At 69.4% G+C, this 44,239-nt stretch carries 37 protein-coding genes, 1 tRNA gene and 1 other RNA gene (1 of these 39 running past the window's edge); 13 read left to right on the top strand and 26 right to left on the bottom strand.

Going from position 1 to position 44,239, the window contains the following annotated elements; all coding sequences use genetic code 11:
* Positions 1–429: 429 nt before the first annotated feature.
* Entirely contained in the window at positions 430–3,960 is a 3,531-nt protein-coding gene (locus ACWEIJ_RS42020) for an FkbM family methyltransferase (protein ID WP_449842881.1), read from the bottom strand.
* 19 nt (positions 3,961–3,979) lie between these two features.
* Positions 3,980–5,323 carry a type I glutamate--ammonia ligase gene (gene glnA, locus ACWEIJ_RS42015; RefSeq protein WP_449842880.1) on the bottom strand — a complete coding sequence of 448 codons (1,344 nt, stop codon included), beginning with the start codon at positions 5,321–5,323 and terminating at the stop codon, positions 3,980–3,982.
* 41 nt (positions 5,324–5,364) lie between these two features.
* Here glnA and ACWEIJ_RS42010 point away from each other — a divergent pair, with 41 nt between their 5' ends.
* Both ACWEIJ_RS42010 and ACWEIJ_RS42005 read left to right on the top strand, forming a co-directional pair.
* On the top strand, positions 5,365–6,000 hold the full coding sequence (locus ACWEIJ_RS42010) for an LppX_LprAFG lipoprotein (protein WP_449842879.1): 636 nt from the start codon (positions 5,365–5,367) through the stop codon (positions 5,998–6,000).
* The gene (locus ACWEIJ_RS42005) at positions 6,000–7,520 is read left to right on the top strand and encodes an MFS transporter (RefSeq protein ID WP_449842878.1); all 1,521 of its coding nucleotides are present in this window, start codon (positions 6,000–6,002) and stop codon (positions 7,518–7,520) included. Before ACWEIJ_RS42010 ends, ACWEIJ_RS42005 begins: the two co-directional genes overlap by 1 nt.
* Here the strand turns inward: ACWEIJ_RS42005 and ACWEIJ_RS42000 are convergent.
* Both ACWEIJ_RS42000 and ACWEIJ_RS41995 read right to left on the bottom strand, forming a co-directional pair.
* On the bottom strand, positions 7,475–8,947 hold the full coding sequence (locus ACWEIJ_RS42000) for an alpha/beta hydrolase (protein ID WP_449842883.1): 1,473 nt from the start codon (positions 8,945–8,947) through the stop codon (positions 7,475–7,477). The genes ACWEIJ_RS42005 and ACWEIJ_RS42000 overlap by 46 nt on opposite strands.
* Positions 8,948–8,997: 50 nt before the next feature.
* The gene (locus tag ACWEIJ_RS41995; protein ID WP_449842877.1) at positions 8,998–10,560 is read right to left on the bottom strand and encodes an alpha/beta hydrolase; all 1,563 of its coding nucleotides are present in this window, start codon (positions 10,558–10,560) and stop codon (positions 8,998–9,000) included.
* A gap of 29 nt (positions 10,561–10,589) precedes the next feature.
* On the opposite strand from ACWEIJ_RS41995, the gene ACWEIJ_RS41990 reads away from it, so the two are divergent.
* The 3 genes from ACWEIJ_RS41990 to ACWEIJ_RS41980 all read left to right on the top strand — a co-directional run bounded on the left by ACWEIJ_RS41990 (position 10,590) and on the right by ACWEIJ_RS41980 (position 14,389).
* Positions 10,590–12,302, top strand: a complete 1,713-nt coding sequence (locus ACWEIJ_RS41990) for an NAD+ synthase (protein WP_449842876.1) — start codon at positions 10,590–10,592, stop codon at positions 12,300–12,302.
* Between the two features lie 246 nt (positions 12,303–12,548).
* Positions 12,549–13,739 carry a sensor histidine kinase gene (locus tag ACWEIJ_RS41985; protein WP_449842875.1) on the top strand — a complete coding sequence of 397 codons (1,191 nt, stop codon included), beginning with the start codon at positions 12,549–12,551 and terminating at the stop codon, positions 13,737–13,739.
* Positions 13,740–13,741: 2 nt separating this feature from the next.
* Positions 13,742–14,389 (top strand): response regulator, encoded by a 648-nt coding sequence (locus ACWEIJ_RS41980; RefSeq protein WP_449842874.1) that lies wholly within the window; start codon positions 13,742–13,744, stop codon positions 14,387–14,389.
* Positions 14,390–14,408: 19 nt separating this feature from the next.
* On the opposite strand, the gene lysX is transcribed toward ACWEIJ_RS41980, so the two are convergent.
* Positions 14,409–17,711, bottom strand: coding sequence for a bifunctional lysylphosphatidylglycerol synthetase/lysine--tRNA ligase LysX (lysX, locus tag ACWEIJ_RS41975; protein WP_449842873.1), 3,303 nt, complete (start codon positions 17,709–17,711; stop codon positions 14,409–14,411).
* Between lysX and ACWEIJ_RS41970 the strand changes: the two genes are divergently transcribed.
* Positions 17,673–18,509 (top strand): alpha/beta fold hydrolase, encoded by an 837-nt coding sequence (locus ACWEIJ_RS41970; RefSeq protein WP_449842872.1) that lies wholly within the window; start codon positions 17,673–17,675, stop codon positions 18,507–18,509. The two genes, lysX and ACWEIJ_RS41970, sit on opposite strands and share 39 nt — an antisense overlap.
* Here ACWEIJ_RS41970 and ACWEIJ_RS41965 read toward each other — a convergent pair.
* Together ACWEIJ_RS41965 and ACWEIJ_RS41960 are read right to left on the bottom strand one after the other, a co-directional pair.
* Positions 18,503–19,006: a CAP domain-containing protein gene (locus tag ACWEIJ_RS41965; RefSeq protein WP_449842871.1), complete on the bottom strand. Its 504-nt coding sequence runs from the start codon at positions 19,004–19,006 to the stop codon at positions 18,503–18,505. The two genes, ACWEIJ_RS41970 and ACWEIJ_RS41965, sit on opposite strands and share 7 nt — an antisense overlap.
* A 52-nt stretch (positions 19,007–19,058) precedes the next feature.
* Positions 19,059–19,421 carry a VOC family protein gene (locus ACWEIJ_RS41960; protein ID WP_449842870.1) on the bottom strand — a complete coding sequence of 121 codons (363 nt, stop codon included), beginning with the start codon at positions 19,419–19,421 and terminating at the stop codon, positions 19,059–19,061.
* Between the two features lie 124 nt (positions 19,422–19,545).
* Here ACWEIJ_RS41960 and panB point away from each other — a divergent pair, with 124 nt between their 5' ends.
* Positions 19,546–20,400 (top strand): 3-methyl-2-oxobutanoate hydroxymethyltransferase, encoded by an 855-nt coding sequence (gene panB / locus ACWEIJ_RS41955; RefSeq protein WP_449842869.1) that lies wholly within the window; start codon positions 19,546–19,548, stop codon positions 20,398–20,400.
* Between the two features lie 6 nt (positions 20,401–20,406).
* Here the strand turns inward: panB and ACWEIJ_RS41950 are convergent, their stop codons facing one another.
* A complete protein-coding gene (locus ACWEIJ_RS41950; protein WP_449842868.1) occupies positions 20,407–21,267 on the bottom strand; it encodes a glutathione S-transferase family protein in 861 nt (286 codons plus the stop codon).
* 18 nt (positions 21,268–21,285) lie between these two features.
* On the opposite strand from ACWEIJ_RS41950, the gene pip reads away from it, so the two are divergent.
* Complete coding sequence (gene pip, locus ACWEIJ_RS41945; protein WP_449842867.1) at positions 21,286–22,227, top strand: prolyl aminopeptidase; 942 nt, start codon at positions 21,286–21,288, stop codon at positions 22,225–22,227.
* Here pip and ACWEIJ_RS41940 read toward each other — a convergent pair.
* The 12 genes from ACWEIJ_RS41940 to ACWEIJ_RS41885 form a co-directional block, all read right to left on the bottom strand.
* Entirely contained in the window at positions 22,224–22,652 is a 429-nt protein-coding gene (locus ACWEIJ_RS41940; RefSeq protein ID WP_449842866.1) for an RICIN domain-containing protein, read from the bottom strand. The genes pip and ACWEIJ_RS41940 overlap by 4 nt on opposite strands.
* A 49-nt stretch (positions 22,653–22,701) precedes the next feature.
* Complete coding sequence (locus ACWEIJ_RS41935; RefSeq protein ID WP_449842865.1) at positions 22,702–23,463, bottom strand: helical backbone metal receptor; 762 nt, start codon at positions 23,461–23,463, stop codon at positions 22,702–22,704.
* Positions 23,463–24,128 carry an NADPH-dependent F420 reductase gene (gene npdG / locus ACWEIJ_RS41930; protein WP_449842864.1) on the bottom strand — a complete coding sequence of 222 codons (666 nt, stop codon included), beginning with the start codon at positions 24,126–24,128 and terminating at the stop codon, positions 23,463–23,465. Before npdG ends, ACWEIJ_RS41935 begins: the two co-directional genes overlap by 1 nt.
* 61 nt (positions 24,129–24,189) lie before the next feature.
* A complete protein-coding gene (locus ACWEIJ_RS41925; protein WP_449842882.1) occupies positions 24,190–25,587 on the bottom strand; it encodes an RNB domain-containing ribonuclease in 1,398 nt (465 codons plus the stop codon).
* Positions 25,588–25,621: 34 nt separating this feature from the next.
* Positions 25,622–25,816 carry a hypothetical protein gene (locus ACWEIJ_RS41920; protein WP_449842863.1) on the bottom strand — a complete coding sequence of 65 codons (195 nt, stop codon included), beginning with the start codon at positions 25,814–25,816 and terminating at the stop codon, positions 25,622–25,624.
* The gene (locus ACWEIJ_RS41915) at positions 25,813–26,286 is read right to left on the bottom strand and encodes a hypothetical protein (RefSeq protein ID WP_449842862.1); all 474 of its coding nucleotides are present in this window, start codon (positions 26,284–26,286) and stop codon (positions 25,813–25,815) included. The genes ACWEIJ_RS41920 and ACWEIJ_RS41915 overlap by 4 nt, the downstream gene beginning before the upstream one ends.
* 18 nt (positions 26,287–26,304) lie before the next feature.
* Complete coding sequence (locus ACWEIJ_RS41910) at positions 26,305–27,306, bottom strand: C40 family peptidase (protein WP_449842861.1); 1,002 nt, start codon at positions 27,304–27,306, stop codon at positions 26,305–26,307.
* A 2-nt stretch (positions 27,307–27,308) separates the two neighbouring features.
* On the bottom strand, positions 27,309–27,905 hold the full coding sequence (locus ACWEIJ_RS41905) for a hypothetical protein (RefSeq protein ID WP_449842860.1): 597 nt from the start codon (positions 27,903–27,905) through the stop codon (positions 27,309–27,311).
* A 12-nt stretch (positions 27,906–27,917) separates the two neighbouring features.
* Positions 27,918–29,783, bottom strand: a complete 1,866-nt coding sequence (locus ACWEIJ_RS41900; protein WP_449842859.1) for a hypothetical protein — start codon at positions 29,781–29,783, stop codon at positions 27,918–27,920.
* Positions 29,780–32,638, bottom strand: a complete 2,859-nt coding sequence (locus tag ACWEIJ_RS41895) for an ATP-binding protein (protein ID WP_449842858.1) — start codon at positions 32,636–32,638, stop codon at positions 29,780–29,782. Before ACWEIJ_RS41895 ends, ACWEIJ_RS41900 begins: the two co-directional genes overlap by 4 nt.
* Positions 32,613–33,083 (bottom strand): hypothetical protein, encoded by a 471-nt coding sequence (locus ACWEIJ_RS41890; protein WP_045313344.1) that lies wholly within the window; start codon positions 33,081–33,083, stop codon positions 32,613–32,615. The genes ACWEIJ_RS41895 and ACWEIJ_RS41890 overlap by 26 nt, the downstream gene beginning before the upstream one ends.
* Before the next feature lie 3 nt (positions 33,084–33,086).
* The gene (locus ACWEIJ_RS41885; RefSeq protein WP_030472642.1) at positions 33,087–33,365 is read right to left on the bottom strand and encodes a hypothetical protein; all 279 of its coding nucleotides are present in this window, start codon (positions 33,363–33,365) and stop codon (positions 33,087–33,089) included.
* A gap of 415 nt (positions 33,366–33,780) precedes the next feature.
* Between ACWEIJ_RS41885 and ACWEIJ_RS41880 the strand changes: the two genes are divergently transcribed.
* Positions 33,781–34,044 (top strand): hypothetical protein, encoded by a 264-nt coding sequence (locus tag ACWEIJ_RS41880; protein WP_355445704.1) that lies wholly within the window; start codon positions 33,781–33,783, stop codon positions 34,042–34,044.
* Positions 34,045–34,090: 46 nt separating this feature from the next.
* Here ACWEIJ_RS41880 and ACWEIJ_RS41875 read toward each other — a convergent pair whose 3' ends face one another.
* Complete coding sequence (locus ACWEIJ_RS41875; protein ID WP_449842857.1) at positions 34,091–35,674, bottom strand: DUF6345 domain-containing protein; 1,584 nt, start codon at positions 35,672–35,674, stop codon at positions 34,091–34,093.
* A 154-nt stretch (positions 35,675–35,828) separates the two neighbouring features.
* Entirely contained in the window at positions 35,829–36,953 is a 1,125-nt protein-coding gene (locus ACWEIJ_RS41870) for a threonine synthase (protein ID WP_449842856.1), read from the bottom strand.
* A gap of 113 nt (positions 36,954–37,066) precedes the next feature.
* Here ACWEIJ_RS41870 and ACWEIJ_RS41865 point away from each other — a divergent pair, with 113 nt between their 5' ends.
* A complete protein-coding gene (locus tag ACWEIJ_RS41865) occupies positions 37,067–38,257 on the top strand; it encodes a S8 family peptidase (protein ID WP_449842855.1) in 1,191 nt (396 codons plus the stop codon).
* A gap of 18 nt (positions 38,258–38,275) precedes the next feature.
* Here the strand turns inward: ACWEIJ_RS41865 and rnpB are convergent.
* An RNA gene (rnpB, locus tag ACWEIJ_RS41860) (RNase P RNA component class A) lies at positions 38,276–38,656 on the bottom strand.
* Positions 38,657–38,832: 176 nt separating this feature from the next.
* Here rnpB and ACWEIJ_RS41855 point away from each other — a divergent pair.
* Positions 38,833–39,354 carry an NAD(P)H-dependent oxidoreductase gene (locus ACWEIJ_RS41855; RefSeq protein ID WP_449842854.1) on the top strand — a complete coding sequence of 174 codons (522 nt, stop codon included), beginning with the start codon at positions 38,833–38,835 and terminating at the stop codon, positions 39,352–39,354.
* Between the two features lie 9 nt (positions 39,355–39,363).
* Here ACWEIJ_RS41855 and ACWEIJ_RS41850 read toward each other — a convergent pair whose 3' ends face one another.
* Positions 39,364–40,440, bottom strand: a complete 1,077-nt coding sequence (locus ACWEIJ_RS41850) for a bifunctional RNase H/acid phosphatase (protein ID WP_449842853.1) — start codon at positions 40,438–40,440, stop codon at positions 39,364–39,366.
* 61 nt (positions 40,441–40,501) lie between these two features.
* On the opposite strand from ACWEIJ_RS41850, the gene ACWEIJ_RS41845 reads away from it, so the two are divergent.
* Both ACWEIJ_RS41845 and ACWEIJ_RS41840 read left to right on the top strand, forming a co-directional pair.
* Positions 40,502–40,587, top strand: a tRNA-Leu gene (locus tag ACWEIJ_RS41845).
* Positions 40,588–40,880: 293 nt separating this feature from the next.
* The gene (locus ACWEIJ_RS41840; protein ID WP_449842852.1) at positions 40,881–41,753 is read left to right on the top strand and encodes an FAD-binding oxidoreductase; all 873 of its coding nucleotides are present in this window, start codon (positions 40,881–40,883) and stop codon (positions 41,751–41,753) included.
* A 48-nt stretch (positions 41,754–41,801) separates the two neighbouring features.
* On the opposite strand, the gene ACWEIJ_RS41835 is transcribed toward ACWEIJ_RS41840, so the two are convergent.
* Both ACWEIJ_RS41835 and ACWEIJ_RS41830 read right to left on the bottom strand, forming a co-directional pair.
* Positions 41,802–42,332, bottom strand: a complete 531-nt coding sequence (locus ACWEIJ_RS41835; protein ID WP_449842851.1) for a hypothetical protein — start codon at positions 42,330–42,332, stop codon at positions 41,802–41,804.
* Between the two features lie 16 nt (positions 42,333–42,348).
* Positions 42,349–44,239 carry the final stretch of an RHS repeat-associated core domain-containing protein gene (locus ACWEIJ_RS41830; protein ID WP_449842850.1) on the bottom strand. Its footprint extends 4,784 nt past the window's final position, so the window shows 1,891 of its 6,675 coding nt (coding positions 4,785–6,675); the start codon falls outside the window, past its right edge — the gene reads right to left on this strand; its stop codon occupies positions 42,349–42,351.

The following is a 44,239-nucleotide window of genomic DNA, read 5'->3' as shown; positions in this document are numbered from 1 at the left end:
TTGCTACTCAAAGGAATACTCCTGACGAGGAGTATTCATATTACTGGCTGTGTTTCGGCACGCTGTTGAGTTCTCAAAGAACACGCGCTCACCGGTTCCATTCTCCGTTTCCGGAGAGTTTCTCTCGGGGCTTGTGTTGAAAGCTTAGCTCGTTCGTTTTTCGCTTGTCAAATCGGCCGTTCCGGCTTCTTCGGCTCAGCGCAAACTCGCTTCGCATTCAGTTTTTCGCTTGGTTCAGAAGTTATCTGAGTGGCTTTTCCGGTGTCAAATCGGGGTCGTTTTCAGATCCCGGACAGCACGGTAGGCCGTTCATTTACTTCTGGGGGTTTGACGCCGTGAGACTTTACCCGGCCCGATCCGCGGTGTCAACCGCTCGTTCCGGGGTCTCGCTTGCGACTTGGAGAAAGTTACTCACGGGGAGGATCAAAGTCAAATCGCCTGGTCAGCGGGCTGCTTGATCGGCACGGACGGAGTCGGAGCAGCCGGCTTGGCGCCAACCGGACGCGGCCGCAGCCACAGGGTGATGGAACGCAGACCCTCCATCGCCTTCACGATCTGGTCCGGCGCGGCCGCCTGACGGGTGGCGAGCGGCACCAGGTCGTAGCCCCAGACGCCGAACTCCTTCAGGACCGTCACCGGATCGTCACCGAAGTCCGCTGTCGCGGTCGCCGAGAACTCCAGGAACACGTGCGGCCGGTCGCGACGCAACAGCCGGACGAGACCCGCGAGAGCGCGATGCCCACGTCCGGGCGTGTCCACCCGCACGACCGAAAGCTTCATGCCCTGCGCCAACGCGATGGCTTCGAGCTCCTTGTCCAGGCGCACCGACTTCACCCGCGCGACGTCCTCCCCCGCATCGGCGGGCAGCGGCGACACGGACACACCACCGGTCAGCGTCGGCGAAACAGCCAGCTCACCGGCACTTTCCCAGGCCGCACCCTCGATCACGGTCAGCCGTGCGGCCACCGCGGCCGGCAGGTTCGCCGAGACGTTGTGCCGCAACAGCGCGGCTGCGGAGGCGTCGGGCTCGACGGCGACCACGGCACCCATCAGGCCGAGCCGCGACAACACCCTGATCGAGTGATACCCGACGTACGCACCGACATCGAGGAAGATCCCGTCGGGCTCCACGAGAGAGTCGAGCAGCTCCGCGAGGTCCGGCTCCCACACGCCGTTGGACGACAGCAGCGGAAGCATGAACGCGTCGTCGGCGGGCAGCCGCATCATGCCCGCGTCGCACAACACCAACGACGAACGCACCGCGGGCGCGTCGTCGGCGGCTTCGTGCTGACGAACCACAACGCGGCGCAACGCGTCGGCGGTCTGCTGCGCGTGATGAGCAGCCCTGATCGCCGAGTCCAGGCGCGTGTCGCGCTCGCGGAACACCTCGACGACCTTCGACTCCAGGGTGTCGATGCGGTCCAGCGTGCGGTCCAGCGCGACGGTCAGCTTGTCGATCCGCTCGGCCAGGACGTCGTTCGACTTGGCGCGCTTGGCCGCCTCGGCCACGACCGCGTCCTCGATGTCCCGCAGCCGACGGCCCTGACCGGCCATGTCCGCGCGCACGCGCACCACGCCGTCGTCGACACCGACCAGCTGGTCGCCGAAGTGCGACTGCCGTTCCGCGACCTGCTCGATCTCGGCCCGCAGCAGCTCCAGCTCGCCCGCGCCGACCCCGGCCTTCAGCGCGTCCTGCCGGTCGACCAGCTCGGACACAGTGCGCTCGACCCCGTCGATCAGGGTGTGCAGCACCTGGCGCATGTGGTTGTCGTAGTGGTCCAACGCGCGCAACACGACCTTGCGCAACGCGGGCGCCATCGGCGTCCGATGAGCCGTGTCCACGTTGGGCTGCCGTAGTAACGCGTGCTTGGCCGACTGCAGCGCGAGCATCGGGTCGACCTCGGGCTTCGGCTTCGGCCGGCGCGCCCGCCATCCCCGGTACGCGTGCTCGACGCGTTCGCGCAGCAGCTCCGCAACCCGCGGGACCGACCGCACGGCCAGCACGTGCTCACGGGCGGCGGCACCGAGCGCCTCGGCGGTCGCCAGGTCGTCGGCGAGCGAGCGCAGCAACCGCGACGCGGCCTGCACGTCGGGCTCGGCACCCTGGTGACACGGCACGAGGACCGCCGTCTTGCCGAACAGCTCGGCAACGGCGCCGTGGTCGGACGCCACGATCGGGATCCCCCGCACGGCCAGCGTGGCCAGGCGCAACGCGATCCGATCGTCCGCCCCACCGCGGTGCAACGACACCACGGCGTCGGCGGTCAGGCACACGTCCTCGTCCTCGACCAGCGAGATCCGCTGGTCGGCGGCGGTGGCCAGGCGCAGCCGCTCGGCCGCCTCCGGGTGCTCGAACGCTCCGGACACGGCGATCCGCAGCTCGACGTCGGAACGGTCGGGGAAGGCGCTCAGGAATGCCGACACCGCACCCAGCACGTTGCCGGGACGGTCGAGAGAGTGGTCCGCGATCGCCGCGAACACCACCACATCGCCAGATGAGTGCTCACGCGCGCCAACGTCGTGCACGGGCACCGGCACCACGCGCACGATCGGCCCGCCGATGCGTTCGGCCGCGGCACGCGACAGGTCAGATGACAGCCAAAGCTCGTTCACGCCCGTGCGGTCGTCCGCGGCAGTGGCGTCCAACGCGACCTCGACGACGAACCGCCCGTCGGGCACCTCGTCGTCAGCAGACGTGCGCACGACCACGGGGTAACCGGCCGAGGTCGACACGGGCAGCCCGGACGCGCGCGCTGCCGCGAGCACCAGTTCCGCCAACGGCCCCGAACCGACGACCGACACGCCGAGCTGGTCCAGCAGCGCCGGACCCTCCGACCGGGGCTGCGGCACGGCCGGCACCGGCAGCCGCCCGGACGCGACCCCCACCCCGGCGCACCACTCGCGCCAGGCATCGGCATCCGCGCCGAACGGCGCCGGGAACTGCTGCTGCAACGCCGGGTCGGCCCGCCACACCGCGTCGGCCCACCGGGTGCCACCGTTCTCCGTCGGCTCGCACGCCCAGATGAGGAACCCGCCACCACCGTCTTCCCCGAACGCCGGCAACGGCGTCGGCGAGGCAGCCCGGTAGTCAGCGCGCAGCTCGGACGGGATCACCGTCCCGTCGATCAGAGAACCGAATCGGTACGGCACCGGCGCCACGGTCCAGCCGTTGCGCACCAGCTCAGCGCGGTAGGCGGTGCACAGCTCGGCGACCTCGGGGTGCTCGGAGAGCAGCACGCGCGGCCGTTCCGCGAAGTCGGCGGACAGCAGCCACGGCCGCTTCGGGTCGAACCCGCGGAAGTGCACGGTCAGCAGGTCCTGGCCGACGACCGCGAGCGTCCCGGACTCGGTGCGGTGCAACGGCCGGTCCGCGACGTTCCACACGGACAACCCGACCCGCGCGTCGCGCACCACGTGGTGCGGCACGATCGCGGGCATGTCCAGCGAGGTCAGGTAGGGCTCCGCGCCTTCACCGACGGCGATGAAGCCGGGGTCGAACGCGCCCAGCTCGTGCAGCTCGGCCGGTCCCGGCTGCAGCCCGTCGGACGGCAGCGGCCGCAACGTCCGCGGCAGCATCACCACCGGGGCGTTGCGCAACGCCTCCAGCACGAGCTTCGTGAGCGACCCGAACACCTGCACCCACGGGTCCAGGTACAGCACGGGCATGCCCTGCGACAGCAGCGCCTCCAGCAACCGCGGCAGGATCGCGGCCTTCAGCTCGGCGGCGTCCAGCGAGGTCGCGAGCACGTGCAGCTCGACCTCGGACACGCCGATCTCCAGCGGTGTGATCAACCCCGGGCCGGCGTGCTCCGGTTGCGCGTCGACGATCAGCGCCACGAACCGGCCCTCGGGGTGCTCCGCGAGGAACGAGCTCGACAGGACCTTGACCGCGGGCAGTTCCGCAGCCGTGGCGACCGTGCACGCGCAGATCGCCGGCTGGAACTCGGGTACCTCTGTCACGGAGAGCAACGTATCGGCCTCACAGCACGGGAAGAAGAGTGCGCAACTCGTACGGGGTGACGCTACGCCGGTAGGCGTCCCACTCCGTCCGCTTGTTGCGCAGGAAGAAGTCGTAGACGTGCTCGCCCAGCGCTTCGGGGAGCAGCTCCGAGTTCTCCATCTCGGTGAGGGCCTCGCCGAGGTTCTGCGGCAGGTTCGCGTAGCCGGCCGCGCGCCGCTCCCGGTCCGTCAGCGACCACACGTCGTCCTCGGCGGGCGGCGGCAGCTCGTAGCCCTTCTCGATGCCCTTCAGGCCAGCGGCCAGGATCACCGAGTAGGCCAGGTACGGGTTGCACGCGGAGTCCAGCGAACGGATCTCGACGCGGCGTGACGACGACTTGCCGGGCGAGTACATCGGCACACGGACCAACGCCGAGCGGTTGGCGTGACCCCAGCACACGGCCGTGGGAGCCTCACCGCCGACGATCAACCGCTTGTAGGAATTCACCCACTGGTTGGTCACACCGGAGATCTCACGGGCGTGCTTGAGCACACCGGCGACGAACATCTTGCCGATCTCGCTCAGCTGGTACGGGTCCTCCTCGTCGTGGAAGGCGTTGCGGTCGCCCTCGAACAACGAGAAGTGCGTGTGCATGCCCGACCCCGGCTGGTCGGAGAACGGCTTGGGCATGAACGAGGCGCGCACGCCCTGCGTGATCGCGACCTCCTTCACCAGGTAGCGGAACGTCATGACGTTGTCCGCCATGGTCAGCGCGTCGGCGTAGCGCAGGTCGATCTCCTGCTGGCCGGGCGCTCCCTCGTGGTGGCTGAACTCGACGGAGATGCCCATGGCCTCCAGCGCCTCGATGGCGTGGCGGCGGAAGTGCGTGGCGGTCTCGTGCGAGGTCTGGTCGAAGAACCCGCCGTTGTCCGCGGGCTCGGGCTCGCTGCCGTCGCCGGGCAGGCCCTTGAGCAGGAAGAACTCGATCTCCGGGTGCACGTAGCAGGTGAACCCGGCCTCGCTCGCCTTCGACAGGGTCCGGCGCAGCACGTGCCGCGGGTCGGCCCACGACGGGGAGCCGTCCGGCATGGTGATGTCGCAGAACATGCGCGCGGAGTAGTTGCTGCCCTCCGGCGTCTGCCACGGCAGCACCTGGAAGGTGGCCGGGTCCGGCTTCGCGACCATGTCCGACTCGTAGACGCGGGCGAAGCCCTCGATCGCCGAGCCGTCGAACCCGATGCCCTCGCTGAAGGCGCCCTCGAGCTCGGCCGGGGCGACCGCCACGGACTTCAAGAAGCCCAGGACGTCGGTGAACCAGAGCCGGACGAACCGGATGTCGCGTTCCTCGAGCGTGCGGAGCACGAACTCCTGCTGGCGGTCCATAGGGCGCAGCTTAAGGGCTGGGGACTCTCTACGATCAACGCATGTCCGCCCGTTGGTTGTTGGTTTGCGCACTCGCCCTGCTCACGAGCTGCACGTCCGGTGGAGATCTCCCCGATGGTGCGACATTGCTCTCCAAGTCGGCCGAGTCGATGCGCTCGGTCAAGACCGTCCACTTCACCATCAAGGTGGATGGCGAGCTGCCGGACGTCCCGGTGAAGGAGGCGGTCGGTGATCTCACGGCCGCGGGTGAGTCGAAGGGCACGGCGAAGGTCACTTTCGGCGGGCAGTTGCTGTCCGTCGAGTACGTGCTGACCGGCGGAAACCTGCACTTCAAGGGCCCGACCGGCGGGTTCACCAAGCTGCCGGCGGCGTTCGCGGGCCAGGTGTACGACCCGTCCGCGATCCTGAACCCGGACAAGGGCGTGGCGAAGGTGCTGGCCAGCGCGAAGGACGCGAAGACCAAGTCGTCCGGTGACGTGTCGGTGGTCGAGGCGACCGTGCCGAAGGAGGTCGCGGCAGGTCTGGTGCCCGGCATCTCCGCCGACGTGAAGTCGACGTTCTCCATCGACAAGGACAACAAGCTCAAGAGCGCGTTGTTCGAGCTGCCCGGTGGCCAGAAGGTCGACATCGGACTGGCCGACTTCGACAAGCCCGTCACGGTCACGGCTCCCGCGTAATGCGACGAGTCGCGCTCGCCGCGTCCGGCGCGGCCGTCCTGCTGGGGGCGCTCGACGCCTACGTCGTCGTCGGTGTCCTCACCGACATGGTGCGCGACCTCGAAATCCCGCTGAACCGGCTGGAGGACGCGACCCCGATCGTCACCGGCTACCTGCTCGGCTACGTCGCGGGCATGCCGTTGCTCGGCCAGCTGTCGGACCGGCTGGGACGCCGGTTCGTGCTGCAGGTGTCGCTGCTCGGGTTCCTGGTCGGCTCGGTGATCACGGCATTGGCCCCCGATCAGCCGATGCTGGTCACCGGGCGGGTGGTGCAGGGCCTGGCCGGTGGCGCGTTGCTGCCGGTCACCATGGCTCTGGTCGCGGACCTGTGGGAAGAGCATCGGCGGTCGACCGCCCTCGGGACCGTGGGTGCGGCACAGGAGCTGGGGTCTGTCCTCGGCACGCTGTACGGCATCGGCGTCGCGTCGCTGTTCAACGCGATGCCGTTGTTCGAGGCGTGGGAACCGCAGAGCTGGCGGTGGGTGTTCTGGGTGAACGTCCCGTTGGCGGTCATCGCGATGGTGATCGTGCAACGGACCGTGCCGAACACACGGCGTGAAGTCCGCATCGACGTCGTCGGTGGGGCGTTGCTCGCTCTCGCGTTGTCGCTGCTGGTGGTCGGGCTCTACAACCCGAAGCCCGCGGAGTCGGTGCTGCCGTCGTGGGGCTGGCCGGTGCTCATCGCCGCGTTCGTGGTTCTCGCGGCGTTCTTCGTCTGGGAACGCCGTTCTGCGGTGCGGCTCATCGATCCCGAGGGCGTGCAGTGGCGGCCCTTCTGGGCGGTTCTCGGGGTGTCGCTCGCGGCCGGTGCGGCGTTGATGGTCACGCTGGTCGACGTGGAGCTGTTCGCGCAGACCGTGCTGCGCCGCGACTCGGCCGCCGCGGCGACGTTGCTGACGCGGTTCCTGGTCGCGCTGCCCGTCGGCGCTGTCCTGGGTGGATGGCTGGCGTCACGGCTCGGCGACCGGTGGGTGTCCTTCGGCGGGCTCGCCATCGCCGCGGTGTCGTACGTCTTCATCGCCCAATGGCCCGCCGATGTCAGCGGGTTCGCGTTGACGCGTGACCTGGCCGTCGCCGGTTTCGGGCTGGGCCTGGTCATCGCGCCGTTGTCCGGCGCTGTGCTGCGTGTCGTTCCGTCAGTCCGTCACGGCGTGGCGTCGGCGTTCGTCGTCGTCGCTCGCATGACGGGCATGCTCGTGGGTGTGGCGGCGTTGTCCGCGTGGGGACTGCACCGGTTCCAGGAGCTCACGGCAGGCCTGAACACCCCGCTGCCGTTCGGGGTCGAGAAGGCCGTCTACCAGCAGCAGCTGGCCGAGTACCAGCGCAGGCTCGCCGAGGCGCTGCTCACCGAGTACCACGAGATCTTCCTGATCACGGCGGTGATCTGCGCGCTCGGAGCGCTGGGTTCGGTCCTCCTCCCGGCTCGTGCTTCTCGTCAGCAGGTCGCGTCGGTCTCCGGCAGTCTCAGGTCCGCCAGGTAGTTCGTGCCGACGCCGTCCACGCAGGCGATGCCCGCGAGGAACGCCGTGTGCTGGTTTCCGTTGTACGTCAGCAGCCTCGCCCCGAGTGCCCGGGAGAGGTCCACACCGGACTGGTACGGCGTCGCCGGGTCGCCGGTCGTCGAGATCACCAGCACCTGCGGCAGGCCCTGCACCTTCGGCGGATGCGGTTCAGAGGTGTGCGGGGCCGGCCAGAACGCGCACGGTCCGAGCGCCGTTTCGTCGGTGGGGACGGTGTCGTTGCCGAGGATCTCCAACAGCCTCCGACGGTTGGACTCCAGCTCGGCGCGGTCCTTGACCGGCGGCTCGTCGACGCAGCGGATCGCCACGAACGCGTCCTGGATGCGCGAGTAGGAGCCGTCCTGGGCGCGGCCGAGATACTGGTCGGCGAGCTGCAGCAGGGTGACTCCCTTGTTCTGTCTGAGCTCCTGCAGACCCTTCAGCGCCGTTTCCCACAAACGGTCCGTGTACATCGCCTGGATGATGGCGGTGTTCGCGTCCGAGTGGGACAGCTTGCGTTCGCCGACCGGCAGCGGGGCCTTCTTCAGCGGCTCGATCATCTGCCGGAACTTCGACTCCGCGACCGCCGTGTCCTTCCCGATGGGACAGTCGCGTTGCGCGCACCAGCCCGCGAACCGCTGGAACGCCTCCTCGAAGCCCTGCGCCTGCCGTGCCGACGCGGCCACCTTGTCGCCGTCGACGGCCACCGCGCCGTCGAGCACCATCGCGCGCACGTTGCGCGGGTACATCTCGGCGTACAACGTGCCGATGCGCGTGCCGTAGGAGTAACCGAGGTACGTCAGCTTCTTCTCGCCCAACGCACCGCGCAGCACGTCGACGTCTCTCACGACGTCACGGGTGCCGACGTTGCGGAGCAGGTCGATGCCGCTGCGCTCGGCGCACTTCTCGACGAAGTACCGGTTCTCCGTCTCGACGGCGTCCGCGGTATCCCCCTTGGGGCGCAGGCGTTGCGCGTCGCGTTCGGCGTCGGTGAGGCACTGCACGCGAGGCGTGCTCGCACCCACACCGCGCGGGTCGAAGCCCACCACGTCGAACCTCTTGCTGACCGGGTTGTTCGGCTGCATGTTCGCGACGTGCGCCATGCCCGAACCACCGGGACCGCCGGGGTTCACCACCAGGGAACCGACCCGTCGGCCCTGGTCGGCGGCGGGCCTGCGCAACAGGGCGACGCTGATCGTCCCGGCGTCCGGGTTCCCGTAGTCCATCGGGACCTGCAACCGAGCACATTGGATGCCTTCGCGCTCGAACAGGCCCTTGCTCTTCGCGTCGGTCGCGTAGGGCTGGCAGGCACCCCACGACAGCACCTGCTCGTAGAAGCGCGCTAAGCCCTTGCGCGCGGCGACGGGTGAACCGTCGATGCGCGCGTAGGACGTGGACGTGCCGAGCACGACGATCAAGGCGAACAAGGCTGCGGTGACTCGGGATCGCCTCTTCGTCATTAGGCGCACCGGGTTCCGTCGGCGGGCAGCGTCTGGTCGATCAGGTACTTCACGCCGATGTCGTCCACGCACTTCTCGCCCTGCAGGAAGACCGTGTGCTGGACGCCCTCGAACGTGAGCAGCCGCGAGTTGAGCGCCTTGGCCAGGTTCACCCCCGCCTCGTACGGGGTGGCGGGGTCACCGGTCGTGGAGATGACCAGCAGCGGCGGGATGCCGTCGGCCTTGGGCGGGTCGGTGCGGCCGGTCACGGGAGCCGGCCAGAACGCGCACGCGTCGAGCGGGGCGCCGGGCGGGTTGCCGTCGTCGAGGAACGGCGCCGCCTCCTTGTACTTCTTCGCGGTCTCCAACAGCGCGTTCTTGTCCGTCAGCCGTGGGTCGTCGACGCAGTGCACGGCGTTGAACGCGTCCGTGATGGTCGAGTAGTTGCCCTGGTCGTCACGGTCGAAGTACGCGTCGGCGAGGCGCAGCAGTGTGCTGCCGCGGCCCTTCTTCAGCTCGTTGAGACCGTCCAGCAGCAGTGGCCAGAGCTGCTCCGAGTACATCGCCTGGATCGCGGCGGTGATGGCGTCGTTGTAGGACAGCTTGCGGTTGCCCACGTCGACCGGCTTCTGGATCAACGGGGTGGTCAGCCGGCGGAAGCTCGCGTTGGCGTCGTCCTCCAGTGGGCAGTCCCGCTTCTCCCGGCACCACTTCACGAACTCGTCGAACGCCTTCTGGAAACCCGCTGCCTGGGCGACCAGCGACGCGAGCTGGTCCTGGGTCGGGTCGACGGCCCCGTCGAGGATGAGCGCGCGCACGTTCTGGGGGAAGGTCTCGGCGTACTCCGTGCCTATGCGGGTCCCGTACGAGTAACCGACATAGCTCAGCTTCGCGTCGCCGAGCGCAGAGCGAAGGACATCCATGTCCTTAACTACGTCCCGCGTGCCCATGTTGGCGAGCATCGCCGCCCCGAATTTTGTCCCGGCGGCACACTTCTCGGCATACGCCTTGTTCTCCTGCTCCGTTTGGGCGATTCCCTCCGCACTCGTATCAACGTCGAGGTCCAAACGCTCGGCATCGCGCTCCGGTCCGGTGAGACACTTCACCTCCGGCTCGCTCGCGCCGATGCCCCGCGGGTCGAACCCGATCAGGTCGAACCGCTTGCCGAGCTCGGTCTTGCGGTAGTCCGCCACCATGCCCGCGGCCGACGCCATCCCGGAACCGCCGGGCCCACCGGGGTTGATCAGCAACGATCCGATCTTCTGGCCGGTGGCGCGGTAGCGCAGGACCCCGATGGTGATCGTGTCGCCGTCCGGTTTGGAGTAGTCGAGCGGAACCTGCAGCCGGGTGCACTCGACGTCGCGCTTGCTGCCGTAGGCCTGCCTGCTCGACCCCGTCGTGGCGAACGGCGCGCAGTCCTGCCACGCGAGCTGCTGGCCGTAGAACTTCTCCAGACCCGCGGGGACTGTCCCGGCCGGACCTGGTTTCTCGAAGGACACGCCGGGCTTGGCCGTCCCGTCGAGGATCGACGTGCACGAGGCGAGAAGGGGAATGACGAGCAACACGCTCAAGAGACGGACCACAGCCCGATGGTATGGGAGATGATGAGGGCATGCCGCAGCTTCGCATCGCGCTCGCCCAGGTCAACGCCACTGTTGGCGACCTTTCCGGCAATGCGTCGTTGGTCGTGGAGTGGACGCGCAAGGCCCGTGAAGGCGGCGCGCACCTCGTGGTGTTCCCCGAGATGGTGCTGACCGGCTACCCGGTCGAGGACCTGGCGATCCGCACGTCGTTCGCCCGCGCCTCCGCCGAGGCGCTGGAGGCGCTGGCGGCCACGCTGGACTCGTCCGGCCTGGGCGACGTCGCCGCGGTCGTCGGGTACCTGGAGCATGACTCGGTGGGGCCGCGAAACGCCGTGGCCGTGCTGTCCGGCGGGCGTGTCGTGGCGCGGCAGAGCAAGCACCACCTGCCCAACTACGGCGTGTTCGACGAGCGGCGGTACTTCAAGCCGGGATCGTCCCTGGACATCGTGCGGATCAACGGTGTCGAGGTCGGCATGGTGATCTGCGAGGACCTGTGGCAGGACGGCGGCCCGATCACCGCGCTCGGTGACGCCGGCGTGGACCTGGTGGTCTCGCCGAACGCGTCGCCGTACGAGCGCAACAAGGACGACCTGCGGCTGCCGCTGGTGGTGCGCCGGGCCGCCGAGGCCGGCGCGCCGCTCGCCTACTGCAACCTGGTCGGGGGGCAGGACGAGCTGGTGTTCGACGGCGACTCGCTGGTCGTGTCCGCCGACGGTCAGCTGATCGGGCGCGCGCCGCAGTTCGTCGAGCACCTGATGCTCGTCGACTTCGACCTGCCGGGTGGTGGCTCGTACGAGCAGGGCCAGATCGGCGACTTCTACGTGCGCCGGGTGTTCCTGTCCGACGCCGTGCCCGCCTACGAGCCGTTGCCCGCGCCGCGGGTGTTCGAGCCGCTGTCCGACGAGGCAGAGGTGTGGCACGCGCTGGTCACCGGTCTGCGCGACTACGTGCACAAGAACGGGTTCCGGTCCGTTGTGCTCGGTCTGTCCGGTGGCATCGACTCCGCCGTTGTGGCTGCTCTGGCCGTGGACGCTCTCGGTGCCGACTCGGTCTACGGCGTGTCGATGCCGTCCTCCTACTCGTCGGAACACTCCCGTTCGGACGCCTCCGACATGGCGGCGCGCACCGGCCTGCACTTCACCACCGAGCCGATCGGCGAGATGGTGTCGACGTACGTGGGGCAGCTGTCGTTGACCGGTCTGGCCGAGGAGAACATCCAGGCGCGGTGCCGCGGCATGCTGCTGATGGCGTTGTCCAACCAGCACGGCCACCTGGTGCTCGCGACCGGCAACAAGTCCGAGCTCGCCGTCGGCTACTCGACGATCTACGGTGACGCGGTCGGCGGCTACGCCCCGATCAAGGACGTGTTCAAGACGCTGGTCTGGGGCCTGGCGCGCTGGCGCAACGACGAGGCGGAGAAGCGCGGCGAGGTGCCGCCGATCCCGGAGAACTCGATCACCAAGCCGCCGTCGGCCGAGCTGCGGCCCGGCCAGGTCGACACCGACTCGCTGCCCGACTACGAGCTGCTGGACTCGCTGCTCACCCAGTACGTCGACGGCGACCGCGGGTACGACGACCTGCTCGCGGCCGGGTTCGCGCCCGAGCTGGTGGACCGGGTGCTGCGGATGGTGGACAAGGCCGAGTACAAGCGCCGGCAGTACCCGCCGGGCACGAAGATCTCCAACAAGGCGTTCGGCCGCGACCGGCGCCTGCCGATCACGAACGGGTGGCGCGAGGGCTGAAGCCGCACTTCCGGACGGCACGCGGGGCCCTCCCGTACTACAGGAGAGTACGAAAGCTCCCCGCGTGCACTTGGGAGAGCCCAAAGCTCCCGCGTACTCCAGGAGAGTACGAAAGCTCCCCGCGTGCGCTCGGAGAGTACGAAAGGGCCCCGCGTGTGCTCGGGGAGTACGGAAGGGCCCCGCGTGCGTTTTGAAGTGGAGTCTGCTCTACCGCGGGTGGCTGGGTTGGCTGGCTAGGTTGGCGGCATGAGACGGATCTGGGCGGCGCTGGTGTATCTGGCGACCGGGCTGCTGACGGCCATCGCGTCGTGGCTTGCGTTGGGTGTGCTGCTGCTGTCGGTGGTCATCCTGCCGTTGTTGCCCATCACGGCGCCGCTGATCCGCCGGATCGTGGACGTCGACCGGCAGCGGCTCGCGCGGTTCACCGGTGTCTCGTTTCCGTCGCCCGCGCCGCTCGACGGGCCGTGGCTGCACCGGGCGCAGCGGGTGCTGGCCGACCCGGACAGCCGGCGCGACGGGACGTGGCTGGTGCTGCACGCCCTGTTCGGCACGCTGTTCGGGGCGGTCGCCGTCGGGGTGGTGGGGTCGCTGGTGCAGCAGCCGTTCGTGCCGCTGCTGTGGTGGGTGGTCCCCGGTGGGGTCGACAACTCGTTCGGCGTTCACGTCGACTCGTGGGCCAAGGCCTTGCTGAGCGTGCCGATCGGGCTCGTGCTCGCGCTGCTCCTGACCCAGCTGCCGCGGCTGGCCGATCTGGACGCGCGCTGGGCGCGGGCGTTGCTGGCGCCACCGCGGGCGTCGCTGGAGAAGAGGCTCGCCGAGGTCGTGGCGACCAGGGCCGCCGCGCTGCACGCGCACGGGGCCGAGCTGCGGCGCATCGAGCGGAACCTGCACGACGGCACGCAGAACAAGCTGGTCGGGGTGGTGATGATGCTCGGCATCGCGGAACGGACGCTGCGGCAGAACCCCGACAGCGCGCTGCAGGCGTTGCTCAGGGCGCAGGACGCGGCGGGTGACGCGCTGGAAGAGCTGCGCAACGTCGTGCGGAGCATTCACCCGCCGGTGCTGGAGGACCTGGGGCTGGACGGGGCGATCCAGGCCCTGGCGGCGCGGTGCCCGGTGCCGTGCGTGCTGCACGCCGAGCACGTCGGACGGCTGCCCGCGGCGGTGGAGGCGGCGGCGTACTTCGCGGTGGCCGAAGCGCTCACGAACGTGGCGAAGCACAGCGGTGCGCGGCACGCGTGGGTCAGTCTGGGGGTCAACGGGCAGCAGCTCACCGTCGTGGTGCACGACGACGGCAAGGGCGGCGCGGACGAGAAGCGGGGCACGGGCTTGGACGGCATTCGCGGCAGGGTGGCGGCGCTGGACGGCACCGCGGACGTGAGCAGTCCCGAAGGCGGCCCTACCGTGCTCACCGTCGTGCTACCAGTGGAGAAGTGACCATGCGCATCGTGATCGCCGAGGACGACGCCCTCCTCCGCGAGGGGCTGACGTTGTTGTTGCGCAACGAAGGCCTCGACGTGGCCGCCGCCACGGACAACCCGGACGACTTCCTCTCCGCCGTAGCCGCGCACGAGCCGGACATCGCCGTTGTCGACGTACGGATGCCACCTACGTTCACGGACGAGGGACTCAAAGCGGCCGTGGAAGCGCGACGGCGGCACCCGAAGCTCGCCGTGCTGGTGCTGTCGGCGTGGGTCGAGCAGAGCTACGCGCACGAACTGCTGGCGGGCACTCATGGCGGCGTCGGCTACCTGCTGAAGGAACGTGTCGGCAAGGTCGCGGACTTCCTCGACTCGCTGCACCGGGTGGCGGCGGGCGGTACGGCGCTCGATCCCGAGGTCGTGTCCCAGTTGCTGGTGCGGCGCAAGGCCGATGACGCGCTCAGCGTGCTGTCACCCCGTGAGCGCGAGGTGCTCGGGCTGATGGCGGAAGGGCTGTCCAACACCGCCATCGGCGAACGGCTGGTCATCAGCGCCGGGGCCGTGCACAAGCACATCGGGAACGTGTTCCTGAAGCTCGGGCTCAACAGCGAGGACGGCTCGGGCGACCGGCGCGTCCAAGCCGTCCTGGCGTACCTGGATCACTGAGCCGGATCACTGAGCCGGATCACTGCGGCCGCACGAACGGGAACAGCACGGTCTGCCGGATCGACGTACCGGTCAGCATCATCAGCAACCGGTCGACCCCCATCCCGAGCCCGCCCGTCGGCGGCATGCCGTGCTCCAGCGCCCGCAGGAAGTCCTCGTCCAGCTCCATCGCCTCGACGTCACCGGACGCGGCCTTCAACGACTGCGCCTCCAGCCGCCGGCGCTGCTCCAGCGGGTCGGTCAGCTCCGAGTAGGCGGTGCCGATCTCCGCGCCGAACGCCACGAGGTCCCACCGCTCGGCCAGGCGCGGGTCGACGCGGTGCTGGCGGGTCAGCGGCGACACCGAGGTCGGGAAGTCGATGTAGAAGGTCGGGCCGACGGTCGACGGTTCGACGAACGAGTCGTACGCCTCCTGCACGAGCTGGCCGTGGTCCCAGTCGTCGTTCACCTCGACATCGCGGGTGGCGAGCAGGGAACGCAGCTCCGAGACCGAGGTGTCGGGGGTGACCAGAGCGTCCAAGGCCGAGGAGACCGCCGTGTAGACCGGGATCACCGGCCATTGTCCGGACAGGTCGAACATGCCGTCCGGTCGTGCCGCCACCTCGGTGCCGAACGCCGTGCGCGCGGCGTGCTGGATCAGCTCGCGCGCCAGGTCGAGCATGACCCGGTAGTCCGCATAGGACTGGTAGGCCTCCAGCATCGTGAACTCGGGGTTGTGCGTGGCGTCCGCGCCCTCGTTGCGGAAGTTGCGGTTCAGCTCGAACACCCGGTCCACGCCCGCGACGCACAGGCGCTTCAGGTACAGCTCCGGCGCGATCCGCAGGTACATCCGCATGTCGTAGGCGTTGATGTGGGTGACGAACGGCCTGGCGTTCGCGCCGCCGTGCACGGCCTGCAGCATCGGCGTCTCGACTTCGAGGTACTCGTGGGAGTGCAGGAACTCGCGCACGCTGCGGATGACGTCGCTGCGCAGCTTCAGCAGGTGCGCCGAGTCGGAGTTCACCACCAGGTCGAGGTAGCGCTGGCGGACGCGGGCCTCCGGATCGGTGAAGCCCTTCCGCTTGTCCGGCAACGGGTGCAGGCACTTCGCGGTCATCGTCCACGACGTCGCCAGCACGGAGATCTCGCCGTGGTCGGACTTGATCACGCGACCGGTCACGCCGACGTGGTCGCCGAGGTCCACATCGGACTTCCAGGACGCCAGCGCGGGACCGAGCGAGTCGACCGTCAGCATCAGCTGGATCTCGCCGCTGAAGTCGCGCAGCCGCGCGAAGCAGAGCTTGCCCATCTCCCGCAGCGCCACCACGCGTCCGGTGACCGAGACGTCCTCGCCGAAGCGTTCCCGTGCCGCCGCGAGCAGATGCGACCGGTCGAAGCCCACCGGGTACGGGTCGACGCCGGTGGCGACCAGTCGTTCGACCTTCGCGATCCGGACCCGGACCTGCTCGGGACGCCGCACCGGCTTCGGTTCGACGCGGATCGCGTCGATCTCGGCGACCTTCAGGGCGAACTCGGAGCTCACGTCGGTCTTCTGCAGCGCGCGCTTGCGCAACGACCGCAGTGACGGCACGAACCCTTCCGCGACCCCGGCCGCGATGCTGACCTGCGGCAACGAGCGGGAGCGCTGGTAGCAGAGGAACCGCGGTTCCCAGTCCGGCAGGTACTTCGCGTTCGACCGGTAGAGCGACTCCAGCTGGAAGAACCGCGACGCCAGCGAGAGCACCCGCCGCCACGCCCGCAGCACGGGGCCCGCGCCGATCTTCTCGCCCTCCTCGAACACCGCGCGGAACATCGCGAAGTTCAGCGAGATCCGGTGCACGCCGAGGTGGCCGGCGGCGGCCGCGAGCTGGGCGACCATGTACTCGTTCAGGCCGTTCTCCGCCGACCTGTCACGTCGCATCAGGTCGAGCGACACGCCACGGCGCCCCCACGGCACGAACGACAGCAGCCCTCGCAGCGCACCGGAGGCGTCGTAGGCCTCGACCATCACGCACCGGCCGTCGCTCGGATCTCCCAGGCGCCCCAACGCCATCGAGAAGCCGCGTTCGGTCTCGGCACCGCGCCAGGCCTGTGCGAGGTCCAGAATGGACGCCATCTCCTCCGGGGAGATCTCGCTGTGGCGGCGGACCCGCGTGGTGTACCCGGCGCGTTCCACCCTCGACACCGCCTGGCGCAGCCCGCGCCGTTCCGGACCGGCGAGGTTGAACTCGCGGACGTCCAGGATCGCCTCGTCACCGATCTCCAGCGCCTTGAGCCCGGCGTCGGTGTAGACCTGCGCACCGCGTTCGGACGCGCCCAGCACACCGGGCATCCAGCCGTAGGTGCGCGCCTCGGACAGCCACGCCAGCACGGCCTCCGGCCAGGCCTCCTCGTCGCCGATGGGGTCGGCGGAGGCCAGCGTCACGCCACCGATCAACCGGTAGGTCAGCGCCGCCCGTCCGGAGGCGGCGAACACCACGCTCTTGTCGCGCCGGGTCGCGAAGTAGCCCAGCGAGTCGGGCTCGCCGTCGGAGGCCAGCAGCCGGCGCAGGGCGAGCTCCTGGTCCGGCGTGATCATGTTCTGGGTGCGGACGCCGCGGAAGAACACGTACATCGCGCGGATCGCGACCAGCGTGCCGCCGAGGCCGAGGACCACGCTCAGCCACTGCGGTCCCTCGGGGATGTCCAGCCGTCCCAGCCGGACGACCTCACCCGTGGCCTGGTTCGCCGCCCACACCAGCTTGTCGGTTTGCACGACCAGCCTGCCGGGGAAGACCTCGGTCAGCCCCCAGCCGATGAGCACCAAGGCGACCATGCCCAGCACGAACGACGTGAGCGCCCGCCGCCACGCACCGCGGGCCAGCCGGGCGGGGAACCCCTCGCGCACGGCCCACAGCAGCACCACGAACAGCACCGACGTCGCGAAGCCGGCGCTGAGAAACACCCAATGCGGATGTTCGCCCTCGTCCAGCACAGCTTCAGGTGCGAGCACCAAGATGACCATGATGAACCCGACCAGCAGCAGGCCGCTCGCCTGGAACAGCAGCAACGCCCAGAACGCTGCTCGCTTGTGCCTGCGCAACGCGGCGCCCAGCACGAAGAACACCAGGGCGATGAAGAGGTTGCCGTCGATCGGCAGACCGAAGAAGTACCCGATGCCGTCGGCGACGTCGGTGAACCAGCTGTCCTCCGGCAGGATCAGTCTGAACAGCGACAACACGCCGGCGAACTGCACGACGGTCGCGATCGCGCCCGCGGTCTTCCACTTCCACGCCGGTGCCACGTCAACTCCCAGGGTCTGCCGATGACCGCCATGATTCCCTCTTCGGCAGGTCGGGTGCATGTCGCCTCCGCCGGGCGTGTTGACCTGCCGGTCGTGATCCTCAGCTCAGGACTGGGCGGGGCGTGGTTCGACTGGGACCGGACGGTGAAACTGCTCACGCCGATCGCCCGGGTGATCGTGTTCGACCGGCCGGGGCTGGGGATGAGCGGGCCGCCGTTGCGCGGACCGTCGCTGGCGCGCGAGGTGGCCGTGCTGGACGCGGTGATGCGCGGAATCCCGCGGGCGGTCCTGATCGGACACTCGATGGCGTCCCTGCACGTCGAGGCCTACGCGCGGCTGCGGCCGCACCGGGTCGACGGGGTCGTGCTGCTGGACCCGGACACCGAGACGCCGGGCGCCGGGGCGCCGTTCGACCTGGCCGCCGTCATCGCACAGGGGCTGCGGGCGTTCGGCAGCAGGTGGCTCGGTGCGCGGATCACACGGCGGTTCGGGCACTCGTTGCGCAACCTGCTGACCGCGGCCTCGACGCTCGGCGTGACCGACCCGGCGCCCGCCGATCTGGTGCAGGTGGTCTACCGGCGGCCCGGTGTGGCGCGGGCGGTGCTGTGGGAGCTCGCGTCGTACCCCGGTCAGGTGGCGACGCTGGAACGTCTGCGCAAGCGCCGTGAGCTGCCCAAAGTGCCCTGGTTGGTGCTCACGGCCGGACGGCGGGTGTGGCCGGAGCACCGATCGTTGGCCGCCCTCGTGCCGTGGGGACGCAACGTGCTGGTGCCCGGCAGCAGGCACATGATTCAGATGGACCGGCCGGACGCCGTGGTGATGGCCGTACGAGAGGTGCTCAAGGGAGTGCCTCAGTAGCCGAAGTTCTGGGTCCAGAACGGACCGCCCGTGCCGAACTCGACGCCCACCCCGATCGTCGCGAACTCCGGGTTGAGGATGTTCGCGCGATGTCCGGGGCTCTCCATCCACGCAGTCATCACCGCGTGCGGCTTCTCTTGCCCGTATGCCACGTTCTCACCGCCGGGTTTCGGGAAGCCGGCCGCTCTCATCCGCTGTTCCGGCGTCACCCCGTCGGGGTTCACGTGAGCGCAGAACCGGCGCCGTGCCATGTCCCTGCTGTGGGCCCTGGCCGCGGCGCGCAGCCGTTCGTCGGAGACCAGCCGCGACAGACCGGCCTTCTTCCGGACCTCGTTGACGATCCAGAGCACCGCGTCCTCCGCGGAGGTCTGGGCGGACGACACCCGCGCACCCCGGCGGACGCGACCGGAGTCCTGCTGCCCGGAGGTGCGCCGAGGAGCGCCCAACGCCGCGGACACAGCCGGAAACCGGCCCTTCGGCTCCTGGCTGGGTGGCATCTGGCTCCTCGGCTGCGGTCTCTCCGCCGAGATTATGCGGGCCGGGCGGTGCTCAGGGCTCCACGCGGCCGCTGAGCAGGCAGAACTCGTTGCCCTCCGGGTCGGCGAGGGTGTACCAGCTCACGTCCTCGCCCTGACCGATGTCGGCACGCGTGGCGCCGAGCGCGAGCAGGCGCTCCAGTTCGGCGTCCTGGTCGCGGTCGGTGGCCCTCACGTCGATGTGCAGGCGGAGCTTCTGCAGCTTGCGGTCCGGATTGCGCAGGAACAGCAGCGTGGTGCGCTTGTCCGGCGGTCCGATCTCCACCGACTCGTCGTCGCGGTCGAGGATCTCGTAGCCCAGGACCTCGCCCCAGAAGGCGGCGAGACGCTCGGGATCGGTGCAGTCCAGTACCAGTTCGGTGATTCGTGAAGCCACGCGTGTGACGGTAACCGCATCTGCAACCCGTTTCCGGCCAACGGTGTCACTCTGGTCTTCGGCAACCGTGCACAAGCGCCCGGGGACCCACCCACGTGGGCCTCGAGGAAAGGAACGGTCGACGATGACCACTGCCGAAGTCTCCGCGCCCTACGGCAACGGGCCGGGCCAGAAGCCCCCCGCCAAGAGGGTTCGCGTCCACCACCTGCGTGAGATGAAGGAACGCGGCGAGCCGTGGCCCATGCTCACCGCCTACGACACGTTCACCGCCTCGATCTTCGACGAGGCCGGCATCCCCGTCCTGCTGGTCGGCGACTCCGCGTCGAACACCGTCTACGGGAACGAAACCTCGCTGCCGGTCACGGTGGACGAGCTCGTGCCGCTGGTACGTGCGGTGACGCGTTCGGTCAAGCGCTCTCTCGTGGTTGCTGACCTGCCGTTCGGCTCCTACCAGGTGTCGGTCGAGCAGGCCGTGGCGACCGCGGTGCGGTTCATGAAGGAAGGCCAGGCGCACGCGGTCAAGCTGGAGGGTGGCGCCTACTTCGCGCCGCACATCCGCGCGATCACCGCCGCCGGCATCCCGGTCATGGCGCACATCGGCTTCACCCCGCAGTCCGAGCACCAGCTCGGCGGCTACCGCGTGCAGGGCCGTCACGAGAACCACGACTCCGTGGTCCGCGACGCGATCGCGGTGCAGGAGGCGGGCGCGTTCGCGGTCGTGCTGGAGATGGTGACCGCCGAGGTCGCGAAGCAGATCACGCACGACCTGGTCATCCCGACCGTCGGCATCGGCGCCGGTCCGGACACCGACGCCCAGGTGCTCGTCTGGCAGGACATGATGGGCCTGAACCGCGGCAAGGCGCCCCGGTTCGTCAAGCGCTACGCCGACATCGGCAACATCATGCTGGGCGCGGCGACGGAGTTCGCCAACGAGGTGCGCGGGCACCAGTTCCCCGGCCCCGAGCACACCTTCCACTGATCGTCGCTAGGGGCGGGTCCAGGCCTGCGGGTCTGGGCCCGCCGGCACGATGCCGGTCGGATTGATCTCGTGGTGCGTCACGTAGTAGTGGCGCTTGATGTGATCCCAGTTCACCGTGTCACCGAACAGGCCGTAGAGGCGTTTCGCGTACGCCCACAGGTTCGGCATCTCGGTCAGCTTGTTCCGGTTGCACTTGAAGTGGTTGTGGTAGACCGCGTCGAACCGGACGAGCGTGGTCCACAGCCGGATGTCGGCCTCGGTGAGCTGGTCGCCGACGAGGTGGCTGTGCGTGCCGAGGTGTCGCTCGATCCGGTCGAGTTCCGCGAACAGCGCGGTGTAGGCCTGCTCGTAGGCCTCCTGCGACGTGGCGAAACCGGCCTTGTACACACCGTTGTTGACGTGGTGGAAGATCGGCTCGATCCAGGCGTCGATCTCGTCGCGCAGGTGCTCCGGGTAGAGGGTGCTCTCCGGGCGCCAGCGGAGGCTGAAGTCCAGCGTGAGCTGCGGGTAGTCGTTGGTGACGACCTCGCCGGTGGTCGTGTCGACGAGCGCGGGGACGGTGACCCGGCCGTCGTAGTCGGGGTCGGCCCTGAGGTAGGCCTCGCTCAGGAAGTCGATGTTCAGGACCGGGTCGGTCTCCGGGAACCGCCAGCCGCGTTCGTCGCGGATCGGGTCGACGACCGCCAGTGAGATGGCGTCCTCGAGGTTCAGCAGCTTGCGGACGATGATCGCGCGGTGCGCCCACGGGCAGGCGAGGCTGACGACGAGCCGGTAGCGGCCCGGTTCCGGCTCGGGGCGGGCGGTGAAGCGGTTGGGCTGCCGGACGAACGCTCCTGTGGTGCTGGTCTCCTTCGTGAACTGCGCCATGTGCTCGACGATAGGCCCATGTACCCGGAGATCGAGCCCAACGCGTCAGGTCATCTGGACACCGGTGACGGCAACCTCGTGTACTGGGAGGAGTGCGGCAACCCGGCGGGCAAGCCGGTCGTGTTCCTGCACGGCGGGCCCGGTGGCGGCTGTTCGCCGTCGCACCGCCGGCTGTTCGACCCGTCCGCCTACCGGATCATCCTGTTCGACCAGCGCGGGTGCGGGCGGTCGCTGCCGCACGCCGCGGTGTCGGGCGATCTCTCGTTGAACACGACGTGGCACCTCGTCGCGGACATGGAGCTGTTGCGGGAGTCGCTCGGCGTCTCGCGGTGGCAGGTGTTCGGCGGCTCGTGGGGTACGACGCTCGCGCTGGCGTACGCCGAGAAGCACCCTTCCCGCGTTTCGGAGCTGGTGCTGCGCGGGATCTTCACGCTGCGATCGTCCGAAGTGGACTGGTACTACCGCGGCGGGGCGGCGAACCTCTTCCCCGACCTGTGGGAGAAGTTCCTGGAACCGATCGCGGGCCTGTCCGGTGATCCGGTCGAGCTGTACGCGAAGCTGCTCGCCGACCCGGATCCCGCGGTGCACGGGCCGGCGGCGGTCGCGTGGAGCACCTGGGAGGGCGGGACGGTCACGTTGCTGCCCCGGCCGGAGCTGGTGGCGGAGTTCGCCGAGGCCGCCTACGCGCTGGCGTTCGCCCGGATCGAGAACCACTACTTCGTCAACAACGGGTGGTTCGAGGAGGGCCAGCTGATCCGGGACGCCTCCCGGCTGGCGGGCATCCCCGGCGTGATCGTGCAGGGCCGGTACGACGTCGCGACGCCCGCGGTGTCGGCGTGGGACCTGCACAAGGCGTGGCCGGGGTCGGAACTGGTGCTGGTGCCGGACGCCGGGCACGCCTACGACGAGCCCGGCGTCCTGGCCGCACTGCTGGCGGCGACGGACAGGTTCCGCGACTAGCGCAGACCGGTCCAGCGCGCGCTCGTCGAGGTGCAGGCCGCCACGGCGACCTGCGCGGTCAGGCACTTGCCGGACGCGGCGTTGCGGAGCTGGAACGTGCTGCCCGCGGCCGGAACTCGGTGCCAGCGCTGGGTGTTGCTCGTTCCGCACGTCGCGCCCAGGACGTCACCGAGGGCGGTGGCGGCGAGGCACTTGCCGGTGGCCATGTTGTGCGGCCAGTCGACGTTGTCGGTGATCGGCACGATCCAGCGCTGCTGGTCGGCCGCCCGGTTGCAGACCTGCAGGACCACGTTGGTGCCGGTGTCGGCGAGACAACGGGTGGTGCCGGACAGCTGGTACTGGACGACAGGTTCGGCCGACGCCGGGACGGCGGTCAGGGTCGTCACGGCGGCGGCGGTCGCGATGATCGCGGCTAGTTTCCCCATGGCGGAGATCCTGGCAGCGCACCGGATTCCGCGAATCCACCTGTGGTTGTCAACCCTGGCCGTAGTCGAGGGCGCGTTCGAGGCTCGCGCGCGCATCCACCAGCGACGGGCCGTACCAGGTCAGGTGACGGCCGTTGACCAGCGCATATGGCAGGCCGGGGAAGCTTTCCGGGCCGTCTTCGTGGGTGAACGCGTACGGCTCGTCCGGCAGGATCACCAGGTCGGGGCGGCGCGCGTTAAGCTCTTCCAGCGACGGACGCGGGTAGCGCTCCTCGTGCGAGGCGTAGACGTTCTCGATTCCCAGGCGCCGCAACACATCGGTGGCGAATGTAGCGCGACCGGCGACGATCCACGGGCGGCGCCAGACCGGAACTACGGCGGTGAGCTTCGCGGGTTTCGCGTGCCGCCAGAGGTCTTCCGCCTGAGTCAGCCAGTCCGGTTCGAGCTCCCACGCGGTGGCGAAGAGACGCCTCAGCGACTTCAGGGCCATCGGCACGGTCTGCGGCGCCTCGGTCACCCAGACCTGGACACCGTTGGCGCGCAACCGGTCCACGTCCTCGGCCCGGTTCTCCTCGGAGTTCGCGATGACGAGGTCGGGGTGCAGCGCCAGCACGCGGTCGACGTCCGGGTACTTGGAGCCGCCGACGCGTTGAACGTCCAAAGAGGACGGATGGGTGCAGTAGTCCGTGGCGCCGGCGAGGACGCCCGGGAGGCTGACCGCGACGGCCTCGGTGATGGAGGGGACCAGACTGACCACGCGGGCGGGCCGGTCGAGCACCACCGGCTCACCGAGGTCGTCGACGGGCAGCATCAGACTCCCGTGATCTTCAGGCCGGCGTGGGTCTTGTAGCGGCGGTTGATCGCGATGAGGTTCGCCGTGAACGCCTCGATCTGGTGGGCGTTGCGCAGCCGGCCGCCGTAGACGCCGCGGAAGCCAGGCACCAGTTCGGCCAGCTCTCGCACGGTGTCAGTGGCCTCGCGGTCGTCGCCCAGCACCAGGACGTCCATGTCCACTTCGGACACCGACAGGTCGGCCAGCAGCACGGCCGACACGTGGTGGAACGCGGCGGTGACGCGCGACTCCGGCAGCAGCAGTTCGGCCTGCTGCGCCGCGCTGCCCTCGGTGACGGGCAGGGCGAACGGGCCCTGCTTGTCGAAGCCGAGCGGGTTCACGCAGTCGATGACGATCTTGCCGGCCAGCTGGTCGCGCAACGACGCGAGCAGGTCGCCGTGGCCGTCCCACGGAACGGCGACCAGCACGATGTCGGAGTCGGCCGCGCAGTCGGAGTTGTCCGCGCCCCGCACGTCACCGCCGGCGACCTCGACGATCTCCTTGGCCGCCAGCTCGGCCCGCTCGGCGCTGCGGGAGCCGATGATCACCTTGAGGCCCGCCTTGGCCCAGCGGATCGCGAGGCCCTTGCCCTGGGCTCCGGTGCCGCCCAGGACGCCGACGGTGAGGTCACGAATGTCTGTCACCCGTGCATCTTCACACGCCCGGCCGGATGGGGGCCGGGCAACGTGACCTTGGGCTCGATGCTCAGACCGCCCGGAACCGAACGAGCCGCCGTGCCACGTCCGCTTCCTCCAGCCGGACCCGGATCCGCCCGCCTTCCGGCAGCCGGCCTCCCTGGCACTTCGCGATCACCGGCGGTGCCGACACGAACACCTCCGCCTCGTGGTCTCCCGACCGCAGCACCACGGCCTCGAACTCCTGCCCCACGCGTCCTGCCAGCACCCAGGCCTCGACCTGGTCCAGCGCCGCCCGTTCCACCTTCGCGGCCAGCGAGTCCGACGCCCCCATCAACGCCGGCAGCTGCGGCAACGCCTCGGCGAGCCACTCCGGCAGCTCCTCGCCCGCCGTGACCGCCAGGCACACCTCGGAGCCGAACCGGTCGACCAGGCGCCGCAGCGGTGCGGTCACATGTGCGTACGGCGCCGCCACGCCCGCGTGGGTCGTCACGTCGGGAACCGTGCCGTTGAACGCCGAGTAGCCCGCGCCGCGCAGCAGCCGGGTGGCGTCGGTGAACAGCGCCAACGCCTCGGGCTTCGCGGCGTCCAGCCCGGCCAGGAACGCACCGGGCGAGAGATCGGCGGGCCACGGCACCTTCAGGGCGGCCGCCGACTTCCGCAGAGCCTTCACGGCGTCGGCGTCCGGGTCGGGCAGCGTGCGCAGGACGCCCGCGCGGGCCTCCAGCATGATCGACGCCGCCGCCATCCCGGTCATCAGCGAGATCTCGGCGTTCCACGCGTCCACGAGCGCCCGCGGCCGGGTGACGAGCTTCCAGCCGTCGCCGTCGGGCTCGATCTCCTGCTCCGGCAGCTGCAGCTCGATGGCCCCGCGCTCACGGGCCAGCGCCCGCCGCAACGGCCCGAACTCGGCCAGCGCGGCGACAGACGGGTGCGGGTTGCCTTCGTCGAACGTCTTCTGCACCGACTCGTAGTCGAACTGCGCTTGCGACCGCACCAGCGCCCGCCGCACCTCGACGTCGGCAGGCACGCCGTCGGCCGAGCAGGTGAACGTCCACAGCACCGCGGGCCGCACCACGCCGGGCAGCAACGACGCCGCTCCCTCCGACAGCACCGTCGGGTGCAGCGGCACGTTGCCGTCGGGCAGGTAGATCGTCTGCCCGCGGTGACGGACCTCGGTGTCGAGCGCACCACCGGGCGTGACGAAGGCGCCCAGGTCGGCGATCGCGTAGTGCACGACGAACCCCGACGAGGTCCGTTCCAGGCACAACGCCTGGTCCAGGTCCTTCGCGCCGGGCGGGTCGATCGTCACCAGAGGAATCGAGGTGAGGTCGGGGCGGTCTCCGAACGAACGGGAGACCGCCGCCTCAGCCTCGGCGAGCACGACCGCCGGAAACGACGACGGCAGACCGAACTCGGTCCGAATTCCGTCAAAAACCAGGTCAGCACGACCAGTGCGGATCACCATCGAAGCCACCCGCACAGACTAAGCAGTCAGCGGCTCAGTCCTCGTCGTCGCCGCGCCACTTCTTGTCCGCCTCGTCGGCGGCCCGAGTGCGTTCGCGGGCGATCTCCAGCGCACGGGCCGCGGTGGCCTCGTCCGGATAGGGCCCCATGCGGTCAGGCCCCTTGCAGCCCTTGCCCTGCTCGACCGTCTGGTGGGTCAGGCAGTAGTACCAACCGCTGTTGTCGCTCATCGGCGTTCGCCTCCCAAAGGCGCCGGGAATCCCCTCGGCGGCGTTGACTGGTTGGCGTTGGCGTACTCAGACGGGATCGGGTCCAAACACGACACCAGCACCGTGCGGTCCTCGGCGTTCTCGATCTTACGCCCGGACCGATCCCGGTAGACGAGCGAACCGTCGGAGTCGATCTCCATGATGGCGCCGACCTCGGCCAGCTGGTCCTCGTCCAGGTCCACGAGCTTCTCGTAGCGGGACGGCACCACCCGGTAGATCGGCCAGTTCAGGTGGCCATAGGTGCGGTGGAACTCCGCGAGCAGGTGGACGAAGTGCTGCTGCCACGGCAACGGCATCGCCTCGGCCAGAGCCCGCGGGATCACCACGTAGTCGGACGACACACCCGGAGCACCGGCCGCCATGTAGTCACGCACCGGTGTGCTCGACGCGGGCGGTCCGGAAGGCCTCGGGATGGGGTCGTGGTTGAACATGCAGCGCCTCCCCGCGATCTACACGCCCGGCCGGACGGCCAGCGGCATCAACTCGTAATAGTTCCAGTTGATCTTGCTGATCTTCACGACGTCACCCGTTTCGGGGGCGTGGATGTACTCGTCGTTGCCGAGGTACATGGCCACGTGGTGCACCGTTCGCGGGTTCGAGGGGTCGGTCGCCCAGAAGATCAGGTCGCCTGCCTGGGCGTCGCGCACCGGGAGGTGGGCGCCGCCCTGTTCGTACTGGTCGTTCGCCACGCGCGGGATCTTCACACCGGCCGCCGCGAACGCCTTCACGAGGATTCCGGAGCAGTCCCACGCGTCCGGGCCGTTGCCGCCCCACAGGTACGGCTCGCCCAGCTGTTCCTTCGCGAACTGGATGGCGATGCCCGCCGCGTTCGAGGCCAGCAGGAACTGGCCCGCGCCGGAACCGCAGCCCGCCGGGTCGGTGATCTGCCCGAGTTCGCCGAGCAGGAAGGCCGCCATGGCCTCCCAGTTGTGGTACCGGTCGGGGAACGCCGACCGCTCCACCGCCTGCGCCGAGTCACCCGGACGCTTGTTCTCCCAGTCCGGCACCTTCAGCAGCACGTCGTAGAACTTGTTGATCGCGTAGGTCGGGTCGGTCACCTCGGCGGCCGTGCCCCAGCCCATCGACGGGCGCATCTGGAAGATGCCGAGCGAGTCGCGGTCGCCGTAGTTCAACGGGCGCAGGCCCGACTCGGTCATGCCCGCCTGGATCGCGACCTGCCACGCGAGCGGCGGCAGCTTGCGCTCCTGGCCGATGGAGATGATGCGCGCGACGATGTTGCGCTGCTCGTCGTTGAGCCGCGACGCGTCGTTGCGGCCCTTGTCGCCGCCACCCGCGTCCCACGGCCCGATGGCGGCGTTGCAGCTCGACAACCGGAAACCGCCGTTGATCGCGGGGTTCGTCGAGTTGCTGACCACCTGGGTCACGCCGGACGTCGCCACCGCGATCACGACGACCGCGACGAGGGCCCCGATCAGCAACATCAGCCGCATGGTCAGTCCGCCTTCGTGTAGCTGTTCACGCGCCACTTCCCGTCCGGCGCCTTGACCAGCGTGATGACGACCTTGCCGAGGTCCGTGCCCACCTCGAAGTCAGCGGACGACGTGTAGGACTTCTTCGGCGTGACCTTCTGAGTGATCTTGTCCGGCACGTTCTTCGGGTCGATCGTCGCCATCTGCGCGAGGAACTCCTCCGTCGTGTACGGACGGAGTTGCGCGAGCCACTTGTCGACGTTGTTGTCCGGCGGCGGCTTGATCCAGTTCTCCGCCCACAGCTCGGCGATCAGCTGCGCGTCGGCCGCCGGCGGGGCGGCGGACGCGGAGATCGACGGCGGCGGCAGCTTGGTCGGCAGCGTGACGCCGCTCGACGGCAGCTGCCCCACCTGGGTGCCCTGCTGCGACGTCGAGGACTGGCCGGCGGACGTCGGCGTCGAAGGCCTGCGGTCCAGCACCTTCGGGATGATCACGCCGAGCGCGACGACGACCACCACGAAGATGATGATCGACGCGGCCAGGTGACGCGGAGAACGCAGCGGCCATCCCCACAGCCTGCGGTAGACCGCGGCACGGCCGCGGTTGGTTCGGATCGGCACCTACGCCTCCCTTCAGTTGTCCCTGACTTCGAAGCCGCGCGACGGTCGGTAGATCACGTGCACCTGACGCCCTGCCACCACTTCTGTCTCGGCCCTGCGAGGTTCCTGCACCGGGCCCTGGTAACCGGTGGACCGCGACGGCACGAGCACCGCGTCGTCGACCCGGTCCCACTGCCGGTCGGTGACCGGCGGGGTGTCGACCACGCGCGACCGGCCGACCGGCAGCGCCGCCGGGCCGGAACCCGCGGGCAGCGCACCGGCGCGCACGCCGTAACCGTCGGAGCCGCTGACGATCTGGCCGGGCTGGGCGTCGCGGTCGAGGCGCTGGGCCGTCGCCATGACCGGGCTGGAGGCCTCCGGGCGGACGCGGCCGCGACCGCGCTGCGGGACCTCGTCGCCGTCGGTCTCGTTCTCCCGCACGGACTCCCAGAACTCGTCCTGCGGCGTCGGGCCGGCGGACTTCTTGCGGCCCAGCATCTTCGACCAGACGCCGCCGCTCATCGGCAGCACGTTGCCCGCCGAGCCGACCGACATCTCGACCATCTGCCACATGCGGCGCAACGGTTTGCCGATCACGAAGCACACGAGCGTCAGCATCAGGCCGAGCAACGTGCGCGTGAGCAACGACAGCCCGGTCGCGTTGAAGATCGCCTGCAGCAGCAACGCGTGCACGCCCGCGAGCACCGCGAGCACCAGCACGTTGAACACCGTCACGGCGGCCGCGCGCGCGACCTTGCGCAGCAGGTCGTGGTGGATCAGCGCGACGAGACCGATGAGCGGTCCGGCCAGGGTCAGAATCCGCAGCAGCAGCTGGGCCAGCAGCACCGCGGCCTTCGCGAACAGCTGGAACAGCGAGAAGGCGATGGCCTGCAGCAGCGCCAGGAACCCGGCGCCGGTGCGGCTGCCGTCGGTGCCGTCGAAGTAGCCCTTCGAGGTGCCGAGCTGGGCTTCGAGGGCCTTCCACTCCGCCTTCTTGGCTTCGAGCGCGGCCTGGTCGGCGTCCTTGTGCTCGGCGATCTCGCTCGTCGTCCAGGCCTGCGCCTTGAGGATGCGCGGGCCGAACTCCGCGGCCTGCGGTGCCTCCGGCGTGCCGAACGCGCCGCGCAGCCAGCTCTGGTAGACGACCGCGTCGTGCAGCTTCGTCGGCAGGACGTGCAGGGTGCCCTGCTCTTCCGGCGCCTCGATGAACCCGGCCTGGATCTCCGATGTCTTCGAGACCAGCGTGTTGTCGAGCAGGTTGTAGAACTGCGGCAAGGCCAACGTGGACGTCGCCAGCCACATGGCCGCCAACGCCCAGAGCCCGCGTTTGGAGATCGTGGCGAAGTCGCCGGTCCAGATCTGCCGGAACATCAGGATCGCGAGGATCAGCGCCACCAGGCCGAACCAGCGCAGGTAGACGTTGTCGTAGACCTTCTGCACGCCGTTCTTCACGGCGTCGTCCAGCGGGACCAGCAGACCGCGGCCCATCACCGTGTAGTGCAACGCGTTCGTGGCACCGACGATGTTCTTGCCGATGCTGAAGAGCTCGTTGCCCGCCCACGTGTCGATGGTGGCGTTGGCGTCGGGCAGGACGTTGCACTTGGCGTTGTAGTTGTGCCAGACCATGCCCGCGTAGCCGTAGTCGAGGTACGGCGAGCCGGGCAGGCCGTTGCCGACGGGCGGGTCGAGCGCGCCGACCATGCCCGCGCCGGGCCGTTCCGGATTCGGTGCCTCGCCGCAGGATTGAGCGTGCGCCATCGGGGCACCCAGTACCACCTGGAGCGCCAGGATGGCCGCCACGAGGCTCACCGACCTGGCGCGTGCTGACATGCGCAGCTGGAACCGCCGCCTCGCCCAGAGCAAGGCGGCGATCGCCAGCACGATCGTCAGCGCCGTCATGCGGCGCCGTCCCGGTGGCGGTTGGTGCCGTCACCGTGGCCCACCAGATGGGCCTCGTCCTCCGTCAGTCCGAGTTCCATGTCCGCCGCCAGTTCGTCGTCGATCTCGTCGGGCACGTAGGCGGGCGGCTGCGCTGCCGCTTGGTCGTCGCCCGTCTTCACGAGGTCGCCGGAACCGTTGTCGCGCTTGGCGTCCGGGGTCGTGTCGAGGGCGTTGCGCAGGTGTTCCAGGTGCGGGCCGCTGAAGTCGATGCGGATCCGCTCCACGCCACCGGCGCCGTCGCCGAAGATGAACTGCCGCGGCGCGCGATCGCGTTCGGTCGCGGTGCGCTCGCCACCGGGGCGGCGGCCGAGCGACGCGATGACCTGCTCGTACCCGGCTCCGACCGGAACCTTGAGCAGCCGCAACGCGTCCGCCTGCGCCTGGTCGTCGTCCAGGCGCCCGACGAAGACCGAGTCGAGCAGCGCGACGAAGCCCTGGATCTTCAGGAAGTCGGCGGGGATCTGCGACGACAGCAGCACGCGGACGTTCCACTTGCGCGAGTCGCGCGCGAAGCGGTTCATCAGCACGCGACCGGTCGGGACCTCGGAGAGGAAGAACGCCTCGTCGATCCAGACGCCCTTGCGGAGGTCCTTCGGCCGGTCGTAGATCGAACGCTGGGTGAGCCAGGCGGCGAGGTTCAGCATCTCGACGCCGAGCGACTCAGCGTCGGTCCAGTGCTCGCGGCCGACGCCGTCCTTCGGCAGGTTGAGGCCCGCCATCGTGAGGACGGTCAGGCGGTCGTCGCGCTGCTCGTTGTACGGGTCGTGGTTGTCCTCGGGGATCAGCAACGACATGCGCTCGCGCATCTCGTCGAGGAAGTCCGCGACGACGACGGCGTGCTCGTGGTGCTCCGACGCGTCGCGGCGAAGCGCTTCGAAAACGAGTCCGGGATGGGCGTCGAAGCGGCCGCCGACCGTGCGGACGGCACGCAGCAGCACGATGCGCGTCTGCGGCAGGCGCGCGACCTCGAACGGCAGCAGACCGGTGAGCACGTCCAGCACGAGACGCCGGCGGGTCGCCGCCGCCAGCGCCTTCTCGCGGCGCCAGGCCCGTTCCGGGTCCTCCTCGTCGAGGAAGTGCTCGATCATCGGCTCGGCGACCACCCGGTACGGGTTGAGGATGCCGGGCTGGGCGTTGAGCAGGTTGATCGGCCGCGCGTACGGCCGCAGCTCCGGCAGGTCGCACAGGGCCGACAGCGGTCCGGACGGGTCGAGCAACGTCCAGTGCGCGCCGGCGCGCAGGGTCTTGTAGACCATGCCGCCGCCGAGGAACGACTTACCGGCACCCAGGCCCGCGACCATGGCCGTCAGACCCGACGCGTCGCGGAGCTCCTGCGCCATCCACGGGTCCCACGCGACCGGCCGGCGGGTGGCCGTGACGGTCTCGCCGAGCAGAATGCCGCGGCGGTCACCGACCTCGGCCGTCGCCGTGGGCACCGCGCTCGCCGCCCACAACACGCTGCCGCGACGCAGGTACGCGCCGTTGGACAGCGGTTCGCCGGGGATGAACTCGCGGGCGATCGCGTACTGCGCCTCGGGGTGCTCGATCGCGATCTTCGGCTTGTACAGCTCCAGCAACGACTGGGCCAGGCGCAACGCCTCGCGCTCGGTCGGGCCGCTCACCGCGAGGCGCCACCAGCTGCGCACCCGGGTGCCCAGCGCGGTGAAGCCCGACGTCATCTCGTCGTCGATCTCCAGCACGCGCCCGGCCTGGCGGGCCAGGGACTGCGGCGGGTCGAGCTCGTGCTCGTCGGTGTAGTGGCGGACCTGCGAGCGCACCTTGCTCATCTGCCGTGACAGCTCACCCGAGACCTCCTCGGGCTTGCGCACGTAGATCCGCGCGGACCACTCGACACTCGCCGGCAGGCGGTCGGCGCGCTGCACCCACGGGTCGTCGACCTCGGGGATCTGCAGGCCGTGCATCAGACCGACGGTGAGCACGCAGACGTGCCGCTTGATGCCCGCGTTCGAGCCGGTGCGGCCGCGCACGGTCACCGTCGGTGAGTACGGCTCCTGGTGGAAGTCCGCGGCGTCGGTGAAGGACGCGAGGTCCTCCGGTTCCCACGCGGCACCCGGCACGGCGGGCAGGTTGCGCGGCGCGGGCAGGCCCAGCGAGCACGACCGGTGCATCAGCCAGGACATCTCCTCGGCCGTGGCCGGGCGGCCTTCGAGACCCGCGGACCCGATCACCTGGTCGAGGTGCTCGACCTCGGAGTCGAGCGCCACCAGCTCGGCGTCGACGGCGTCCGGGAAGACCTTGCGCAGCACGGGCGCGGCCCGTTCGACGGCGCGGTCCATCATGTTGCGGGTCTGCACCTGGACGCCCAGGTAGACCTCTTTCTCCGCCATCGAGCGGCCCATGAGCTGCTGCTGCTCGCCGACCATGTAGTCGTCGAACGACAACGTGCCGGGCGTGTCCGGCAGGCGCTTGACGGCGTTGTGCACGTGCGCCTCGGCCCACATGCGGATCGGGTACGGCCGTGTCGTCACCCGCAGGTGCATCCAGCGGCCCTGCAGCTCGGCGTACTGACCGGCGATGGCGGCGATCAGGTCCTGGCGCTGCGAGTCGCTGCGGAACGACCAGCGCTGCGGCGCGAGCCGGTACCAGGCGTAGACCTCCTGGCCGGTGCGCAGCAGGTGGCCGTCGATGCTGCGGGCCGCGATCGACGGGGTGTAGCTGGGCACGGCCTGCTCGCCGGGCAGGCGGCGGCCGCGCTTCGAGTACACCTGCGCGCGCTCGCGGGGGTCGGCCGCGGCGTGCTGGGCGATGTGCTGGGCGGAGCGACGGTCACGGTCTCGCCGGCGTCCGAACACCGCGAACCTCCTTCTTACGGCTGGCTGACGTCCGGCGGTGCTGGGCCTGCTGTCTCGCCCGTTGTTTCTTGCTCAACTTGGGACGAGGCCGCTGCGGGCTGACCCGGATCCGGGCGGCGCTGGCCGCTCCGCCGGTGCTTGCCGTGCGCTCTCGAGGTGCGGTGAGCTCGCGGACCCACATCGACATGACGGCCGTGAGCGGCCGTTCATGGCTGATCCGCTGGGTGATGAAGCGCGTGAGGATGATCGTCGCGACGAGGGCCCAGGCCGTCGAGAAGAACCCGAAGCCGACGCCCATCTGTCGCTCGATCGTGAGTACGACGAGGAAAACGACGATTCCGACGCCCCACGCGACGTATCGCGCGCGCCAGGGAAAAGTCGCTTTGGGCGGGCCGAGCCAGACGGCGTCGACCCGGTAGACCTCGTCGTCAGTGCGAACCCGCACGTGTCAGCCTCCGACGAACAGGCCGGCGAGCCACTTGCCGATGTTCGAGCCCGCGTCGGTCGTGACCGCGAGGCCGATGATGGCCAAGGCGACGATCACACCGCCCAGGCGGCGCATGACGCCCGCGTTGTCGCCCTTGCCACCGCCCAGCCACAGCAGGAGGAGCGCGACGGTCAGGAGGAGCAGCGGAACGATGTTGTCCAGGATCCAGCCGCGGACATTGCCTGTGCCCGGCACCGTCGGCTGCTGCTGAGCGAGTGTCACCAGGTCCATGGCGGTCATTAGGTACTCCAGAGTGCGCTCGGGCTTGCGCTACGAGTAGAACACGAGTTCGTCACGACGTGTGAAGCTGTTGGAGCGGGCTGTAGATCATCTGGCCGTTCCCCCTGGGAGGAATTACGTCTAATCTGGCCGACACATCATCACTGAGGAGACGTCAGTGGGGAACACCCGGACCAAGATTCTCTCTGTCACCGGCAAGGTTCACCCGACTGCGAAGGCCCTGGTCACCCACAGTGCGTGCGTACTAAACATGCGCACGTGTCCACCCATGTGAACGCCCTGATCGGCCGGTTCGCGACCCCGCCGCGGGTACGACCCGGAGCCACGACTCCGAGGAGATTCGCCCATGCTCGAACCTGACCTCGTGCCGGACGGAAGTGTGGACGGAATCACAGCCTCCCCTAGTGCTCCAGGCGTGGAGGAGCCTACCGGGGAGGGCGGGCAAACCCGGCGCCGGGTCCAAAGGACCGTCAACTTCGACCGGTCCGTGCTGGAGCGTGCGCGTGCGGCGGCCACCTATCTGGCGTCCTACGAGCCTCAGGCCGGGGTGCGATCCCTGGCCGACATCGTGAACCCGGCCGTGCTGGCCTACGTCACCGAGCTGGAAGAGCTGTACAACGCGGGGGCGCCGTTCCGCCCGGTGCTGCGGATGCCGTCCGGGCGTCCGGCCAAGCGGTGAGGCCCGGCGACCGCAGTGGTCGCCGGGCCTCGTTCGAGGGGATCGGTCAGCTGGCGCCGGAGATCCGCCAGAAGACACCGGTCGAGGTGTAGTCGGGGCCGACGGAGCCCTTGCCCCAGAAGTAGTCGTCGTAGTTGCCGAGCGCACCGGACGACGTGACGGGACCCATGGTCGCCCAGCGGACGGAGGCGGGCTGGGTGTCGATGCTCGCCTGCGCCCACGCGTCGCGGACCTTCATCGGGTTGTTCCACCACAGGAACGGCGAGCGCCACATGTAGTGGCCGAACTTGCCGCCGTGGTCGGGCGAGTTGTAGCTGACCGTGGTGAAGCTGTTGATCTGGTGCAGGCCGCGGAAGGCCTGGCCCCAGCGCTGCGCCCAGGTCTGGCCGCCGGTGTTGTCCTCCAGGATCAGGCAGGTGAAGAGGCTCATCCACTCGACGTCGTTGTTGCCCCAGCGGGCGTCGGTGTTGGAGAGCTTGGTGTCGTTGTGGTTGGAGCAGCCGGAGAAGGAGAAGCCGGTGCCCGAACCGTGGCCCTGCCAGTAGGTGAGGTCGACGTCGTCGGCCCAGTTGGTGTCGTCACCGCCCGCGATGGCCGGGTCCTTGAAGTCGCTCTCCCACGCGTTGCCGTCGAGCCAGCTGAAGTCGCGGGCGATGCCGTGGCTGCTCGCCTCGCTGTTGAACGTGCCGATGTTGGCGGCGGTGTTGGGCAGCCCGGCGCAGTTGCCGGTGCCCTCGCTGCCGACCTGCGTGCCGCCGGCCTGGATCTTGAACTGCGCCTCCGGCCTGGGCTCCTGGCCCGGTCCCGGCTGCGGCAGCTCGGCGCCGACCGCGGCGGGCAGGGTGATGGCCTGCGGCGCGCCACCGTCGGCGGTGCGCCCGGCGCAGCGGAAGGACGGCTCGACCCGGTCGACCTGCTCCTCCAGCGGTGCCGCCACGTAGACGTAGCTGACCTCGGGCTTCACCTCGGCACCGAGGTACTTCTGGCACAGCTTGGCGCCGTACGCGAGGTCGTTGACCTTGACGGTGCCCGTCTGGCCGTAGGTGCGCGCGGCGTGGCTGACCGACGTCACGCCCTGCGCGTCGAACGACACTCGGATGTTCGCGCCCTCGCCCTCCAGCGGGATGCCGCCGAGCTGGAACGTGTACGAGACGCTCGTGTCGAGGTTGGCGCTGAGTGCCGTGCGCCCGTTGACGTCCGACAGCTCGAACGTCGTGTACTGCGCGGTGGGCGTCGCGTTCGCCGGCAGCACACCGGCCGCCCTCAGCCCTTCCTGGGCGCGCTTGGCCGCCTCGTCGGTCGTGATCGTCCTGATGCGCTTGATCGCGTCGAGGTCGAGCCCGGTCTGCCTGGTCTCGTTGCCGTCCTCGTCCGGCCGGCCCTGTCCTTTGTCGACGGTCGGCAGGTACTGGAAGCGCTGCTCGTCCGCGAAGGACACCACGCCGGCCTCGGATCTCTGCACGTCCTTGAGCCCGAAGGCCCGTTGCAGCCTCTGCGCCTGCTCCTGGTCGAGACCGGAGCTCTTCACCCCGTAGACGGGCAGTTCCGCGGCGTCCGCCGTCGCGACTCCGACGGCTCCAGCCGTGACGAGGCTGGACAGGGCCAGCACCACGGTCAGCTTGCGTTGCATGTCTTTCCCTCCCTTGGGGACGACCGGCTGCAGGGGCCGGTCGTCTGACAGGAGGATCTGCCGTGCTGGGCCGTGATACCGGGAGTGGCTCAGCGGGCTGCCGCGACCACTCGTTCGGCCGAAATTCTGTAACGCCCCTTGGGTTTGTGACTACTTAGAGGCGGACACCTGGGTATTTGATGCCTGCTCCGGTGTTCAGCACGACCACCTCGTCGTCCGCGTTGAGCCAGCCGTCCTCGCGCAGGGTCCGCACGGCACTGATCGTGGCGACGCCTTCCGGGCACAGGAAGACGCCCTCCAGCCGCGCGGTCTCGTTGCGGTCGGCCAGGATCTGCTCGTCGTCGACGGCTGTGGCGGTGCCATCGGTTTCCCTGATGGCCTGCAGGATGATGAAGTCCCCCAACGGTTTCGGCACGTTGATGCCGAACGCGCTCGTGTAGGCGTTGTCCCAGAACGTCGACTCGGCCTCGTCGCGCTCGAACGCCCTGACGATCGGCGCGCAGCCGGTGGACTGCACCGCGACGAGGCGCGGGAGCTTCCCGGTGATCCAGCCGAGCTCGCGCATTTCGTTGAGCGCCTTGTGAATCCCGATCAGGCCGACGCCACCGCCGGTCGGATAGATGATCACGTCGGGGACGCGCCAGCCGAGCTGCTCGACGATCTCGTAGCCCATCGTCTTCTTGCCCTCGATGCGGTAGGGCTCCTTGAGGGTCGAGGCGTCGAAGAGATCGACGTCCCTGATCGCCCCGGCGGCGTCGGCGATGGTGCCCGGCACGACCCGCAGCTCGGCGCCGCTCGCCTCGACCTCCTCGCGGGTGATCAGCGGGGCGTCCTCGGGCATCGCGATGACGCTGCGGAGGCCCGCCCGCGCCGCGTACAGGGCCCAGGCGGCGCCCGCGTTGCCGTTGGTCGGCATCTTGATGCCCTTGACGCCCAGTTCCTTCGCGCGAGCCACGCCGACGGCCGCGCCGCGGGCCTTGAACGAGCCGGTCGGGATGAGCGACTCGTCCTTCATGAGGACGGTCACGTCGAGCGCCCGGCTGAGCGCGGGCAACGGCACGAGCGGGGTCATGCCCTCGCCGAGGCTGAACGCCGGGTCGGGGTTCCGGACCGGGAGGACGTCGCGGTAGCGCCAGAGGCTGTTCTCGTCCGTCGGCCGGCCGACCTTCGTGAGGTCGTAGCGGGCGAGCAGCGGTGACGCGCACTCGTGGCAGAGGTTCTGGACGACGTCGGCGTCGTGCCGATGGCCGCAGCGGGCGCACTCCAAGTGGGACAGCACAGGTTCATCAATACCGTCGAATCAGGTTGTCGATTTACCCCCGAAAGTAGTAACACTTCACCCCGTTCGGGTGAGAGCATCAGCATCCCTGCTCCTGCGTTCCGAGGAGAGCCATGCGACGTCTCACCGCCAAGACCCTGTTCGCAGCCGTCCTGCTCGTCGCCGCCGTTCCCACCACTGCCGAAGCCCAGACCAGCGGATACATCGTTCTGCTCAAGGACGGCGTGGCCGTGTCAGGTGTGACCGACCTGCTCGGTGTCACCGTCGACAACGTGTACGAGTCGGCCGTGCGCGGCTACTCGGGCCACATGACCGCAGCCACCGCGGCACGCCTCGCCCGCGACCCGCGGGTCGCGCTGGTGCAGCCGGACGGCGTGGCCTCGATCGCCGCGCAGAGCCTGCCGACCGGCATCGACCGCATCGACGCCGAGCAGAGCCCGACCGCCCGGATCAACGGCACCGACGAGCGCGTGGACGTGGACGTCGCCGTGATCGACACCGGGGTCGACCTCGACCACCCCGACCTCAACGTCCACACCGCGGGAGCGAAGAACTGCTCCACCGGCCGCAGCGCTGACGACGGCAACGGCCACGGCACCCACGTCGCCGGCACGATCGGTGCGCTCGACAACGGCCTGGGCGTCGTGGGCGTCGCCCCCGGTGCCCGCATCTGGCCGGTCCGCGTGCTCAACAACCAGGGCAGCGGCTCGTTCTCGGCCATCATCTGCGGCATCGACTACGTCACCGCGCACGCGAACGAGATCGAGGTCGCGAACATGAGCCTCGGCGGTTCGGGCACCGACAGCGCGTGCGGCTCCAACAAGGACGCGATGCACGAGGCGATCTGCCGTTCGGTGGCCGCCGGCGTGACCTACGTCGTGGCCGCGGGCAACAGCGCGGCCGACTCGTCGACCTTCGTCCCCGCCGCCTACGACGAGGTCATCACGGTCAGCGCGCTGGCCGACTTCAACGGCCAGCCGGGCGGCGGAGCGGCGTCGACGTGCCGCGCGGACGTCGACGACACGTTCGCCGACTTCTCGAACTACGGCGCGGACGTGGACATCATCGCGCCGGGCGTGTGCATCACGTCGACCTGGAAGGGCGGCGGCTACAACACGATCTCGGGCACGTCGATGGCCAGCCCGCACGTCGCGGGCGCGGCGGCGCTGTACAAGTCGACGCACCCGACCGCGACGCCGTCGGCCGTGAAGACCGCGCTGCGGTCCGCGGGTACCTCGAACTGGAACACCGCGACGGACCCGGACGGCACGCACGAGCCGTTGCTGAACGTGGCGTCGTTCTGAACAGGTTGCTGAGTGGGGCGGATGAGCCGGCATGTAAGCCGGATCCTGTTCATGGGGCTCGCGCCCCACTTGGCGACCATCCATCTGGGCCTGCCGTCGCCGACAGGCTCTAGCGGCCTACCCGCGAGCATCGGACGGGCCGCCCTCGAACGCTCGCGCAGGCACTCGCGTGCCCTCTTGGCCTTGCTCCGGGTGGGGTTTGCCCAGCCGCCCCAGTCACCTGGGACGCTGGTGGTCTCTTACACCACCGTTTCACCCTTACCCCGGCTCACGCCGAGGCGGTCTGTTCTCTGTGGCACTGTCCCGAGGGTCACCCCTGGTTGCCGTTAACAACCACCCTGCCCTGTGGAGTCCGGACTTTCCTCGACAGTCTCCTGCCGCGGCCGCCCTGCCGACTCATCCGCGCCCGCCAGGATATCCCAGCGACTGGAACCGGTTGTCCACCGGTCCGGACGTTGGTTGACTTGACGCCATGACACGACGTCGCCACGTCGACTACGGCCGCGTGGCAGCCAGCCTGTGTTGCCTCCGCTGAGCGCGCTTTCTCTCATCCGCGACCTCAGGGAGTGCTTGCCATGTCCGATCTGCTGATCATCTCCGGCGCGCCGTCCCACACCGCGCCGACCGGCATCGTGGTGTCGCACGTGTCCGCCGTGCTGAAGGCCTTGGGCCACCACGTGTCGTTGCTCGACGTGCGGTCGCTGCCCACGTTGTCGCTGCTCACCGAAGACCTCCGCGACACCGAGATCTCCAGCGCGGTGAGCGCCGTGCTGGCCGCGGACGGCGTGGTGGTGGCCTCCCCGGTGTACCGCGCCGCGTACAGCGGCCTGGTGAAGGCGTTGCTCGACCTGCTGCCGAAGAAGGCGCTGCGCGGCCGCGCGGTGCTGCCGTTGGCGACCGGCGGCAGCCAGGGGTTCCTGGTGGCGATGGACTACGCCCTGCACCCGTTGCTCGCGGCCAAGGGCGCCGACCAGGTGGTGCGCGGCGAGTTCGTGCTGGACCAGAAGGTCGGCTCGCCCGAGTCGGCCGCGCTGCTGGACGCGGCGGCCGACCGGTTCGTCTCGGCGTTGACGCCCCGCTTGCGCAGGGCGTCCTAGAGCTCGCGCTCAGCCGAGGTGCGAGGTGTCGTTCACGAGCTTCACCGACGCGTGCCCGTCCGGGTAGAACTCGGCGATCGACACGCCCGTCAGGTCGAGGTGCATCCGGAACAGGAACTGCGGCCCGACGTCCAGCGCCTGCCGCAACAGGGTCTTGATCGGCGTGACGTGGCTGACGACCACGACCGTGCTGCCGCCGTACTTGGCGATGATCTCGCTGCGCGCCTTGCGAATGCGCGCGTTGACCTCGTCGAAGCTCTCACCGCCGGGCGGCCTGACGCTCGTGTCGCCGAGCCACCGCCGGTGGATCTCCGGGTCCTGCGCGGCCGCCTCGGCGAACGTCAGCCCTTCCCACGTGCCGAAGTCCGTCTCGATGAGCCCCTGGTGGGTGACGACCTCCAGCCCGGTCTTGTCCGCGAGCTTCTGCGCGGTCTGCTGCGCCCGTCGCAGCGGCGACGAGATGACCGCCGCCACCCCGTCCACTTTGGAGAGACGGCTCGCCGCCCGCTCGGCCTGCGCAAGCCCGAGCTCGGTCAGCGGATGATCCCCGCGCCCCGAGTACCTGCGCTCGACCGACAGCTTGGTCTGCCCGTGCCGCAGCAGGATCAACCGCGTGGGTTCGCCGACCGCGCCACTCCAGTGCGGCTGCTTGTCCCCTTCTGCGGTCTTGGCTTCCGTGGCCTTGGCTTCCCCGTCCATGGCCTCGTTGGCCAGCCGATCGGCCTGCCGGTTGCGCTCCCGCGGAATCCACTCGAACGTGACGGCCTGAAAAGACCTGACGAGCGCCTGCGCCTCCCGTGCGAGCGGCTGCATGGAGGGGTGCTTGATCTTCCAGCGCCCGGCCATCTGCTCGACGACCAGCTTGGAGTCCATCCGCACGTCCACGGTCTCGGCCCGCAGCTCGCTCGCCGCCCGCAGCCCCGCGATGAGCCCCTGGTACTCGGCGACGTTGTTGGTGGCGACCCCGATGAACCCCTTGCGCTCGGCCAGCGTCTCGCCGCTGAGCTTGTCGCGGACCACAGCGCCGTAACCAGCAGGTCCGGGGTTGCCCCGCGACCCGCCGTCGGCCTCGACGATGACCTTCACGCGGGCGATCCTAACCCCGCGTTCAGGTGCCGTTCCGGGGCGTTGTACGATGATCCCATCAGTCTGGGTGGCGGAATGGCAGACGCGCTAGCTTGAGGTGCTAGTGCCCGAAAGGGCGTAGGGGTTCAAGTCCCCTCTCGGACACCAGTTTCATCTCTGACGTCAGGGCGGGTGCTCACTACGAGCACCCGCCCTGACGTCGTTGTGCACCACTTCCGGTCAGTGGCCAACTGCTCACGCCGGTGAGACCAAGGGCGAGACATCCGCCTGGACGGAACAAAAGGGCCGGATGGATTAACACCCGGCCTCTGTGGCCTCACCTTCCGGGAGGCCCAGATGACCATCGACACCGATCTCGCCACACTGCGTGCGGGGTTCATGGGAACGTCAGCACACCGGGTGCCGACGACTACGACGGCGCAAGATCGTTGTGGAACGGCATGATCGATCTCCGCCCGCGGCTCATCGCCCGCTGTGAGTCGGCGGCGGACGTCGCCTCGGCTGTTCGTTTCGGGGTCGACAGCGGCCTCGAACTCGCGATCAGGGGCGGTGGACGCAGTTTCAGCGGCGCGTCCTGTGTGGACGACGGGCTGATGATCGACCTCGGCCGGATGAACTCGGTCGTCGTCGATCCGGTGGCGAAGACGGCCACCTGTGGGCCTGGGTGCTCGTTGGCCGAGGTCGACGCCACACAGCAGCACGGCTCGCGGTCCCCAGCGGGTCGATCAGCCACACCGGGGATCGCCGGGCTCACACTCGGCGATGGCTTCGGCTGGCTGACCAACGGGCCCGGGCTCACGCTGGACAACCTCGTCGGCGCGGACGTGGTGCTGGCCGACGGGCGGTTGGTGCGCGCGTCTGTGGAGGAGAACCCGGACCTGTTCTGGGCGATTCGTGGTGGCGGCGGCAACTTCGGTGTCGTGACGTTATTCGAGTACCGCCTGCACGAGGTGGGGCCGATGGTCAACCTCGGGTTCTTCTTCTGGGACCTCGACGGCGGGTACTGCGATCCCGGTGAGGACGACACGGCGTTCGGAGGCCGGTGCAGCCCGATGTACGTGGTCAACATGGCCGCCATCGCACCGACGCCCGACCTGCTGGAGCTGGATCGAGCGTGGGTGCGCGGGTTCTACGACGCACTGCTGCCGTGCGCGGGCGACACGGGCGTCTACGTCAACTTCATGGTCGAGTACGAGGAGGACCGGGTGCGTGCCGCCTGCGGCCCGGCCAAGCACGACCGGTTCGCTCGATTCAAGGCGGCCTACGACCCCGGCAACGTCGTCCACTGCAACACGAACATCAAACCGGCCTGAGGATTCAGCGGAAGTGCGGGCGCTCGTGCCGAACGCCCGCACCGCCGATCACTCGTGGACCTGCCGCAGCCTCGCCCTGACCTGCTGCAGGTTCGCCGCCACGTCCGGCGAGGACTGCGTGAGCTCCCGGACGACACGCGCCACGCTCTCCCGGTCGTGGTTGTGCGTCAGCCCGGGACCGGAGAGCTCGCCCCCGATGCACAGGCTCAACGCGCACGCCGCGGCGAACGCGACCACGAAGGACGCTTCGCCCGACAGCGCGGTGGTCCCGCCGTAGGTCAGGTCGTGCCGTTCCTCCTCGTCCTCGCCCAGAGACCAGGCGAGAGTGAGGTTGAAGACGGCCGCCCTGCCGTCCACCTCGACGGTGAAGTCGAGGTAGACGTCGTGGGTCGTGATCGCCCGAACCTGGAGGACGTCGTCGTCCGAGGTCAGTTCGACCTGCCTGCCGGCCAGGTCTCCCCGGACGACGCCCCAGCTCGGCCGTGCGCCGGTGAGGGCGTGCACGGTTTCGGCGAATGCGTCGAAGAACGCTCCGACGGACAACTCTCCGCCGTCTTCGACGGTCCATTCCACGGACATGCCTGTTGCCTGCCTACTAGTCGAAGTCAGCCCACTTGCCACCGTGGTACCGAACGGTGATCTTCGAGAAGAGCGCGCCGGCGAGCAGATGCTGGATCTTCTGGATGGACTGCAGCACCTCGAGGCTCGTGTAAGGCGCCCGGATGAACAGGTGCACGCCGCGGTGCGGGCTCTTCGCCACCTGCGCGGCCGCCTTGGTCAGCTGGTTCAGGACGGGGTTGACGCCGGTGCTCGTCGACCTGACGGCCTTGAGCGTCATCGGGACGCCGTTGTCGTGCCACCCGTCGATGCCCGCTTCGTTCTTGACCTTCTGCCCGATGACGTCGCCACCGTGCTCCTCCCAGATCTCCCTCGCCTGCTGGAGCTCCATCGGGTCGTCCCCGCCGAGCGCGTTCGGTTCCCACCTGCCCTGGCCAGGTTCCGTGCTGCAGTTGTGCACGAGCACCGGCACGCCGGCCACCGCGACGTAGTAGGTGTGGAACGACGCGACCGTGAGGTCCCGCATCACCTTGTTGCCCACGCGGTTGCGAACAGCCTGCACGAGGATCAACGACCCGTCGGCGGTGCGCAACTCGTGGCCGGGGACCAGCTGGGAGGCGAACGCCCAGCGGTGCTCGGTGTTGTCCCAGAAGGGGTGCGTCCAGGTGGTCCGCACCGTCTCGACCCGGCCGTCGGTGAACTTCACGTCGAGGTCGGTCAGGTCGAAGTCGACGTTGCGGTGCAGGTCGGTCACGGGCTGGGCGATCGTCTCGCCGGTCGCCGGCTCGGTGGCGAGGACCTCGTCACCGAGCTGGACGTCCTCGATCGGCTTCGTCGTGCCGTCCGCGAGGACCACCGGCGTCGCGGGAGCGAAGCTGTGCGCGTTGCAGCTCCTGGGCTTGGACGGCGGTGACGAGGCCACGTCGTCGGCGAGCTTGTCACCGTTCCTGCGCATGGCTTGGCGGGCCTTGTTCAGCACCTTGCCGCCGACGACACCGAGACCGGCGGTGACGCCGCCGACCGCGGCGCCGATCGCCATCTCCTTGCCGAGCTCGCCGACGCTGAACTCCTTGCGGCCACGTGCGACGTCCGTGCCGTATTCGGCACCCGCCGCCGCGGCACCCGCGACCGCGCCCGCGAGGATCAGGCAGCCGACACCGGTGGCGCACACGGCGCCGACCGCCACCGCGGCGACCGCGCCCACCACCACACCGGTGGCGAACTTGAGCGGGTCCTCCTTGATGGACTTGACCGTGTTGACCACAGCGGTCTTCACGGTGCTGCCGACCGCCTTGGCGGCGCTGCCGATGGCGCTGCCCGCCGCCTTGAACGCACCGCCGATGGACCACTTCCCGTCCGCGTCGACGTAGCTCAACGGGTTGTTGTTGCCGTAGGCGTAACCGTGCATCTGCTGCGGGTCGGCGTTGTCGATCACCGGGTCGACCGAGATGAACCTGCCGGTGGCCGGCTCGTACTCACGTGCCCCGATGTGCGTCAGGCCGGTGTTGTCGAGCGTGCCGCCGACGAAACCCTTGTCCAGTTTGGACGGCCAGGTGCCGGTACCGCCGCGGACTTCGCCGAACGGCAGCGTGCGGCGCGTGGACACCACCTGGGTCAGCGCGTTGATCGTGTTCTCCGCCGTGCCGTGCTGGTCGGAGGACATCCACGTCAGTCCGGTCGACGTGCGCATCGCGATGGTCTGGCCCGCGTGCGTGTAGTAACGCGTGCACGACTTCGCGCCGGACGATGCCGTGTAACGCAGTTCCTGACCCGGCAGGTACAGGGTGCGGCCGGCCGGATCGCGCCGGACCAGTCGGTTGCCGTCCGCGTCGTACACGTACGACGTGGCCCCGGTGTCGTCCACCGTCGTCGCGATGCGCCCTTCCGGATCCCAGGTCAGCGTCTGGGTGCCGGTGGTCGGCGCCGGC

This window comes from Lentzea sp. NPDC004789 (assembly GCF_053601075.1).
This window is presented reverse-complemented; position numbering and strand designations above follow the sequence as displayed.

What these genes read in the sequence shown, in the direction of transcription:
- glnA (WP_449842880.1), bottom strand. Translation starts at nt 5,323, where the DNA reads ATGGACCGCCAGCAGGAGTTCGTGCTCCGCACGCTCGAGGAACGCGAC.
- ACWEIJ_RS42010 (WP_449842879.1), top strand. Translation starts at nt 5,365, where the DNA reads ATGTCCGCCCGTTGGTTGTTGGTTTGCGCACTCGCCCTGCTCACGAGC.
- ACWEIJ_RS42005 (WP_449842878.1), top strand. Translation starts at nt 6,000, where the DNA reads ATGCGACGAGTCGCGCTCGCCGCGTCCGGCGCGGCCGTCCTGCTGGGG.
- ACWEIJ_RS41990 (WP_449842876.1), top strand. Translation starts at nt 10,590, where the DNA reads ATGCCGCAGCTTCGCATCGCGCTCGCCCAGGTCAACGCCACTGTTGGC.
- ACWEIJ_RS41985 (WP_449842875.1), top strand. Translation starts at nt 12,549, where the DNA reads ATGAGACGGATCTGGGCGGCGCTGGTGTATCTGGCGACCGGGCTGCTG.
- ACWEIJ_RS41980 (WP_449842874.1), top strand. Translation starts at nt 13,742, where the DNA reads ATGCGCATCGTGATCGCCGAGGACGACGCCCTCCTCCGCGAGGGGCTG.
- ACWEIJ_RS41970 (WP_449842872.1), top strand. Translation starts at nt 17,673, where the DNA reads ATGACCGCCATGATTCCCTCTTCGGCAGGTCGGGTGCATGTCGCCTCC.
- lysX (WP_449842873.1), bottom strand. Translation starts at nt 17,711, where the DNA reads ATGCACCCGACCTGCCGAAGAGGGAATCATGGCGGTCATCGGCAGACC.
- ACWEIJ_RS41965 (WP_449842871.1), bottom strand. Translation starts at nt 19,006, where the DNA reads ATGCCACCCAGCCAGGAGCCGAAGGGCCGGTTTCCGGCTGTGTCCGCG.
- panB (WP_449842869.1), top strand. Translation starts at nt 19,546, where the DNA reads ATGACCACTGCCGAAGTCTCCGCGCCCTACGGCAACGGGCCGGGCCAG.
- ACWEIJ_RS41950 (WP_449842868.1), bottom strand. Translation starts at nt 21,267, where the DNA reads ATGGCGCAGTTCACGAAGGAGACCAGCACCACAGGAGCGTTCGTCCGG.
- pip (WP_449842867.1), top strand. Translation starts at nt 21,286, where the DNA reads ATGTACCCGGAGATCGAGCCCAACGCGTCAGGTCATCTGGACACCGGT.
- ACWEIJ_RS41940 (WP_449842866.1), bottom strand. Translation starts at nt 22,652, where the DNA reads ATGGGGAAACTAGCCGCGATCATCGCGACCGCCGCCGCCGTGACGACC.
- ACWEIJ_RS41935 (WP_449842865.1), bottom strand. Translation starts at nt 23,463, where the DNA reads ATGCTGCCCGTCGACGACCTCGGTGAGCCGGTGGTGCTCGACCGGCCC.
- ACWEIJ_RS41925 (WP_449842882.1), bottom strand. Translation starts at nt 25,587, where the DNA reads ATGGTGATCCGCACTGGTCGTGCTGACCTGGTTTTTGACGGAATTCGG.
- ACWEIJ_RS41920 (WP_449842863.1), bottom strand. Translation starts at nt 25,816, where the DNA reads ATGAGCGACAACAGCGGTTGGTACTACTGCCTGACCCACCAGACGGTC.
- ACWEIJ_RS41915 (WP_449842862.1), bottom strand. Translation starts at nt 26,286, where the DNA reads ATGTTCAACCACGACCCCATCCCGAGGCCTTCCGGACCGCCCGCGTCG.
- ACWEIJ_RS41910 (WP_449842861.1), bottom strand. Translation starts at nt 27,306, where the DNA reads ATGCGGCTGATGTTGCTGATCGGGGCCCTCGTCGCGGTCGTCGTGATC.
- ACWEIJ_RS41900 (WP_449842859.1), bottom strand. Translation starts at nt 29,783, where the DNA reads ATGACGGCGCTGACGATCGTGCTGGCGATCGCCGCCTTGCTCTGGGCG.
- ACWEIJ_RS41885 (WP_030472642.1), bottom strand. Translation starts at nt 33,365, where the DNA reads ATGACCGCCATGGACCTGGTGACACTCGCTCAGCAGCAGCCGACGGTG.
- ACWEIJ_RS41875 (WP_449842857.1), bottom strand. Translation starts at nt 35,674, where the DNA reads ATGCAACGCAAGCTGACCGTGGTGCTGGCCCTGTCCAGCCTCGTCACG.
- ACWEIJ_RS41865 (WP_449842855.1), top strand. Translation starts at nt 37,067, where the DNA reads ATGCGACGTCTCACCGCCAAGACCCTGTTCGCAGCCGTCCTGCTCGTC.
- ACWEIJ_RS41855 (WP_449842854.1), top strand. Translation starts at nt 38,833, where the DNA reads ATGTCCGATCTGCTGATCATCTCCGGCGCGCCGTCCCACACCGCGCCG.
- ACWEIJ_RS41840 (WP_449842852.1), top strand. Translation starts at nt 40,881, where the DNA reads ATGATCGATCTCCGCCCGCGGCTCATCGCCCGCTGTGAGTCGGCGGCG.
- ACWEIJ_RS41835 (WP_449842851.1), bottom strand. Translation starts at nt 42,332, where the DNA reads ATGTCCGTGGAATGGACCGTCGAAGACGGCGGAGAGTTGTCCGTCGGA.